This is a genomic window from Variovorax sp. Soil_C_26 (genome assembly GCF_057657075.1).
Map to the genome: position 1 here is coordinate 526,504 of NZ_JBDGJC010000003.1, position 54,465 is coordinate 580,968.

The 54,465-nt window shown below is 68.0% G+C and carries 56 protein-coding genes and 2 tRNA genes (2 of these 58 cut by a window edge); 22 read left to right on the forward strand and 36 right to left on the reverse strand.

Annotated elements, in window-relative coordinates; all coding sequences use genetic code 11:
- Together pstC and pstS are read right to left on the reverse strand one after the other, a co-directional pair.
- On the reverse strand, positions 1-363 hold the beginning of the coding sequence (gene pstC, locus AC3A6G_RS11935) for a phosphate ABC transporter permease subunit PstC (RefSeq protein ID WP_487858868.1). Its footprint begins 660 nt before the window's first position; only the first 363 of its 1,023 coding nucleotides appear in the window; the start codon lies at positions 361-363; the stop codon falls past the left edge of the window.
- Positions 364-448: 85 nt separating this feature from the next.
- A complete protein-coding gene (pstS, locus tag AC3A6G_RS11940) occupies positions 449-1,486 on the reverse strand; it encodes a phosphate ABC transporter substrate-binding protein PstS (RefSeq protein ID WP_487858867.1) in 1,038 nt (345 codons plus the stop codon).
- A 243-nt stretch (positions 1,487-1,729) separates the two neighbouring features.
- Here pstS and AC3A6G_RS11945 point away from each other — a divergent pair, with 243 nt between their 5' ends.
- Complete coding sequence (locus tag AC3A6G_RS11945) at positions 1,730-3,244, forward strand: Ppx/GppA phosphatase family protein (RefSeq protein ID WP_487863901.1); 1,515 nt, start codon at positions 1,730-1,732, stop codon at positions 3,242-3,244.
- Between the two features lie 29 nt (positions 3,245-3,273).
- Here AC3A6G_RS11945 and AC3A6G_RS11950 read toward each other — a convergent pair whose 3' ends face one another.
- The 4 genes from AC3A6G_RS11950 to AC3A6G_RS11965 form a co-directional block, all read right to left on the reverse strand.
- Entirely contained in the window at positions 3,274-4,038 is a 765-nt protein-coding gene (locus AC3A6G_RS11950; protein ID WP_487873689.1) for a hypothetical protein, read from the reverse strand.
- 225 nt (positions 4,039-4,263) lie between these two features.
- A complete protein-coding gene (locus AC3A6G_RS11955; protein WP_487858865.1) occupies positions 4,264-4,725 on the reverse strand; it encodes a SixA phosphatase family protein in 462 nt (153 codons plus the stop codon).
- A gap of 22 nt (positions 4,726-4,747) precedes the next feature.
- Positions 4,748-7,060, reverse strand: coding sequence for a polyphosphate kinase 1 (gene ppk1 / locus AC3A6G_RS11960; protein WP_487873690.1), 2,313 nt, complete (start codon positions 7,058-7,060; stop codon positions 4,748-4,750).
- A complete protein-coding gene (locus tag AC3A6G_RS11965; protein ID WP_487873691.1) occupies positions 7,057-7,923 on the reverse strand; it encodes a GNAT family N-acetyltransferase in 867 nt (288 codons plus the stop codon). Before AC3A6G_RS11965 ends, ppk1 begins: the two co-directional genes overlap by 4 nt.
- Positions 7,924-8,066: 143 nt before the next feature.
- Between AC3A6G_RS11965 and AC3A6G_RS11970 the strand changes: the two genes are divergently transcribed.
- The 8 genes from AC3A6G_RS11970 to AC3A6G_RS12005 all read left to right on the forward strand — a co-directional run bounded on the left by AC3A6G_RS11970 (position 8,067) and on the right by AC3A6G_RS12005 (position 14,912).
- On the forward strand, positions 8,067-9,764 hold the full coding sequence (locus AC3A6G_RS11970) for an FAD-dependent oxidoreductase (RefSeq protein ID WP_487858862.1): 1,698 nt from the start codon (positions 8,067-8,069) through the stop codon (positions 9,762-9,764).
- A gap of 108 nt (positions 9,765-9,872) precedes the next feature.
- Positions 9,873-10,580: a glutathione binding-like protein gene (locus tag AC3A6G_RS11975; protein ID WP_487863754.1), complete on the forward strand. Its 708-nt coding sequence runs from the start codon at positions 9,873-9,875 to the stop codon at positions 10,578-10,580.
- A gap of 34 nt (positions 10,581-10,614) precedes the next feature.
- Positions 10,615-10,691: transfer RNA gene (locus AC3A6G_RS11980), tRNA-Pro, on the forward strand.
- A 45-nt stretch (positions 10,692-10,736) separates the two neighbouring features.
- Positions 10,737-10,813: transfer RNA gene (locus AC3A6G_RS11985), tRNA-Arg, on the forward strand.
- A gap of 241 nt (positions 10,814-11,054) precedes the next feature.
- Positions 11,055-12,239, forward strand: a complete 1,185-nt coding sequence (locus AC3A6G_RS11990) for a hypothetical protein (protein WP_487858860.1) — start codon at positions 11,055-11,057, stop codon at positions 12,237-12,239.
- Entirely contained in the window at positions 12,236-13,297 is a 1,062-nt protein-coding gene (locus AC3A6G_RS11995) for an acyltransferase family protein (RefSeq protein WP_487863752.1), read from the forward strand. Before AC3A6G_RS11990 ends, AC3A6G_RS11995 begins: the two co-directional genes overlap by 4 nt.
- 65 nt (positions 13,298-13,362) lie before the next feature.
- Complete coding sequence (locus AC3A6G_RS12000; RefSeq protein ID WP_487858858.1) at positions 13,363-13,677, forward strand: hypothetical protein; 315 nt, start codon at positions 13,363-13,365, stop codon at positions 13,675-13,677.
- Between the two features lie 89 nt (positions 13,678-13,766).
- Positions 13,767-14,912, forward strand: coding sequence for a DSD1 family PLP-dependent enzyme (locus AC3A6G_RS12005; protein ID WP_487858857.1), 1,146 nt, complete (start codon positions 13,767-13,769; stop codon positions 14,910-14,912).
- 24 nt (positions 14,913-14,936) lie between these two features.
- Here AC3A6G_RS12005 and AC3A6G_RS12010 read toward each other — a convergent pair whose 3' ends face one another.
- Positions 14,937-15,248, reverse strand: a complete 312-nt coding sequence (locus AC3A6G_RS12010; RefSeq protein ID WP_487858856.1) for a hypothetical protein — start codon at positions 15,246-15,248, stop codon at positions 14,937-14,939.
- A 141-nt stretch (positions 15,249-15,389) separates the two neighbouring features.
- Positions 15,390-16,220, reverse strand: coding sequence for a crotonase/enoyl-CoA hydratase family protein (locus AC3A6G_RS12015; RefSeq protein WP_487873692.1), 831 nt, complete (start codon positions 16,218-16,220; stop codon positions 15,390-15,392).
- A 90-nt stretch (positions 16,221-16,310) separates the two neighbouring features.
- On the opposite strand from AC3A6G_RS12015, the gene AC3A6G_RS12020 reads away from it, so the two are divergent.
- The 3 genes from AC3A6G_RS12020 to AC3A6G_RS12030 all read left to right on the forward strand — a co-directional run bounded on the left by AC3A6G_RS12020 (position 16,311) and on the right by AC3A6G_RS12030 (position 19,538).
- On the forward strand, positions 16,311-18,161 hold the full coding sequence (locus AC3A6G_RS12020) for a PhoX family protein (protein ID WP_487873693.1): 1,851 nt from the start codon (positions 16,311-16,313) through the stop codon (positions 18,159-18,161).
- 26 nt (positions 18,162-18,187) lie between these two features.
- Positions 18,188-18,577, forward strand: coding sequence for a DUF488 domain-containing protein (locus AC3A6G_RS12025; protein ID WP_487863749.1), 390 nt, complete (start codon positions 18,188-18,190; stop codon positions 18,575-18,577).
- A 67-nt stretch (positions 18,578-18,644) separates the two neighbouring features.
- Complete coding sequence (locus AC3A6G_RS12030; protein WP_487863748.1) at positions 18,645-19,538, forward strand: CoA transferase; 894 nt, start codon at positions 18,645-18,647, stop codon at positions 19,536-19,538.
- 1 nt (position 19,539) lies between these two features.
- Here the strand turns inward: AC3A6G_RS12030 and AC3A6G_RS12035 are convergent, their stop codons facing one another.
- Both AC3A6G_RS12035 and AC3A6G_RS12040 read right to left on the reverse strand, forming a co-directional pair.
- On the reverse strand, positions 19,540-20,436 hold the full coding sequence (locus AC3A6G_RS12035; RefSeq protein WP_487858851.1) for a hypothetical protein: 897 nt from the start codon (positions 20,434-20,436) through the stop codon (positions 19,540-19,542).
- 50 nt (positions 20,437-20,486) lie between these two features.
- Positions 20,487-21,407, reverse strand: a complete 921-nt coding sequence (locus AC3A6G_RS12040; RefSeq protein WP_487863747.1) for a DMT family transporter — start codon at positions 21,405-21,407, stop codon at positions 20,487-20,489.
- A gap of 292 nt (positions 21,408-21,699) precedes the next feature.
- Between AC3A6G_RS12040 and AC3A6G_RS12045 the strand changes: the two genes are divergently transcribed.
- Complete coding sequence (locus AC3A6G_RS12045) at positions 21,700-22,341, forward strand: DUF1294 domain-containing protein (protein ID WP_487858849.1); 642 nt, start codon at positions 21,700-21,702, stop codon at positions 22,339-22,341.
- Between the two features lie 19 nt (positions 22,342-22,360).
- Here the strand turns inward: AC3A6G_RS12045 and AC3A6G_RS12050 are convergent, their stop codons facing one another.
- Positions 22,361-24,727 (reverse strand): YgiQ family radical SAM protein, encoded by a 2,367-nt coding sequence (locus AC3A6G_RS12050; RefSeq protein ID WP_487863746.1) that lies wholly within the window; start codon positions 24,725-24,727, stop codon positions 22,361-22,363.
- Between the two features lie 167 nt (positions 24,728-24,894).
- On the opposite strand from AC3A6G_RS12050, the gene AC3A6G_RS12055 reads away from it, so the two are divergent.
- Entirely contained in the window at positions 24,895-25,845 is a 951-nt protein-coding gene (locus AC3A6G_RS12055; RefSeq protein WP_487873694.1) for a bifunctional helix-turn-helix transcriptional regulator/GNAT family N-acetyltransferase, read from the forward strand.
- Here AC3A6G_RS12055 and AC3A6G_RS12060 read toward each other — a convergent pair.
- The 5 genes from AC3A6G_RS12060 to AC3A6G_RS12080 form a co-directional block, all read right to left on the reverse strand.
- A complete protein-coding gene (locus AC3A6G_RS12060; protein WP_487858846.1) occupies positions 25,829-27,331 on the reverse strand; it encodes a tripartite tricarboxylate transporter permease in 1,503 nt (500 codons plus the stop codon). The two genes, AC3A6G_RS12055 and AC3A6G_RS12060, sit on opposite strands and share 17 nt — an antisense overlap.
- Before the next feature lie 18 nt (positions 27,332-27,349).
- Entirely contained in the window at positions 27,350-27,823 is a 474-nt protein-coding gene (locus AC3A6G_RS12065; protein ID WP_487873695.1) for a tripartite tricarboxylate transporter TctB family protein, read from the reverse strand.
- A gap of 46 nt (positions 27,824-27,869) precedes the next feature.
- On the reverse strand, positions 27,870-28,877 hold the full coding sequence (locus tag AC3A6G_RS12070) for a tripartite tricarboxylate transporter substrate binding protein (RefSeq protein ID WP_487873696.1): 1,008 nt from the start codon (positions 28,875-28,877) through the stop codon (positions 27,870-27,872).
- An 85-nt stretch (positions 28,878-28,962) separates the two neighbouring features.
- Positions 28,963-30,105 carry a patatin-like phospholipase family protein gene (locus AC3A6G_RS12075; protein WP_487873770.1) on the reverse strand — a complete coding sequence of 381 codons (1,143 nt, stop codon included), beginning with the start codon at positions 30,103-30,105 and terminating at the stop codon, positions 28,963-28,965.
- Between the two features lie 130 nt (positions 30,106-30,235).
- A complete protein-coding gene (locus tag AC3A6G_RS12080; protein WP_487858842.1) occupies positions 30,236-30,685 on the reverse strand; it encodes a CHRD domain-containing protein in 450 nt (149 codons plus the stop codon).
- Positions 30,686-30,790: 105 nt separating this feature from the next.
- On the opposite strand from AC3A6G_RS12080, the gene AC3A6G_RS12085 reads away from it, so the two are divergent.
- On the forward strand, positions 30,791-31,345 hold the full coding sequence (locus tag AC3A6G_RS12085; protein ID WP_487863742.1) for a DUF924 family protein: 555 nt from the start codon (positions 30,791-30,793) through the stop codon (positions 31,343-31,345).
- Here AC3A6G_RS12085 and AC3A6G_RS12090 read toward each other — a convergent pair.
- Complete coding sequence (locus AC3A6G_RS12090; RefSeq protein WP_487873771.1) at positions 31,342-32,241, reverse strand: YihY/virulence factor BrkB family protein; 900 nt, start codon at positions 32,239-32,241, stop codon at positions 31,342-31,344. The two genes, AC3A6G_RS12085 and AC3A6G_RS12090, sit on opposite strands and share 4 nt — an antisense overlap.
- Positions 32,242-32,331: 90 nt before the next feature.
- Between AC3A6G_RS12090 and AC3A6G_RS12095 the strand changes: the two genes are divergently transcribed.
- The 4 genes from AC3A6G_RS12095 to AC3A6G_RS12110 all read left to right on the forward strand — a co-directional run bounded on the left by AC3A6G_RS12095 (position 32,332) and on the right by AC3A6G_RS12110 (position 34,801).
- Entirely contained in the window at positions 32,332-32,928 is a 597-nt protein-coding gene (locus AC3A6G_RS12095) for a chromate transporter (protein ID WP_487858840.1), read from the forward strand.
- The gene (locus AC3A6G_RS12100) at positions 32,925-33,524 is read left to right on the forward strand and encodes a chromate transporter (RefSeq protein WP_487873697.1); all 600 of its coding nucleotides are present in this window, start codon (positions 32,925-32,927) and stop codon (positions 33,522-33,524) included. Before AC3A6G_RS12095 ends, AC3A6G_RS12100 begins: the two co-directional genes overlap by 4 nt.
- Positions 33,525-33,562: 38 nt before the next feature.
- A complete protein-coding gene (locus tag AC3A6G_RS12105; protein ID WP_487873698.1) occupies positions 33,563-34,537 on the forward strand; it encodes an aldo/keto reductase in 975 nt (324 codons plus the stop codon).
- A gap of 93 nt (positions 34,538-34,630) precedes the next feature.
- Entirely contained in the window at positions 34,631-34,801 is a 171-nt protein-coding gene (locus AC3A6G_RS12110) for a hypothetical protein (protein WP_487858837.1), read from the forward strand.
- A 6-nt stretch (positions 34,802-34,807) separates the two neighbouring features.
- Here the strand turns inward: AC3A6G_RS12110 and rlmB are convergent, their stop codons facing one another.
- From rlmB to AC3A6G_RS12130, 4 genes are all read right to left on the reverse strand, one after another.
- On the reverse strand, positions 34,808-35,554 hold the full coding sequence (rlmB, locus tag AC3A6G_RS12115; protein WP_487858836.1) for a 23S rRNA (guanosine(2251)-2'-O)-methyltransferase RlmB: 747 nt from the start codon (positions 35,552-35,554) through the stop codon (positions 34,808-34,810).
- 42 nt (positions 35,555-35,596) lie between these two features.
- Complete coding sequence (locus tag AC3A6G_RS12120) at positions 35,597-36,589, reverse strand: hypothetical protein (protein ID WP_487873699.1); 993 nt, start codon at positions 36,587-36,589, stop codon at positions 35,597-35,599.
- 21 nt (positions 36,590-36,610) lie between these two features.
- Positions 36,611-37,087 carry a ribosomal protein L7/L12 gene (locus AC3A6G_RS12125; RefSeq protein ID WP_487873700.1) on the reverse strand — a complete coding sequence of 159 codons (477 nt, stop codon included), beginning with the start codon at positions 37,085-37,087 and terminating at the stop codon, positions 36,611-36,613.
- 76 nt (positions 37,088-37,163) lie between these two features.
- Entirely contained in the window at positions 37,164-37,877 is a 714-nt protein-coding gene (locus AC3A6G_RS12130; RefSeq protein ID WP_487858833.1) for an ABC transporter ATP-binding protein, read from the reverse strand.
- Here AC3A6G_RS12130 and AC3A6G_RS12135 point away from each other — a divergent pair.
- On the forward strand, positions 37,876-38,559 hold the full coding sequence (locus AC3A6G_RS12135) for an arylesterase (protein WP_487873701.1): 684 nt from the start codon (positions 37,876-37,878) through the stop codon (positions 38,557-38,559). The two genes, AC3A6G_RS12130 and AC3A6G_RS12135, sit on opposite strands and share 2 nt — an antisense overlap.
- An 88-nt stretch (positions 38,560-38,647) precedes the next feature.
- Here the strand turns inward: AC3A6G_RS12135 and AC3A6G_RS12140 are convergent, their stop codons facing one another.
- Positions 38,648-38,851: a hypothetical protein gene (locus AC3A6G_RS12140; protein ID WP_487858831.1), complete on the reverse strand. Its 204-nt coding sequence runs from the start codon at positions 38,849-38,851 to the stop codon at positions 38,648-38,650.
- A 141-nt stretch (positions 38,852-38,992) separates the two neighbouring features.
- Positions 38,993-40,186: a PLP-dependent transferase gene (locus AC3A6G_RS12145; protein WP_487873702.1), complete on the reverse strand. Its 1,194-nt coding sequence runs from the start codon at positions 40,184-40,186 to the stop codon at positions 38,993-38,995.
- Positions 40,187-40,227: 41 nt separating this feature from the next.
- Between AC3A6G_RS12145 and AC3A6G_RS12150 the strand changes: the two genes are divergently transcribed.
- Both AC3A6G_RS12150 and AC3A6G_RS12155 read left to right on the forward strand, forming a co-directional pair.
- A complete protein-coding gene (locus tag AC3A6G_RS12150; protein WP_487873703.1) occupies positions 40,228-41,091 on the forward strand; it encodes a helix-turn-helix domain-containing protein in 864 nt (287 codons plus the stop codon).
- 88 nt (positions 41,092-41,179) lie between these two features.
- A complete protein-coding gene (locus AC3A6G_RS12155; protein WP_487858828.1) occupies positions 41,180-41,617 on the forward strand; it encodes a VOC family protein in 438 nt (145 codons plus the stop codon).
- Positions 41,618-41,624: 7 nt separating this feature from the next.
- Here AC3A6G_RS12155 and AC3A6G_RS12160 read toward each other — a convergent pair whose 3' ends face one another.
- The 13 genes from AC3A6G_RS12160 to ispG form a co-directional block, all read right to left on the reverse strand.
- Positions 41,625-42,149 (reverse strand): phosphoribosyltransferase, encoded by a 525-nt coding sequence (locus tag AC3A6G_RS12160; protein WP_487858827.1) that lies wholly within the window; start codon positions 42,147-42,149, stop codon positions 41,625-41,627.
- 17 nt (positions 42,150-42,166) lie between these two features.
- A complete protein-coding gene (locus AC3A6G_RS12165; RefSeq protein WP_487858826.1) occupies positions 42,167-43,498 on the reverse strand; it encodes an adenylosuccinate synthase in 1,332 nt (443 codons plus the stop codon).
- A gap of 23 nt (positions 43,499-43,521) precedes the next feature.
- Positions 43,522-44,682 carry an ATP phosphoribosyltransferase regulatory subunit gene (locus AC3A6G_RS12170; protein ID WP_487873704.1) on the reverse strand — a complete coding sequence of 387 codons (1,161 nt, stop codon included), beginning with the start codon at positions 44,680-44,682 and terminating at the stop codon, positions 43,522-43,524.
- 64 nt (positions 44,683-44,746) lie between these two features.
- Complete coding sequence (locus tag AC3A6G_RS12175) at positions 44,747-44,932, reverse strand: DUF2065 domain-containing protein (protein WP_487863735.1); 186 nt, start codon at positions 44,930-44,932, stop codon at positions 44,747-44,749.
- Between the two features lie 16 nt (positions 44,933-44,948).
- A complete protein-coding gene (gene hflC, locus AC3A6G_RS12180) occupies positions 44,949-45,851 on the reverse strand; it encodes a protease modulator HflC (RefSeq protein WP_487858823.1) in 903 nt (300 codons plus the stop codon).
- Positions 45,852-45,870: 19 nt separating this feature from the next.
- Positions 45,871-47,238 carry an FtsH protease activity modulator HflK gene (hflK, locus tag AC3A6G_RS12185; RefSeq protein ID WP_487863898.1) on the reverse strand — a complete coding sequence of 456 codons (1,368 nt, stop codon included), beginning with the start codon at positions 47,236-47,238 and terminating at the stop codon, positions 45,871-45,873.
- A gap of 74 nt (positions 47,239-47,312) precedes the next feature.
- Entirely contained in the window at positions 47,313-48,482 is a 1,170-nt protein-coding gene (gene hflX, locus AC3A6G_RS12190; RefSeq protein WP_487873705.1) for a GTPase HflX, read from the reverse strand.
- Positions 48,483-48,536: 54 nt separating this feature from the next.
- A complete protein-coding gene (hfq, locus tag AC3A6G_RS12195; RefSeq protein WP_412556346.1) occupies positions 48,537-48,782 on the reverse strand; it encodes an RNA chaperone Hfq in 246 nt (81 codons plus the stop codon).
- Between the two features lie 165 nt (positions 48,783-48,947).
- Positions 48,948-50,291: a ribosome biogenesis GTPase Der gene (gene der / locus AC3A6G_RS12200; RefSeq protein ID WP_487873706.1), complete on the reverse strand. Its 1,344-nt coding sequence runs from the start codon at positions 50,289-50,291 to the stop codon at positions 48,948-48,950.
- 48 nt (positions 50,292-50,339) lie between these two features.
- Positions 50,340-51,482: an outer membrane protein assembly factor BamB gene (bamB, locus tag AC3A6G_RS12205; RefSeq protein WP_487863733.1), complete on the reverse strand. Its 1,143-nt coding sequence runs from the start codon at positions 51,480-51,482 to the stop codon at positions 50,340-50,342.
- A 7-nt stretch (positions 51,483-51,489) separates the two neighbouring features.
- Positions 51,490-52,182 (reverse strand): YfgM family protein, encoded by a 693-nt coding sequence (locus AC3A6G_RS12210; RefSeq protein WP_487873707.1) that lies wholly within the window; start codon positions 52,180-52,182, stop codon positions 51,490-51,492.
- 5 nt (positions 52,183-52,187) lie between these two features.
- Positions 52,188-53,513 (reverse strand): histidine--tRNA ligase, encoded by a 1,326-nt coding sequence (gene hisS, locus AC3A6G_RS12215; protein WP_487873708.1) that lies wholly within the window; start codon positions 53,511-53,513, stop codon positions 52,188-52,190.
- A 12-nt stretch (positions 53,514-53,525) separates the two neighbouring features.
- Positions 53,526-54,465, reverse strand: partial view of a flavodoxin-dependent (E)-4-hydroxy-3-methylbut-2-enyl-diphosphate synthase gene (ispG, locus tag AC3A6G_RS12220; RefSeq protein ID WP_487873709.1) — the 3' portion only. It continues 344 nt past the right edge of the window; the window shows 940 of its 1,284 coding nt (coding positions 345-1,284); its start codon lies off the right edge, out of view; it ends in the stop codon at positions 53,526-53,528.

Here is a 54,465-nt window from a genome sequence, read left to right on the forward strand (position 1 = left end):
TGTCAGGAAAAGCGCGATGCCGAAGCTCACCGGCACGGCGATCACCAGTGCGATGAGCGAGGTGGCCAGCGTGCCGTAGATCATGACCAGGCCGCCGTACTCGTCCTTCACCGGGTCCCACACGCTGCTCGTCAGGAAGCCGAGGCCGTACTTCGCGATCGCTGGCCATGCGCCGGCAATCAGCGACAGCAAAATGCCGATCAGCATCGCGAGCGTCAGCAACGCGGCGCCCTTGGCCGCCCAGCCGAACAGGCGGTCGGCCATGGGACCGGAACGCGGCGCCTTGGCCGGTGGCGGGTTGGTTCGCGCACGATCGCCTGAACGGTCGAGCGCGGCTGCGGAAGCAGGGAAAGTGGATGACACGGGTCGCTCCGGCAATGACGAAAGCGGCGCACCGTCGAGCGTTCTGTTGCTCACGGTGCGCCGTCCTGGACTGTGATGGTTGGAATTACTTGGATGCGACCGGCTTGCCCGATGCGTCCTTCACTTCACCCCATGCCTTGGCGATCGTGGCCTTCACGTTGTCGGGCATCGGCACGTAGTCGAGGTCGTCGGCCGTCTTGTCGCCGCTCTTGTAGGCCCAGTCGAAGAACTTCAGCACCGTGGTGGCATTGGCGGGCTTGTCCTGCACCTTGTGCATCAGGATGAAGGTGGCGCCGGTGATGGGCCATGCGTCCTTGCCGGCCTGGTTGGTCAGCACCTGGAAGAAGCTCTTGTTCCACTCGGCGTTGGCAGCGGCGGCCTTGAAGGCGTCGGCTTCCGGCGAGACGAAGTTGCCGGCCGCGTTCTGCAGCTGGGCGTAGGTCATCTTGTTCTGCTTGACGTAGGCGTACTCGACGTAGCCGATCGAATTCGGCAGGCGGTTCACGAACGCTGCGACGCCTTCGTTGCCCTTGCCGCCCGCGCCGGTCGGCCAGTTGACGGCCGTGCCCTCGCCGACCTTGGTCTTCCACTCGGCGTTGACCTTGCTCAGGTAGTTGGTGAACAGGAAGCTGGTGCCCGAACCGTCGGCACGGCGAACCGGTGCGATGGTGGCGTCAGGCAGGGCCAGCGAGCCGTTCAGCGCCTTGATGGCGGGGTCGTTCCACTTGGTGATCTTGCCCAGGTAGATGTCGCCGAGCACCTGGCCGTTGAGCTTCAGCTCGCCGGGCTTGATGCCCTGGATGTTGACCACGGGGATCACGCCGCCGATGACGGTGGGGAACTGCATCAGGCCCTTGGCCTGGAGGTCCTCGTCCTTCAGGGGCGCGTCGGAAGCGCCGAAGTCGACCGTCTTGGCCTCGATCTGCTTCAGGCCGGCGCCCGAGCCCACCGACTGGTAGTTGATCTTGACGCCGGTGGCCTTGTTGAAATCGGAGGCCCACTTGGCATAGAGCGGTGCCGGGAAGCTGGCACCGGCGCCGGTCACGTCTTGCGCGAAGGCGGGCACATGGGCGAAGAGCGCGGTCACGAGGCCGGCGGCGGCGAATTTGAAGGTCGTATTCATCAAAGGCGTCCTTTAGAAGTAAGAAGTAGTCCCTTTCGGGCTTGGAACGGACTCTAAAAAGCTTGTGTGACATCGGTGTGACACCTCGCTGTCGAGGGAGAAAGCGGTTGCTCTCCCCTGTCGTATGTGACGCTGTCACGGAACCGTCATTTGTCACGCCTAGCCTCTGCCGATGCCCGCCATGGACCTTCGGCGCGCCATACGGCGCTACGATCCATGTCACTGCTCCTCTCACAGAACTACATGCAAAACGGCACCCGCCTCGCCGCTGTCGACCTCGGTTCGAACAGCTTCAGGCTCGAAATCGGCCAGGTCGACCACGGCCAGATCCACCGCACCGAATACCTCAAGGAAACCGTGCGCCAGGGCAACGGCCTCGACAGCGCCCGCAACCTCACACCCGAAGCCATGCAGCGCGGCTGGGACGCCCTGGCCCGCTTCGGCGAGCGGCTGGCCGGCTTCAAGCGCTCGCAGGTGCGCGCCGTGGCCACGCAGACGCTTCGCGAGGCGCGCAACCGAGAAGAATTCCTGTTGCGTGCGCGCACCATCCTGGGGTTCGGCATCGACGTGATCCCGGGCCGCGAGGAAGCGCGCCTGATCTACCAGGGCGTGGCGCACATGCTGCCGCACACCGATGCCTCCGACCGCGAACGGCGGCTGGTGATCGACATCGGCGGGCGCTCCACCGAAATGATCATCGGCCGCGCTCTCGAGGCCGAGCTGGTGGAGTCCTACCGCGTGGGCAGCGTCGCCTGGTCGATGAAGCACTTCGCCGAAGGGCTCTTCACGCCCGCCGCCTTCCGCGCCGCCGAGGTGGCCGCCAAGGCGGTGCTCGACGATGCGCTCTCCGGCTACGGCCGCGACCGCTGGGACGTGGCCTATGGCGCCTCCGGCACCATCGGCGCGGTGGGCGACATGCTGGCCGCGGCCGGCGGCGAGCCGGGGCTCGTCACGCGCGAAGGGCTCGACTGGCTCGTCGACCGCCTGCTCAAGGCCGGCAGCACCGACCGGCTGCGCATCGACGGCATGCGCGAAGACCGCAAGGCCGTGATCGGCGGCGGCGTGAGCGTGCTGCGCGCCGTGTTCGACCTGCTCGGCATCGAGCAGATGAAGGTCGCCCAGGGCGCGCTGCGCCACGGCGTGCTGTACGAACTGCTGGAGCGCGACGAGAGCGTGGCCGACATGCGCACGGCCACGGTGGCGCGGCTGGCCAGCCGGTTCGCGGTGGATGCGGCACAGGCACGGCGCGTGGGCGACACCGCGGCGGCGCTGTTCGTGCAACTCATGCCCGCAGCCCGGGGCGGCAGCACCGGCAGCCGCGCCGGGCGCGCGCTGCGCAAGCTCGGCTGGGCAGCGCAGCTGCACGAGATCGGCACGCTGGTGTCGCACAGCGACTACCACAAGCACGGTGCCTACATCCTCGACAACACCGACGCGCCCGGCTTCGCTGTCAACGAGCTGCATGCGCTGGCGCAACTGGTGCTGGGCCAGCGCGGCAAGCTGCGCAAGCTCGAGGCGGCACTCGATGACGAGACCTTCGTGATGCAGCTGCTCTCGCTGCGGCTCGCCGTCATCCTGTGCCACGCGCGCCGCGACCCCGACGCCGAGGCGCTGCATCTGGCGGCGCTGGGCGCACGGGCGTTCACGATCGCGTGCGCGCCAGACTGGGCCGAGGCCTATCCGCAGTCCGCGCACCTGCTGCGCGAAGAAGTGCTGGCGTGGCAAAAAACCAGCAACTGGCGCATCGAACTCAGCTAGAACGAGCGCCCTGCCGGCCCCGCGCAGTCTTATTTCGGATCGGCTTGGGCAAGACGGGGCAGCGCATCGTCGCCGAACATGCCGGCGTAGGCCGGCCAGAGGATCTGCGACAGCCCGCGCCGCAGGCCCTCCTGGGCCTTGGCCGTGTCCTGCAGCAGGCCGTCGTAGGCCAGGAAGGCCGGCTCTTCGAGGTCGGCGGTGTGAGTGGTCTGGTGGAGCACCGCCTGCTGCTCGTTCTTGAGCGCCTGCTCGATCGCGACGAAGGGCTTGTAGCTCGAGGTCATGTCGGCCGCGCCGTAGGTCGTGGTAACCCGCATGATGAGCGTGCTGTAGCCAAGGGTGGGCTCGAACCCCGGCGCCTGCAACACGTCGTCCGGCCTGTCGACGCGAGCGACCGGCGTCAACTTGACCTCTCGGCCACTGGCCCGCAGGCGTGCCGCCACCAGGTCGGCGAAATGCCGATTCAGCGGCACCGCCCCGCCCTGCTTCACACGGGTGGTGAACTCCCCAGTGCGGCGTTCGATGCGATCGGCCCGCGTGACGCGGGTGCCGACCTCCACGCCGAGCGCAACGAGCGTGCCGACCGGGCCAAAGACACCCGCCCATCCGACGATGGCGGAACCGCCGCCGTCCATGACATTCAGCAGGTCTTCGTCGTTGTAGACGAGTTCGATCCGGGTGACGGTGCGGGTCGCGTCGTGTCGAACCTGCGGGGCGGGCTCGGGGGAGCGCGTGGCGGCACATCCCGACAGGAGAAGAACTGCTGCGGCCAGCAGCGGCACAAGCGCTTTCATGGGCATTCGCGGGTGAAAGGCGGCTGTACAGCCTGCTCACCCGCCTGCCCGGAATTCCGCGGCACACAAGGCGCTTGCTGCGCAATCGCCTTGTAGTTGTAAGTTATAGATGCATATGTTTCTAAATGCATCCGGCACGGCCATTGTGCCTACATAACCGTGCCGCGTCCCCGCGAAATTGGTGAATTAGTTTACATATTGGGGCAGATCACGCGCCCCACCAACTCAGAGCAGCTCGGGCGACTGCACCGTGACCACCACCGTCTGCACATCGCCATCGCGCTCGCGCGTGCGGATCCACCACACCGAGCCCTTGCGCACCGGGCAGCTGTCCTGCTTCAGCCCCAGCAGCAGCGAGATGGCCTGGCCGAGCGAGGGCTGGTGGCCGATCATCAGCACGACCGACTTGCCGTTGGGCCAGCCCGCCGCGCTCAGCAAAGCGTCGGGCGTGGTGTCGGGCGCGAGCTCCGAACGCAGCTTGTACTTGCGGCCGAGCGCCAGCGCAGTCTGCTCGCAGCGCCGCGCCGGGCTGCAGATGATGCGCGTGCCGTCGGGCAGCTGGCGGTCCAGCCAACTGGCCATGCGCTTGGCCTGCTTTTCGCCGCGGCCGGTCAGCGAACGCTGCAGGTCGTCGCAGCCCTCGGTCCAGTCGTCGGCTTCGGCATGGCGCCAGAAGATCAGGTCCATGGTCATCGCCTTTCGGTCGTCGTCAGCTGCCGGAGGCCTCGGCGTGCCCACCACGCGCGCCGTACCGGTTCATGAGCGCGGTCTGCGCGCCGTGCGCCTCGATGGCGCGCGAGGCGCCGGCCTCCCCGGGGTGGGTGTCGCGGTCGACGCGCGTGTAGATGCCGTCGCCGCCGAGGTCCCAGGCATCGCGTCCGTCGTGCAGGTAGGCCACCAGGCATTCGTCGATCAGGCGCTGGCGCAGGCTCGGGTCGGTCACGGGCCAGGCCAGCTCGATGCGGCGCATCATGTTGCGGTTCATCCAGTCGGCACTCGACAGGTAGAGCGATTCGTCCTCGCCGTTGCGGAAATAGAAGACCCGCGAGTGTTCGAGGAAACGCCCGATCACCGAGCGCACGCGGATGTTGTCGGTCAGCCCCGGCACCTGCGCCGGCAGCGTGCAGGCGCCGCGCACGATGAGGTCGATCTTCACGCCGTTCTGCCCGGCGCGCACCAGCGCGGCGACCAGTTCCTCGTCGGTCAGCGCATTCATCTTGGCGACGATGCGCGTGGGCTCACCGGCAGCCGCCGCCACGCCGAGCGCGTCGATCTGCGCCACGAGGTTGCGGTGCAGGTCGAAGGGCGCGAGCCACATGCGGTTGAGCTTCGGCAGCCGGCTCTGGCTGGCCAGGTGCACGAACACCGCCTCCATGTCGGCCGTCAAGAGCGGATCGGCCGTGAGGTGGCTGATGTCGGTGTAGAGCCGCGCGGTGCGCGGGTTGTAGTTGCCGGTCGAGAGATGCCCGTAGCGGCGCATCTGCTTGCCCTCGCGGCGCGTCACCAGCAGCATCTTGGCGTGTGTCTTCAGGCCGACCACGCCATACACCACCTGCGCGCCGATCGATTCGAGCATCTCGGCCCAATTGATGTTGGCCTCTTCGTCGAAGCGGGCCTTGAGCTCCACCACCACGGTCACTTCCTTGCCCTTGCGCACCGCCTCGCGCAGCAGGTCCATCAGTTCGGAGTCGGGGCCGGTGCGATAGATGGTCTGCTTGATGGCCAGCACCTGAGGGTCGTCGACTGCCTCACGCAGGAAGGCGAGCACGCCGTCGAAGCTCTCGAAGGGCTGATGGATCAGCACGTCGCCGCGCTGCAGGCGCTCGAAGAACGACTGCGCCGGCGACAGCGTCACGGGATAGGAGGCGGCGTAAGGCGGAAAGCGCAGTTGCGGCTCTTCGAGCAGGTCGATCAGCTGCGTCAGCCGCGCGAGGTTGACCGGCCCGTGCACGCGATAGAGCGCCTGCGGCGGCAGGTTGAACTGCGCCAGCAGGAAGCTCGCCAGGGACTCCGCGCAGCTGGCCGACACCTCGAGCCGCACCGCCTGCCCGAAGTGGCGGTGCTGCAGACCCTGGCGCAGCGCGGTGCGCAGGTTCTTGACGTCTTCCTCGTCCACCGCGAGATCGGAATGCCGCGTGACGCGGAACTGCGAGAAGTCGCCCACCTCGCGGCCGGGGAACATGCCGGACAGGTGCGCGCGCACCACGCTGGACAACGCCACGAACAGCGTCTTGCCCTCCGACACCTTGGCCGGCATGCGGATCACGCGCGGCAGCACCCGCGGCACCTTGACGATCTGAATCGGGTTCTCGCGCCCGAAGGCATCCTTGCCGCCGAGCCGCACGATGAAGTTGAGCGACTTGTTGGCCACCTGCGGGAACGGATGCGCCGGATCGAGGCCCACCGGGATCAGCAGCGGGCGCACCTCGCGCTCGAAATACTCGCTGACCCACTTGCGCTGCGCGGCATTGCGCTCGCCGTGCGAAATGATGTGAATGCCGTGCGTCGCGAAGGTTGGCATCAGCTCGTCGTTGTACAGCGCGTACTGGCGCGCCACCAGCGCATGAGCGGTTTCGGCCAGGCGCTCGAACGAGCCGACGGTGTAGACGCCTTTGCGGTCGCCGGCACCGCTGGCGATCAGGTGCGGCGCGGCACGGACCTCGAAGAATTCATCGAGGTTCGACGACACGATGCACAGGTAGCGCAGGCGCTCGATCAGCGGCACTTCGGGCCGGTGCGCCCAGTCGAGCACGCGCTCGTTGAACGACAGGATGCTGTGGTCGCGGTCGAGGAGTTTGAATGCCGAAGCCGCGACTGGCGGGCCAGCGGAAACAGATTCCATGGGCAATGATTCTGGGGCAAGCGGCACGGCAGTACATGAAGACGGGAATATGACAGTGTCACCATCGTTCATGACGGTTTCGTGACGCGCCCGTGACGCCAGCGGTCCGCCTGCCTCCGGCGCCAGGCCCGGCGAGGAGCCCGGCGGCCCTCCCTCGGGCCGGATCGCCGCCGGCTTCATGCCCCGAGAAAATGCTTGCGGTAGCGCGCCGGCAGGTCGTCGATGCGCATCAGCATCGGCAGGTCGGCGGTGTTGAAGTCGGGGTCCCAGGCCGGCGCGCCCAGCACCTTGGCACCGAGGCGCAGGTAGCCCTTGATGAGTGCAGGCGGCTCGACATCGAGCGCGCTGTCGAGCCGCTCGACCGGCAGCGGGAGGCGCGGCTGCACCTGGTACTGGATCGGTGCCATGTGGGTGGCCGAGAGCTGGCGCCAGATGCTGGCCGCGGCGTCGCCGCTGGTCACGCCGTTGTGCGACATCGGGATGCTCGCGCAGCCGATCATCGTGTCGAGCTTGTTGCGGTGCATGAACCCCGCCAGCGCGCCCCACAGGGCGAGGATCACCCCGCCCTGCCGATGCGCCGGGTGCACGCAGCTGCGGCCGAGCTCGACCATGCGCTCGCGCAGGTCGCGCAGGCGGGTCAGGTCGAATTCGGTGTCGCTGTAGGTGCTGCCGACGCGCCGGGCCTGCGCCGGCGTGAGCACGCGGTAGGTGCCGATCACCTGCTGTGTCAGTGCATCGCGCACCAGCAGGTGCTCGCAGAAATCGTCGAACAGGTCGATGTCGTGGCCCGCCAGCGGCGTGCTCACGCGGGCACCCATCTCACCGACGAACACCTCGTGGCGCAGGCGCTGCGCGGCGCGCACGTCGTCGAGGTGGCGTGCCCAGCCCACCGTGATGCCCTGCTTCGCATCGACCACCGGCGGCACCAGGATGGCAGCGGGCACCTCGGCGACCGGCACGCGCGGAAGGCCGGGCGTGGGCCAGAGCGCGGCACGCAGGCCGATCTGCGAAAGCGGGAACGTCGGATTGGGCAGTTCTTTCATGGGGAACCCTTTCTGCGACGGAGTCTCGGCACCCGCGGTGAAACCGGCATGTCAGCGGCATGGCATTTGCGTGACCGTGTTACAGCGCATGAATGGCCTTGCTTGAAGGTTTAATGCGGGTTCCCCGACATGGAGCGTCCGACATGGCGACAGCCGCAACCAGCAACAACACAAGCAGCAGCAGTTTCGACAACCGCCTTCACCAGGCCTTTCCGGTGCTCAGCGACGCCGAAGTCGCGCGCGTGGCGCGCTTCGGCACGGTGCAGCGCTTCGCGCGCGGCGAGCGTCTCTTCACCGCCGGCGAAACCAGCCCCGGCATGTTCGTGCTGCTGCGCGGCGTGGTCGCGGTCACGCAACGCGACGGCCTGGGCCACGTGGTGCCGATCGTGCGCCAGGGACCGGGCGAGTTCCTCGCCGAAGTGGGCCAGCTGAGCGGCCAGCCCGCGCTCGTCGACGGCCATGCCGACGAGGACGTGGAGGCGCTGCTCGTGCCGCCCGCGCAATTGCGCGCGCTCCTGGTGGCAGAAGCCGACCTGGGCGAGCGCATCACGCGCGCGCTGATCCTGCGGCGCGTCGCCCTCATCGAATCGGGCGCGAGCGGGCCGGTGCTGATCGGCCAGCCGGCCTCGCCCGACATGGCACGGCTCGAGAACTTCCTGCGCCGCAACGGGCACCCCTACCACCTGGTGGATGCGGCCGACGACCCCGACGCCGCGGCGCTGCTCGAACAGTACGGCGCCTGCAAGCTGCTCGCCGTGTGCCCCGACGGCTCGGTGCTGGTGAATCCTTCCGAGGACGAGCTCGCCCGCTGCCTCGGCATGCTCGACACCGCGCCGCGCGACGAGGTGTTCGACGTGGCCGTGGTCGGTGCAGGTCCAGCCGGGCTGGCCACCGCGGTGTATGCGGCGTCGGAAGGGCTGCGCGTGATCGTGCTCGACTGCCGCGCGTTCGGCGGACAGGCCGGCGCCAGTGCGCGCATCGAGAACTACCTCGGCTTTCCCACCGGCATTTCGGGCCAGGCGCTCGCGGGCCGCGCCTACGTGCAGGCGCAGAAGTTCGGCGTCGACATGCTGATTCCGGCCAAGGCCGTGTCGCTCGACTGCACGCGCGACAACGCGAACGGCAGCCTGCGCATCGCGCTCACCGACGGCCGCGCCATCGAGGCCCGCACGGTCGTCATCGCGAGCGGCGCACGCTACCGGCGGCCCGAAGTACCCCGGCTCGCCGAATTCGAAGGGCGCGGCATCTGGTACTGGGCCTCGGCCATCGAAGCCAAGCTCTGCGCGCAGCAGGAGGTCGCGCTCGTCGGTGGCGGCAATTCCGCCGGCCAGGCCGCGGTGTTCCTGTCGCGCCATGCGGCCAAGGTCAACGTGCTGGTGCGCGGCCCCTCGCTGGCCGCGAGCATGTCGCGCTACCTGATCGACCGGATCGAGGCCACGCCGAACATCGAGCTGCATCCACACACCGAACTCGTAAAGCTCAACGGCGGACCGGACGAAGGCCTCACCGGCGCGACCTGGCGCTGCCGGGCCACCGGCCAGGAGCACGACTGCGACGCGCGCAACATCTTCCTGTTCGTCGGCGCCGAGCCCGAGACCGGCTGGCTCGAGGGCTGCGGCGTTTCGGTCGACAAGCACGGCTTCGTGCGGACCGGCGATGCGGCGAGCGGCGGCTTTCCGGCACGGCCGGCCGCGGCGCTCGAATCGAGCGTCCAGGGCGTCTTTGCGGTCGGCGATGCGCGCTCGGGCTCGGTCAAGCGCGTGGGCGGCGCGATCGGCGAAGGTGCGGCCGTGGTGGCGCTGATCCACCAGCACCTCTCGTCCGCCTCCGCCGTGGCCTGACGACGGCGCTGCGCCGGCCGGCGGGCAAGCCCCTCTGCGACATCGAACTGTCCGGCGCGGCTATGCTGCCTTTTCCGAATCACAACCCGCATCACGGAGAGCCGCGACATGTCCGCTTCGCCCACCATCGACGTCTATTCCTGGCCCACGCCCAACGGCCACAAGGTTCACATCATGCTGGAGGAGTGCGGCCTGCCCTACCGCGCCCACCCGATCAACATCGGCAAGGGCGACCAGTTCGCGCCCGACTTCCTCGCCATCAGCCCCAACAACAAGATCCCGGCGATCACCGATCCCGAAGGTCCGGACGGCCAGCCGATCTCGCTCTTCGAATCGGGCGCCATCCTGGTCTACCTGGCGGGCAAGACCGGCAAGTTCCTGCCCACCGGCGACCGCGAACGCTACGACGTGCTGCAGTGGCTCATGTTCCAGATGGGCGGCGTCGGCCCCATGCTCGGGCAGGCGCACCATTTCCGCATGTATGCGCCCGACAAGATCCCCTACGCCATCGAGCGCTACAGCAACGAGGCCAAGCGCCTCTACAGCGTGATCGAGCGGCAGCTGTCGAAGAACCGCTTCATCGCGGGCAAGAGCTACTCGATCGCCGACATCGCAATCTTCCCGTGGCTGCGCAGCTGGGAGAAGCAGGGCATCACGCTCACCGACTATCCGCATCTGAAGGCCTGGTTCGACGGGATCGAGGCCCGCCCCGCCGTGCAGCGTGGCGTGAAGGTGCTGGCCGACCTGCGCCAGCCGATCACCGGTGACAAGGAACGCGAAATTCTTTTTGGCAAGACGCAGTACGAGCGTCGCTGATTGCTATATATCCGGGCTAGAATGGAAGGCTTGTCGGGGTGTAGCGCAGCCTGGTAGCGCATCTGGTTTGGGACCAGAGGGTCGAAGGTTCGAATCCTTTCGCCCCGACCAAGTTTTCTTCTCGTATCTCGTTTTCGCTTCTGTCCGGCCCGGAATCTGCCCGTAGCTCAGTTGGATAGAGCACCTGCCTTCTAAGCAGGTTGTCGGGGGTTCGATCCCCTCCGGGCAGGCCACCTCTCCCCCTCCCTCTTTCGTTCATCGGCACGGATTCCTCAATTCGGCAAGCTGCTCGCGCGTCCGCGCGCGTGTTCAATTCCAATTGCAACGACGCAAACGCGTGCAGCTATTGCATGCGGTCACATCGAATGTGGCGAATTGGCCTCGGTGTAAACGTGTGCAACGCGGCATGCATGTTGCAAAGCCCGTGTATCCTTTCTGGCCGCCAATCAGGTGCGCGCCGTCCTTCCCGAACCAATGAAATTAGCGATCCTGACCGTCCGCGGAAAGCCGGTGAACCCTGGCATATCGGCGCTCATTTTCATTTTCTTCTCCATCGTCGTCGGCGTCATACCTTTTGCCTACCATGACACGGCGGCCGCGACTTTTCCCGACGAAGAAACGCTGCTGAGCTTTTTCGGCGAGGACGCCTGCCAATTGACTTCCACCACGGTGGAGGAACGCAATTCATACGCGTGCAGCGCTTTTCTGCTCGAATCGGCCGGCCTCAGCGCCGCCACCGCACCGCTTGCGGGCGCGATCCTGAGCGTGGCGCTCACGATCATCCCGCTGCTGCAGTTCCGGCGCGTCACGCTCGGGGTGTTCCTGGTTTCACTCGGCTGGGGCTTCATCCGGGCCATTTTTCTATCGGTGCTCTCGAAGGACATGCTGTCGGCGACCGTGGTGCTGATTTGCGTGCTCGCGGCGCGAAGTTCGAGCTTCGGCTGGGTCTGGCTCGCCACCGCAACGCTCTACGGCTGGATGGTGCGCAAATACTGGCTGCTCGTGAGCGCCGTGTGGGTCGGGCTCTGGCTGCTGCGCAGCCGACTCACCGTATTTCGCCTGGTCTTATTGATTCTTTTGGTCTATATCGCCATGGCGCTGATCTTTCAGTTTGCGCTCGGCGTTTCCCTTGATTTCGCGCGCTCGCAGGTGAACGAAAACCGTGAAATAGGCGCCGAGGGGTCCCGCACGATCATCCAGGCCGTGATCGCCTCCGAAAACCCGATTGCGCAAGCCCTCAATGCGCTGATCACCTATTTCCGCCTGGCATTTCCGCTGGAACTGCTGCGATTTGGCTCGGTGGGGCAATTGGCATTCATCGCGATCATGCCTTTCACCTACATCTGGATGATCCGGACAATCGTCAAGGGCGTGAAATCGACCGACCCGCGGATGATCCAGGCCGGCAAGGTCGCGCTCGCACCGCTGTCCTTCCTGATCGTCGAAGGCATCTTCGAGCCCGATTTCGGTTCCTTCGCACGCCATTTCGCGATGGTCAGCCCGCTGATCTTCTCGGCCATGGCTCTGGTGCAGCAGGCCGAGCGGGTGCAGAACCGCCGGCTGCGCCGCGCGCGCATCCAGCAAGCCCTGGCCACCGCCGCCGCAGCGGCAGCAACAACCACAACAACCCCGGTCCCGCAAGGGGCCCAGCTCCGGTGAAATCCCAAGCCATCGTCGAAGACCCCTCTCGCTACCTCGAGTCGATCCAGGCCGGACGGGGCATCGCCGCGCTGCTCGTGGTGGTGCACCATGCCGCGCAGAAGGCCGCCGCGCTGTCGAACGGGGCGATCCCGTCCTTCGACTTCGGCATCGTCGGTGTCGATCTGTTCTTCATGATCAGCGGCTTCATCATCTACTTCGTCACGGTGCACAAGCCGGCGACGCATGCCGAGTTCTTCGAGAAGCGGCTGGTGCGGATCTTCCCGCTGTACTGGGGGCTCACGCTGATGGCGCTGGCCATCTTCCTGGTGAAGCCGGGGCTCATCAACAGCAACGCGAGCGTGCCGACCGACGTGGCCGCGTCCTTCCTGCTGTGGCCCACGGTGGCGCCGTACCTCGTCAACAACGGCTGGACCCTCACCTACGAGGTGCTGTTCTACATCCTGTGGGGCCTGGTCGCGCTGCCGATGGCGACCGATCGACGCGCGGTGGTCGCCTGCGCGCTGCTGCTGGCGATCGCCATCGCGGGGCCGGTGATGGCGATCGATCCGAAGGTGCTCAACCTCTCGCTGTTCGTGGAGTTCGCGGCCGGCGTGCTGACCGGCGTCGCCTTCCACAAGCGATGGCTGCGGCCGAACCGGGGCCTGTCCGCCCTGCTCCTGCTGGTCGGCACGGTGCTGGCTTTCGCGGCCGTCGAGGGCGGGATGTCGAACTCGCCGTTGCGCGGCTTCGTGCTGCTGGTGCCGGTGGCGATGATGTTCCTGGGCATCGTGCTGGCCGGACCGCTCTGGCGCGGCGCTCCCTGGATGCTGCGGATCGGCGACAGCTCGTATTCGCTGTACCTGTTCCATCCGTTCGTCCTGGTGCTGATTCCGATCGCCGTGCGCCTCACGGGGCTGCAGCATTCGGCCGTCGCGGTGCTGCTGATCGCCCTGGCGGGGTGCGTGGCCGCCGTCGCGTTCTCGTTCCTGCTCTACAAGCTGGTGGAACTGCCGATGACGAACTGGCTCAGGCGCTGGGTCGGGCGTGTCGGCCGCTCTTCGCGCCTGCCCGCCTGAAGGCTTACAGCGCCTCGCGCAGGCGGCTGTCGCACGGCGGGATCGCGCCCTGCCAAGGTCGCGCCATGCACACCGCCGACGCCCCCGACGCGCGATCGCCCCTCCCTTCCTGCTGGCGCATGGCCGCGCTCACCTACACGGCCGCGGGCGTGGCCGGCATCGTGGCGTGCGCGATGTTTCCCGAGAGCGAAATCGCCATGCTCGCCACCATCGCGGGCGGCCTGCCCTGGTCGCTCGGCCTGCTGACGCTCGACCTTGCGCCGGGCGTGGCACAGGCCGCGCTGCTGCTGCTGGCGGGCAGCTGGGGCATCAATGCGGCGCTGCTGTGGTGGCTCGCGCTGCGCCGCGGCCGCCGGCACACTTCGGCGCGCGAAAGCTGAAACACGCCACGCTTTCAGTGCGATCATTTCGCCGGCCGCGCCGCGACAACATTGCGCCGGCACTCCCGATTTCACCAACGAGGTGCGCCATGCCCCCTGAGACGCAGCAAGTCAACACGCCCCTGATCGGCCTGGCCGGCGGCCGCCTGTCGCTCGACACGCCGGCTCTGCTGGTCGACCTGGGCGCCCTGTCGCGCAACATCGAGCGCATGGCCGCATTCGCGAAGGCACGTGGCGTCGCGCTGCGGCCGCATGTCAAGACGCACAAGTCGGTGGAGATCGCGCGCCGCCAGGTGGCAGCAGGCGCGGTCGGCGTGAGCTGCGTCACGCTCGGCGAGGCGGAGGTCATGGTCAGGGCGGGCATCCCCGACGTCCTGATCACCTCGCCGGCCGTCACGCCCAGCAAGATCGCGCGCCTGGTCCGGCTCGCCAGGCTCGCGGGCCCCGGCGGCATGATGGTCGTGGTCGATGACCCGCGAAACGCCGCCGACCTCGCGGCGGCCACGCTGGGCCTGCCGCATCCGCTCGAAGTGCTGGTCGACTACGGCGCCGGCTACAACCGCACCGGTGCCGCCGACGAAGCGCAGGTGCTCGAACTCGCGCGCCACGTCATGGCGGAGCCGCGGCTCAAGCTGCGCGGACTGCAGGCCTATGCCGGCAACCTGCAGCACATCGTCGCACGCGAGCAGCGCAGTGCCGCAGCCGCCGGGCTGCGCGAGGACATCGCGCACATCGTGGCGGAGGCGCGGCGCATCGGCATCCATTTCGAGATCGTGACCGGCGCCGGCACCGGCACGCACGACCTCGACGCCGGGCGCGACGCATTCACGGAACTGCAGGCGGGCTCCTATGTGTTCATGGACGCCGAGTACGCACAGGTGCTCGGCGGTGCCGGGCAGCCCGCTCCATTCGAGGTGTCACTGTTCGTGCAGACGGCGGTGGTCAGCACGCATGCGGCCGACTGGGTCACGGTGGACGGCGGCACCAAGTGCTTTGCCACCGACAGCGGCGTTCCGCTGGTGGCGCGCGGCGCCGACCCGGCCAGCCGCTATGCCTTCTTCGGCGACGAGCACGGCAAGCTGCTGTTCGCCGGCGAGCGGCCCGCGCTTGGCGCCCGGGTGGAGTTCGTCACGCCGCACTGCGATCCCACGGTCAACCTGCACGACGCCTACCATGTGTTCGATGGCGACACGCTGGTAGCCATCTGGCCCGTGGACGCGCGCGGGCGGCATTGACGCCGCGCTCGGCGGGCCTCTTCTTCAGAGCCGCGGCAGCGCCGCGAGGTAGGTTGCCACGATGATCGCGGCCGCGCGGTCGAGCTGGAGGATGTCGGCCACATCAAAAGGCTGCGGCGGATCGGCGTCGCTCGTCTGCGGCGACGGGCGCAGCTCCACCACCGCTTCGGCCGCGAGTTCGCGGTCGCTGCGCGGCCTTCCGTCTGGATGCATCACCCACTCGTCGACCTGCTCGTGGGCAAGGCTGCGGAACACCGCAACGAAGGGGATATATTTGTAGCGGTCCTCGCCCACCAGGATGGGGACAGTGAGATTGCAAAAGAACGTGGTCGACATGCAGGACCGCCGCCGTAGTCAAAAGGATTAATTGTTAATTAATGTGACCGCGACTGCCATTCTTTTTTAGCGGTGTTGCTGCACCGCAGCGTGACCTAACTCACACATTGGCACACTTTTCGTGCCGATACGGCATGAACCTTAGGCGCTTGGCGCGCCAAACCGGGGCGGACGCCGCGCCACATTGGCCCGAACCGCCTCGACCTGGTTCGGGCTGGCAATCAGCTGCTTCTGCTCGAGTGATTCGGCCAGCAGCAGCTCGGCCGGGCCGAGCGACAGCGAGGCATTGAGCAGGCGCTTGCCGGCCCGGATCGCATCGGGGCTCCTGGCGGCGATCTCTTGCGCCATCTCGCGCGCCTGCGTCAGCGGGTCCGCGGCCACCCGCGTGGCAAAGCCGACCTGCAGCGCCTCTTCGCCCGAGAAGATGCGCCCCGTGAAGGTGAGCTCGCGCACCACGTCGCTGCGCGCGAGGCCGCGCATCAGCACCATGCCGCCCATGTCGGGCACCAGGCCCCACTTGATTTCCATCACCGACAACTTCGCCTCGGGCGCGACGATGCGGATGTCGGCGCCCAGCGCCACCTGAAGGCCGCCGCCGAAAGCCACCCCGTGCACGGCGGCGATCACCGGCACCGGCACCTCGCGCCAGACCAACGCCACATGCTGAGCCGCGTTCGAGATGCCGTGGGTACGCGTCATCAGGTCGGTGCCGCCAGCGGCTTCGCCCAGCACGGCGCTGGCCGCGCCCTCCCCCATGCGCTCGAACGAGGCCATGTCCAGCCCGGCGCAGAAAGCCTTGCCCTGGCCCGAGATCACCACCGCGCGCACCGCCCGGTCGCCGCGCAGCGCTTCACCGGCCGAGATCAATGCATCGAACATCGCGGGATCGAGCGCGTTCATCTTCTCGGGGCGGGCGAGCTGCAGTTCCACCACGCCATCGGGATGGCGGGTCCATTCGATTCGGTCGGTCATGCGCGGGGTCTCCTTCGGGTTGGGGGCCAGTATCGCCCCGGCTTGCCGCTCGGCGATGATGGCGCCTGTCGCCGACCCAACACCCTTCCCATGCCCCTCGACCGCCGGATCTTTCTGCAATCGGGTGCCGCCGCCGCGGTGGCACTGTTCCAATCGGGCCGCGGCCATGCAGCGGCCGATGCCGCGGTGCTCGGCTTTACCGCGGTGCCCGCGTCGCTGCGCGATGCCGTGGTGCTGCCGCCAGAGTACGAGTGGCAGTTGCTCTATGCCTGGGGCGAGCCCACCGGCGTGGCGGGCCGGCCGATGCCCGTGTTCGCGCCCGACGGCAGCAACAGCGCGGCCGAACAAGCGCTGCAGGCCGGCATGCACCACGACGGCATGCACTTCTTTCCGCTCGCATCACCGGACCGTGCACTGCTCGTGATGAACCACGAGTACACCGACGAGCGGCTGCTCCATGCCGACGGCAACGCGGCATGGACCGCCGAGAAGGTGCGCAAATCGCTGCACGCCATGGGCGTCTCGGTCATCGAGATCGAACGCACGCGCAGCGGCTGGCGCCAGGTGCGGCCCTCGCCTTTCGCGCGGCGCATTCACGGCAACACGCCGATGCGCATCGCCGGTCCGGCGGCCGGGTCGGCGCTGATGCGCACCGCGGCCGATCCTGCAGGCAAACGGGTGCTCGGCACCTTTGCCAACTGCGCCATGGGCGCCACACCCTGGGGCACCTACCTGAGCTGCGAGGAAAACTTCCACGGCTATTTTGGCGGACCGAAAGACGCCGCGAAAGCCGTCACCACCGCACAGCGGCGCTACGGCACCGTGCCTGGCGCGCAGTGGGTGGAATACTGGCGCTTCGACGAACGCTTCGACTTGAGCCAGCATCCGAACGAGCCGCACCGCTTCGGCTGGGTGGTGGAGATCGATCCGTTCGATGCGTCGTCCACGCCCGTCAAGCGCACGGCGCTGGGGCGCAAGCGCCAGGAAAGCGCCACCTGCGCGCTCGCAGCGGACGGCCGCGCAGTGGTCTACATGGCCGACGACGCGCGCTTCGAATGCATCTACAAGTTCGTCAGCCACGCCAGGATGCAGGCGGCCGGCAGCGGCGCCGCCGCCGTCAACAGCCGCCTGCTCGACGAGGGCACGCTGTACGTGGCCCGCTTCGATGCCGACGGCCGCGGCCAGTGGATCGAACTCGTGCACGGCCGCAACGGCCTCGATGCGGCCCGCGGCTTTGCCGACCAGGCGCAGGTGCTGGTCCATGCCCGACTCGCCGCCGATGCCGTGGGCGCCACGCCGATGGACCGCCCCGAGTGGATTGCCGTGCATCCGCAAACCGGCGAGGTGTACGTCACCCTGACCCACAACAGCCATCGCGGCGCACCGGGGCAGCCCGCGACGGACGCCGCCAACCCGCGCGCGGGCAACCTTTTCGGCGGCATCCTGCGATGGCGCGAAGATGGCGCCGACGCCGGCAGCGAAGCCTTTGCCTGGGAACATTTCGCGCTGGCCGGAGACCCGGCCCAGGCCGGCAGCGGCGCGCGCTATCCCACAGCCGACGCCGATCTCTTCGGCAACCCCGACGGCCTGCACTTCGACAGCGGCGGGCTGCTCTGGATCCAGACCGACATGGGCGGGCAAATGGTGGGCAAGCCGCCGTATGTCGCGTTCGGCAACAACCAGATGCTCTGCGCCGACCCCGCGAGCGGACGGATCAAGCGCTTTCTCACCGCACCGAACGGCGCAGAGGTCACGGGCTGCGTGGTAACGCCCGATCGGCGCACCCTGTTCGTCAACATCCAGCATCCCGGCGAAGCGCGCGAGGACGGCAGCGCCATGCCGAACAGTGCCTGGCCCGACGGCACCACGCCCGGCAGCGCGCGCCCGCGCTCGGCCACGCTCGCTATCCGCCGGCGCGACGGCGGCATTGTCGGCACTTGAAGCCACACTCGAAAAGGAGACCCCGCATGAGCATCCGCATCGTCCGCCTCGGCACGCCGCGCGCCGACGGCGAAGGCCTTCGCATCGGTACCGTCCGGCGCCCACCGCGCGGCGTGCCCAAGGCCGCGTTCGCATCGCAGGACTGGTACGACGTCTGGTACCCCAATCTCGCGCCGTCCGCCGAGACCATGAAGCTCGGCCAGCAGGCCGAGACCGTAACGCAATGGAACGCCTTCACGCGCGAGTACAAGGCCGAGATGGCCGAAGCCGACGCGAGCCGCAGCCTCGACCTCCTCGCGGCGCTGTCGCACACCACGGCGTTCTCGGTGGGCTGCTACTGCGAGGACGCGTCGCGTTGCCACCGTTCGCTGTTGCGCGGCCTGCTGGCCGACCGGGGCGCCGACATCGCAGACTAACGCATGGCCGGCGGCATGGGCCAGAATAGGTCCACGGAGACAACGCCCGTCACGGGCTCCATACGCCATGCCAGCCGCCACCCCGATTTCTTCTTCCACCACCTTCCAGCCGCTCGCGGGCGTGCGCGTGCTGAGCCTCGCGCTCAATCTGCCCGGCCCCGCTGCGCTGCTGCGCTGCCGGAACATGGGCGCCACCTGCACCAAGCTCGAGCCGCCGGCCGGCGACCCGATGGCGCTCTACAACAAGACGGCCTATGCGGCGCTGCACGAAGGCGTTTCCGTCGAGGTGGCCGACCTCAAGTCCGAGGCGGGCCAGGAGCGCCTGCATGCTGCGCTTGCGCAGACCGACGTGCTGCTCACCTCGTTTCGCCCCTCGGCGCTCGGCAAGCTCAAGCTCGACCGGGCCTCGCTGCAGCAACGCTATCCGTCGCTGTCGCAGGTGGCGATCATCGGAGCGCCCGGCGCGCGCGCCGAGGAGCCGGGACACGACCTGACCTACCTCGCCGAAAGCGGCCTCGTCACCGGCACCGAGCTGCCGCCCACGCTCTACGCCGACATGGGCGGTGCGCTGCTCGCGAGCGAGGCCGTGCTGCAGGCCACGCTGCATGCGCGCTCGTCACCGGGCGCGGGCGGTCTGTACCTCGAAGTGGCGCTGAATGCCTCGGCCGACTGGCTTGCGCTGCCGCGCACCTGGGGCCTGACCCGGCCCGACGGCGCGGTGGGCGGCGCGCACGCGGGCTACCGCGTGTACCCGTGCGCCGACGGCCGCGTGGCCATTGCCGCGCTCGAGCCGCACTTCGCGGCCCGCCTCTGCGAGGTGGCCGGCGCGCCGTCTTCGCACGACATGTCGGCGCCCGCGACGCACAAAGCCATCGCGGCCTGGGTTTGCACGCGCACGCGCGCCGAACTCGACGCGATGGCGCGCGAGCGCGACGTGCCGCTGCTCACGCTGGTCGATTAGCTCAGCGGCCCGCGCGCTCGCGCTGCCGGTCTTCGCGCTTGAGCGCGAGGTAGGTGTCGAGATCGATCTCGCGCAGTTGCCGCGGGTAGCGCTGGGAGGCGACGAACCAGTGGCGCTCCCGCGCAAGCGGCTCCCCACCCGGCGGAACCGACACATGCGCATCGAGCGCAAGGAAGTAGCGCATCGCATTGCGCTCCACGAGCCCACGCGGACCCCGGATGTACTCGGGCTGGCCGTCGGCGCCCGTACCCACCACCGTGAAGCCCACCTTGTTGCGCCCAAAGGTCGACAGATAGGCCTGGGTCGCCAGGCGCACCATCATGTTCTGGTCGTAGCTGTAGCTGAAATGCAGGAAGCTGCGCTGTGCGTCGATGGCGATCGCCTCGAGCGTGACCCGGTAGTTGCTCGTCCCCAGCGGGCCCTCGGCCGCGGACATCTCGACCGACAGGTGCCCCGGCGTGGCTTCGGCGAGGCGATAGGTGAACGGCAGCTGGAATGCCTGCTCGACCGGCTTGTCGTAGCGCCGCACGACGTCGAGGGTCAGCTTTTCTCGCCCTTCACCACTGCTCGTGCGGCAGCGGCGGTTGTTGACGTGCAGCGTCAGCAGTTCGCACCAGTCCGAGGGCGATTGAAGCGCCGCCGCGATCGTGGGCAACGGATGCGCCAGCACTGCGTAGATGTCGCCCTGCAATCCGTTCGGCGTTTCCGTCGAGTCGAGCTGGATCGGCCGGCCCAGGCCGCTGTGCGCGAGGCTGGCGCCCATGCGCTGGTAGGCCGCACGCAAATCCTCCGGAGATGCGGCGCCCGCACCCGGGGCCGCGCCGAGCGCCAGGCCGAACAGGACGACGCCCGCAAGCCGGTGCCATCCTGAAGCCCGCCACGTCAACGATGTGCTCATGGGGCGACACCATACAGCGCGCGGCGCCTCGTCCGTTCAACCTGGGCCGTTCATCCCGTGCGTCGCGGCCATGCGAGCAACAACATGGCCAGCGCAAGCACCGCCGCCCCCAGCCATTGCCGCGGCGCCATCGGCTGCGCAAGGAGCAGCCCGGCCAGCAGCGCGGCCACGAGCGGCTCGACCAGCGTGCCCACCACCGCGGACGTGGGCGGCAGCCGCCGTGCACCCCATGCGAACGCCAGGTAGGCGACCGACGTGGTGACCACGCCCGTGTAGCCCACGCCGAGCCACTGCGCCGCGCCCGCCGGCCAGGTGATGCCCGCCGGCCACGCGATCGCCAGCATGCAGAGCGCGGCCACGCTCATTCCCCAGGCCGACGCGGTGACCGCCCCGAGGCGTTGCGGCATACGCGCATTGCCGAGCACCACCGCCGCGTAGCAGAAGGCCGAGCCGAATGACCATGCGAGGCCTGCCGAATAGTCCGCCGGCAGGCCATTGCGCTGCCAGCCCGCCGCCGGCGCCACGAGCAGCGCCACCCCGCCGATTGCCAGCAGCAATCCCGAGGCGAGGCGCATGCCGAAGCGCTCATGGCCGCGCAGCACCGATACCAGCGCCACGATCACGGGCGCGCAGCAGATCGAAATCACCGTGGGAAGCGCCGCGCCCAGGTGTGCGATGCCGGCGAACCAGCAGCTCACGTTCAGGGCCACCGCAGCGCCGGTCCCGGCCACCTGCCACCGCTCGCGCGGCGCCATGCTCCGCCAGGTGGGCGTTGCTGCCTCCGCGCGATGCATGTGCCAGTGCAGGCACCAGAGCAGCGGCAGGCCGAGCGCAAAGCGCGCGAGCGACAGGCTCTGCGGTGCGATGCCGCCATCGATCAGGAATTGCGCCACCAGCGCGCCGCCGCCCCAGAGCACGCCGGCCAGCAGCACGCCGCCCCAGGCCAGGACGACCGTTGTTCTTGCACTCATTGATGAAACTCTCCGTGGGGCCCGCCGCCGCGGCGTCGTGTCGACGCAGCGCCGGGAGCGGGCATGACCATCCGGCCACCGCCCGGCGTTCTTCGATCAGCGGAAGAAGGCGGACGGCAGCGACCACTTGCGGGTCTGACGGGCGCGGCGCGAGGCGCGCGCGAACGTCAGCAGCGGGTCGACGGAGGGGGAGAGTGATGCAGATTCATGAGCGGCCGATGATAGGAGCGCGACCGCGGGCCCACAAGAGAGAATGCGCCGGCATGTGCCCAGCCCTCTTTCTCCGGATTTCATGAAGCGCCAAGGTCGTCTCGTTCGCTGGGAGGCCGAACGCGGCTTCGGTTTCATCCGCAGCCCGGAGGTGTCGGCCGATGTGTTCGTGCACCTGCGCGACTTTCTCGATCGCCAGCTGAAGCCGCAGGTCGGCATGGCGGTGCGATTCGAGGAAATTCATGTCGGTGGCAAGGGGCCGCGGGCAGTGGCCGTGGAGGCTGCTGAGGCCTCGGCGAGTGGAGTGCCTCGTGCAGCGTCACGCGCACAGCCGCGCCGTCCCTCGAGTCGCAGTGCGGCGGGCACGCCGTGGGGCGCGTGGCTGATCGTGATCTATGCCGCTGCGCTGGGCGCCGCCGTGTGGCTCGGTCGCCTGCCGCTGCTCGCGCTGGCAGTCGTTGCAGGGCTGAGCGTGCTCACCTTCGTGGCCTACGCCCTCGACAAGAGCGCGGCGCGGGCCGGGCGCTGGCGCACGCAGGAAAGCACGCTGCACCTGCTCGCATTCGCAGGCGGCTGGCCGGGCGCGTGGTGCGCACAGCGGCTGCTGCGGCACAAGTCGAGCAAGGCGAGTTTCCTGTGGCGGTTCTACGCCACGGTCGCGCTGCATGGCGCGGCGCTGGGGGCATGGGTGTTCTGGCTGTCGAAGCACGCGGCCTTCGGCTGACCGCGCCTTCTTCAACGCATCAACGCACCTTGCGTGAGGGCTTGTTGACCGGCTTGCCGCCACTGCCGTTGTCGCGCGGCGGCAGGCCGGTGTGCTGCGTGAGAATGCGGCCCTTCGAGGGCTTCACCGACGTCCGCTTGACAGGCGCGAGCGCCACAGGCGCAGAGGTCGAGTTCTTGCGCCGCGCACTGGTGTAGCCACCGTCGGTCAGCGGCTGCCAGGTCGGAATGAGGTGATGCTTGCCGTTGCCGATCAGGTCAGCGCGGCCCATGGCCTTGAGCGCCTCGCGCAGCAGCGGCCAGTTGTTGGCATCGTGGTAGCGCAGGAAGGCCTTGTGCAGGCGGCGCCGCTTGTCGCCGCGCACGATGTCCACCGTCTCGCTCACGCGCGTGACTTTGCGCAGCGGGTTCTTGTTGGTGTGGTACATCGTCGTGGCCGTGGCCATCGGGCTCGGGTAGAAGGTCTGCACCTGGTCGGCGCGAAACCCGTTCTTCTTGAGCCAGATCGCGAGGTTCATCATGTCCTCGTCGCTCGTGCCCGGGTGCGCAGCAATGAAGTACGGAATGAGGTACTGCTTCTTGCCCGCCTCGGCCGAGTACTTCTCGAACATCTGCTTGAACTTGTCGTAGCTGCCGATGCCCGGCTTCATCATCTTGGTGAGCGGGCCCTGCTCGGTGTGCTCGGGCGCGATCTTCAGGTAGCCGCCGACGTGGTGCTGCACCAGTTCCTTCACGTACTCGGGCGACTGCACGGCCAGGTCGTAGCGCAGGCCCGAGCCGATCAGGATCTTCTTGATGCCCTTGAGCGCACGCGCACGGCGGTAGATCTTGATCAGCGGATCGTGGTTGGTGTTGAGGTTTGGGCAGATGCCCGGGTACACGCAGCTGGGCTTGCGGCAGGCCGACTCGATCTCCGGCGACTTGCAGCCGATGCGGTACATGTTGGCCGTCGGGCCGCCGAGGTCGGAGATGGTGCCGGTGAAGCCCTTGACCGAATCGCGGATGGCCTCGACCTCCTTGATGATCGAGTCTTCCGAGCGGCTCTGGATGATGCGGCCCTCGTGCTCGGTGATCGAGCAGAAGGTGCAGCCGCCGAAGCAGCCGCGCATGATGTTCACGCTGAAGCGGATCATCTCCCAGGCGGGGATCTTGGTCGCGCCGTCGTGGCTGCCGTTCTCGTCGGCATAGCGCGGATGCGGGCTGCGCGCGTACGGCAGGTCGAACACGTGGTCCATCTCGGCCGTGGTGAGCGGGATCGGCGGCGGGTTGATCCACACGTCGCGCGCCGTGGCGCCCTCGCCGTGGGCCTGCACCAGCGCGCGCGCATTGCCGGGGTTGGTCTCGAGGTGCAGCACGCGGTTGGCGTGGGCATAGAGCACCGGGTCGGCGCGCACCTGCTCGTACGACGGCAGGCGGATCACGCTGCGGTCGCGCGGCGGCACCTTGAGCTTGGCGCGCTGCGCCAGGGCAGGGTTCGGCACGAAGGTCAGCGGCTTGATCGCGGGGTTGACCACGGCGGCGCCCGCCTCGGCCGCGCGTGCCACGGCCTCGGCCTCGTCTTCCTTCGCGCAGGTGGCGCCGTTGGCCTTGGCCTGCTCCGACACCATCAGGTACGGGTTGACGTGCGCCTCGACGCGGCCGGGTTCGTCCACGCTGGTGGAGTCGATCTCGAACCATCCCTCGGGCGTCTCGCGCCGCACATAGGCGGTGCCGCGGACGTCGGTGATCTGTTGCACCGGCTCCTTGGCGGCCAGGCGGTGCGCGATCTCGACGATGGCCCGCTCCGCGTTGCCGTACAGCAGCAGGTCGCACTTGGCGTCGACGACGATGGAGCGGCGCACCTTGTCCGACCAGTAGTCGTAGTGGGCGATGCGTCGCAGCGAGCCTTCGATGCCGCCCAGGACGATCGGCACGTCGTTCCAGGCTTCCTTGCAGCGCTGCGAATACACGATCGCCGCGCGGTCGGGCCGGGCACCGCCGACGTCGCCGGGCGTGTAGGCATCGTCGCTGCGGATCTTCCGGTCGGCCGTGTAGCGGTTGATCATCGAATCCATGTTGCCGGCGGTCACGCCGAAGAACAGGTTCGGCTTGCCGAGCGCCTTGAACGGCTCGGCGCTCTGCCAGTCGGGCTGCGCGATGATGCCTACGCGGAAGCCCTGCGCCTCGAGCATGCGGCCGATCACGGCCATGCCGAAGCTCGGATGGTCGACATAGGCGTCGCCGGTCACCACGATGATGTCGCAGCTGTCCCAGCCGAGCGCGTCCATCTCCTTGCGCGTGGTCGGCAGGAACTTGGCCGTACCGAAACGCGCGGCCCAGTACTTTCGGTAGCTGGTCAGCGGCTTGGCGGCACGCGCGAAAAAGGAGACGTCGACGGGGGCGTTCATCGTGGGGAAGTGGGCGGCGCGCGGCTCGGGTCGGCCGGCGCCGCAATGGGCAACCGGTGATTTTAGGGTTTTCCATCACATCTGTCGCGCTGCGCGCGCTTGGCGCAATGTCAGCAAGGCCATTCAATCGATTGCCAAAGTCAAATATCAACATGACAATGGCAAACATGATGGCATCTGCGTCCACCCCCGACCCCGCCGCCGTCAAGGCGATCCGGCGCTTCAACCGCTTCTACACGGGCCGCATCGGCGTGCTCGATCCGTACCTTGGCAGCGACATGTCGCTGACCGATGTGCGCGTGCTCTACGAACTCGCGCACCGCGAGACGCCCGTGGCGAGCGAGATCGGGCGCGACCTTCGCCTCGACGCGGGCTACCTGAGCCGCATCCTGCGCCGCTTCGAGGCATCGGGCTGGCTGGTGCGCGAACGCCACGCGCGCGATGCGCGCCAGAGCGTGCTGCGCCTCACCGAGGCTGGCCATGCGGCCTTCGCGCCACTGCAGCAGAAGTCGCGCGACGAGGCCGCCGCCCTGCTCGCGCCGCTGCCGCCGCCCGAACGGCAGCAGGTGGTAGAGGCCATGGCGCGCATCGAGCGCCTGCTCGATCCGGGCCACAGTGCGCCGGTCCGCACCCGTACCGTCGTGCTGCGCGATCCGCAGCCCGGCGACATGGGCTGGGTGGTGCAGCAGCACGGCGAGCTGTACGCGCGCGAGTACGGCTGGAACACCACATTCGAGGCGCTGGTCGCCGAGGTCGTGGCGCAGTTCGTGCGCAAGTTCCAGCCCGAGGGGGAGAAATGCTGGATCGCCGAGCTCGACGGCGAGCGCGTGGGCGCGGTGTTCGTGGTGCGCAAGTCGGCCCTCACCGCGCAATTGCGCCTGCTGCTGCTGGCACCGTCGGCGCGTGGCCTCGGGCTTGGTGGGCGCCTGACCGACGAATGCATCGCCTTCGCTCGTTCGAAGGGCTATCGCAGGATGGTGCTCTGGACCAACAGCTGCCTAGCTGCCGCACGTGCGATCTACGCCAAGCGCGGCTTCAAGCTCGACAAGGCCGAGCCTTACGAAGGCTTCGGGCAGCAGCTCGTGGGCGAGACCTGGTCGCTCAGGCTGTCGTCGTAGCGCGGCGCCTGCGCAGCCACAGCAACCTCGACACCGGCACGAGCCACACCAGCACCACCACGACGGCCAGCGAGGCCGCGATCGGGCGCGACACGAAGCCGACGAGCTGCCCGTCGGACTTGATCATCGAGGTGATGAAGTTCTCCTCGAGCATGCCGCCGAGCACCACGCCGAGGATCGCCGGCGCGACGGGAAAGCCGTTTTCCTCGAGCAAGTAGGCCACGATGCCCGCCACCAGCATCACGCCGACGTCGAACAGCGAGTTGTTGATCGCGAACGCGCCGACGATGCAGAAAAGCAGGATCAGCGGCATCAGCACGTTGCGCGGCACCCGCAGGATCCGCTTGGCCACCTTGATGCACAGAACGCCGAGCGGAATCATGATGAGGTTGGCGATGATGAACAGCAGGAACACCGCGTAGATGTTCTGCGGATTGGTCGTGAACAGCGTCGGTCCCGGGTTGAGGTTCTTCATGTAGAGCACGCCGATCACGATGGCGGTGATCGAGTCGCCCGGGATGCCGAACACCAGCGCCGGGATCCACGCGCCCGCGAGCGCGCTGTTGTTGGCCGCACCCGATTCGACGATGCCCTCCACGTGGCCGGTGCCGAACTTCTCGGGTTCCTTCGAGAACTTCTTGCTCGTGGCGTACGACATCCATGCCGCGATGTCGGCCCCCGCGCCCGGCAGCGAGCCCACCGCGGTACCGAGCACGCTGCCGCGCAGGATCTGCACCGGGTACTTCTTCGCCAGCGCCCACTGGCCCGCAAGCACGCGGCCCACCTTGTCGACCATGATCTCGCCCGGTGGCCGCGTGTCGACAGCGAAGCGGATCACTTCCGACACGGCGAACATGCCGATCATCATCGGGATCATGCCGATACCGCCGGTCATCTCGGCATTGCCGAAGGTGAAGCGCGGAAAGCCCGCGGGATTGCCGAGCCCCACGCAGGCCACGAGCAAGCCCAGCAGCAGCGTGACCATGCCCTTGAGAGGCCGGTCGGAGGTGATGAACACCGCGCAGGTCAGGCCCAGCAGCACGAGCCAGAAGTACTCGAACGAACTGAAGTTGAGCGCGAAATCGGCGAGCGCCGGTGCAGCGACGATCAGCACCACGGTGCCGAAGAGCCCGCCCACGGCCGAAAAAACCAGCCCCGCACCGAGCGCGGTCTCGGCCATGCCCTTGCGCGTCATCGCGAAGGCCTCGTCGGTGTAGGCCGCCGAAGCCGGCGTGCCCGGAATGCGCAACAGACAGCCCGGTATGTCGCCCGAGAAGATCGCCATCGCGGTGGCCGTCACCATGGCCGCGATCGCGGGGATCGGCTGCATGAAGAAGGTCACGGGCACCAGCAGCGCGACGGCCATGGTGGCCGACAGTCCCGGCACCGCGCCGACGAAGAGGCCATAGAGCGCCGCCAGCACCATCACGAGGAGCGTATAGGGCTCGAACACCATCGAGAAAGCCTGCAAGAGGGCTGCCGACATGGAGGTTGCTTTCGGTGGTTACCAGGCGATGGGCATCAGCACGCCCCAGGGCAGAGGAACGCGCAGCAGCTTGTAGAACACGGTGTGGATCACGAGCGCCGCGACGACGGCGATCAGCAGCGCACGCGCTGGCGGCACCCGCATGACCAGCATCAACGCGAGCAGCAGGATCGCGGCGATCGGCAGGAAGCCGACGCGCTCGGACAGCAGCATGTAGAACAGCACGGCGCCGATGACCAGCGCCACCGCGAGCACATGGCGCGGCGAGGCCGTCCAGGCGCCGAGCCGCACCCAGGCGACGGTTCGGCGCTCGCGCCAGCCCTTCGCCAGCAGAAGCACACCGCAGACGCACAGCCCCGCGGCGATCAGCCCCGGAAAGAGCGCGGGCCCGAACTGCTGGCCCGCCATGCCGGGAAAGCCCCGCACCACAGCGAGCACCAGCCCGCCGAGCACGAGCAGGACCAGTCCGAAGACGGCATCGTTGAACTTCATCGCGCCAGGGCCCCCGTGCCCGGCGCGGCCACGCTGCGCAGGGCGCTCACTTGACGATGCCCACTGCCTTCATCGTCGCGCCGAGTTCGGCATCGGATTTCGCCATGTAGGCGGCAAACTCGTCGGGCCCGGCATAGATCACGCCGAAGCCGCGCGAGGCCATGAAGTCGGTGTAGTCCTTGCTGGCCACCACCTTCTTGAGCGCGGCCGCGAGCTTGTCGCGCACGTCGTTGGGCAGGCCCTTGGGCGCGACGATGCCGCGCCACGCCGCCATCGACCAGTCGCTGCCGATGGCCGACTTGAGTGTGGGCACGTTGGGGTACAGCGCCGAGGGCTTGTCGCTCATGATCGCGAGGCTCTTGACCTTGCCGGCATCGATCAGCGAACGCGCCTCGGGCAGCGACACCGGTGCGATCGCGACGCCGCCCGCCACCACGTCCTGCAGGCCCGGCGCGGCGCCGTTGCTCGGCACCCAGGGCACCGCCGCGGGGTCGATCTTCTGGTCGCGCAGCAGCCCCGCGATCGCGAGGTGCCAGATGCCGCCCTGCCCCGTGCCCGAGGCTTTCAGCTTGCCCGGGTTCGCCTTGATGGCGGTGAGCAGGTCGGCCACCGTCTTGTATGGCGCATCGGCACCGACCTGGATGCCGGCGGGGTCGAGGTTGGCCAGGCCGATGGGCGTGTACGAGGCGCTCGTCAGCTGCGTGAGGCCCTGCCAATGCATCATGCCGATCTCGACCGTGGCCATGCCGATGGTGTAGCCGTCGGGGGCTGCCGCGGCGATGGCCGCATGGCCCACCACGCCGTTGCCGCCGGTGCGGTTCACCACCGTGAACGGCTGGCCGAGCTCCTTTTCAAGCAGGCTCGCGATGATGCGCGCCGTGGCATCGGTGCCGCCGCCCGCGCCCCAGGGCACGATCAGCGTGACCGGGCGGCTCGGGTAGGCCTGGGCGGCCGCGGGGGCCGCCGCGGCAAACAGGGCGAGCCCCGCGGCGACGCCGGCGGCATGGGTCACGAAGGAGCGTCGGGAGAAGAAACGGGCTGGACGGGCACGCATGGCGGTTGTCTCCTGTCGAGGTCATTGGTATGACGATTGAACGGAAACCGGTTTTCTCACGTTTCGCCCGCCGGAGACATTAGGGTCAACCATCCCTTGTGCGCACCAGGCCGGGCCGCTTGACGCGTTCGACGCCTGGCTCGCAGAAGTCGAAAGTGGTCACGCCGTTGACCGTGGCATCGCTGCGCAGCGTCTCGGGGTGCGCGAGTGTGCGGCGCATGTCGCGCACGCCGGCCTCCCAGTGCTCCTCGACCGCGGCGCGCGAGAACTCGTAGTCCTTCGACTCGCGCTCGTAGGGCTTGTCGCGGTAGATCAGGTGGAAGATGTCGATCGGCTCGTGCGTGAGCCCGGCCTGCACCGCGCGCACGGAGGGATCGTCGCGCAGGTGCGCAGGCAGCCTGGCGATCAGGTCCGCGATCGCCTGCTGCAGGTTCACGTTGGCCGCCAGTGCGTCGGTGTTCAGCCGGGTGCGGCTGGAGTAGGTGATGTCCTTCTGCCGCTCCAGCACGCCCGAAAGCGTTCGCGGTATTTCGCCGCGCGCGCTGAACAGGTCGACCTGCAGCACCACCAGCGGCTCGGAGCGCGGATGCACGTCGAGCACGTACTGCAGCGGGGTGTTCGAGACGATGCCACCGTCCCAGTAGTGCTCGCCGTCGATGCACACCGGCGCGAAGCCCGGCGGCAGCGCACCGCTCGCCATGATGTGCTCGGGACCGATGCGGTGGCGCGTGTTGTCGAAGTAGACCGAGTTGCCGGTGCGCACGTCGACCGCGCCCACGCTGAAGCGCGCTTCGCGCGCGTTGATGCGGTCGAAGTCCACCAGGCGCTCGAGCGTTTGCCGCAGCGGCGCGGTGTCGTAGTAGCTCAGCAGCGGCGCCGCGGCGCCCAGCAGCAGAGAAGGCGAATAGCGCGGTTCGAAGAAGCCGGGAATGCCCACCAGCACGGCCATCGCCGCGCTCCACTGGTTCTGCGTGGCGCGGTCGCCGAGCCACGGCGGCAGGCGCTGCGCGGGACCGGACGCCACCAGGTGCCAGAACTCGCGCAGCCGCTCGACGCGGCGGCCCGGCGCATTGCCGGCAATCAGCGCCGCGTTGATGGCGCCGATCGAGACGCCGGCGATCCAGTGCGGCTGCAGGTCGGTCTCGCTCAGCGCGGCATACACGCCGGCCTGGTAGGCGCCGAGCGCGCCGCCGCCCTGCAACACCAGTGCCTTGCGCGCGGCGCGCATGTCCTCGCGGCGGCCGCGGAACGGATCGATGACGGGCTGGCGAGCGGTGGTGCGGGGCTTCGGCTTGCGGGGGGTCATGCGGTGCATTGGACACCAGCGCCGGCGCCGCAGCCGAGCCTTGCGGGCGCTGCTACATCTTGGGCAGCATCTGCCCGCGGATCTCGCCGGCCGGGTTGGCGGCGGTGTGGATGTTGGCGTACCACTTGCCCGCGATCAGGTCGGCGGCCTGCGCCGGCGTGAGCGTGGCCTGGCCCTCGATCGGGCTGGCCGCATTGGCAAAGGGCAGCACCACGCCGGCGTTGGCGCCGGCGGTGGCCGGTCCGTGGAAGTGCGCTGCGGTGGCCGGCCCGCTGAGGCCGGTGTAGGTGATCTTGTATTTCAGGACGTTGGTGTCCCGGTTGAGCCAGGCCTCGGCCAGGCCGCTGCCGCGCGTCATGTTGGGCGGCACTTCGCTGGCGGCATTCATCGTGCCGCTGAAGCTCGCGACGTTCGACCGCGACATCATTCCGCAGCCCGCCAAGGCGGCACTGGCCACGCCGGCAACGAGGGTCGCGCGCAAAAGGGTGCCATATCGGTTCATGTGTCGATCTCCTGGAATGATGAAAACCGCTACAGCATAGGCAGCGCCGCCACGAGCGCATGTCGGCCACCACCGCGACTTTTTCAACCGAAGGAGAATGCGGCCATGAACCCTTCTGCCTCCCTCCCCTCGGCCCGCGACATCGTCGACTTCTGGCGCGATGCGGGGCCCGAACGCTGGTTCGCCAAGGATGCGGCCTTCGATGCCGCATTCCGCGAACGCTTCCTCGCCGCCCATGAAGCGGCCGCCGCCGGGCAGCTCGACGGCTGGCTGCACGATGCCGAAGGCGCGCTCGCGCTGCTGGTGCTGCTCGACCAGTTTCCGCGCAACACCTGGCGCGGCGAGGCGCGCATGGTGGCCACCGACGACAAGGCGCTCGACGTCGCGCGTCGGGCCATCGACGACGGCTTCGATCGCGCGGTCGACGACGCGCTCAGGCGCTTCTTCTATCTGCCGTTCATGCATTCGGAGTCGCCCGCGGACCAGGCGCGCTCGGTCGAGCTCAATGCCGCCCTCGATGCGAACACGCAGCGCTTCGCGGTGCTGCACCGCGACATCATCGAGCGCTTCGGCCGCTTTCCGCACCGCAACCGCATGCTCGGGCGCGAAAGCACGCCCGAAGAGCAGCGCTTCCTCGACGAAGGCGGCTTCGCAGGTTAGGTGCCCGAGCGGCTCGGCGACGCGCTGGCAGGCGCGTCGGCCTTGTCGTGGCGGCGCGATCCGTAGGTCTTGGCATAGACCCAGGTGAACTCTGCCCCGAGCAGGAAGATCTGCGCCGAGTAATACACCCACACCAGCACCACCACCAGCGAACCCGCCGCGCCGTAGCCCGAGGCGACGCTGCTCTTGCCGATGTAGAGGCCGATGAGGTGCTTGCCGATCGTGAACAGCATCGCCGTGGCCGCGGCCCCAATCCAGACGTCACGCCACTGCACTTTCGCCCGCGGCATGATCTTGTAGATCATCGCGAAGATCACCGTGACCATCGCGAAACTGAAGGCGAAGTTCACTGCCTGCGCCAGCGTGGCCCAGGCGCCGAACACCGGCGACCACCACTTGCTCAGCGCAGCCAGCGCCGCGCTCGCGACCAGCGACACGATGAGCAGGAAGCCGATGCCCATGATCATGCTGAACGACAGCAGCCGCACGCGCACCAGGTTGAACAGACCCGAGCTCTTGGCGCGCGCGGGCGCACGCCAGATGCGGTCGAGCGCGTCCTGCAGTTCGCCGAACACGGTGGTCGCGCCGACCACCAGCAGGCCGATGCCCAGCACGGTGGCCACCACGCCTTCGGTCGGCTTGTTCACGGCCTGCAGCATGCCCTGCACCGCGGCAGCGCCCTGCTCGCCCATGAGCCCCGCGAGCTGCGCGAAGATCTCGCCGCGCGCGGCCTCCTCGCCGAACACCAGTCCTGCCACCGAAATGACGATCAGGAGCAGCGGCGCTATTGAGAACACGGTGTAGTAGGCGAGCGCGGCGCCCATGCTCGGCGCATAGTCGTTCGACCACGACGCGAAGGCCTGCTTGCAAAGATCGAAAAGTGCGCGGATTGGCATCATCTTGGTGATTCTCCCTGGGTGAGTTGTCGACGCCTGTCAGTCCGCTCCCCAGCAGCCTGCAGGCAGGGCTACGATAATCCCATTCACATGCATCCGTCCCCCTCCGGCGCGGCGCCGCCACCACCCGCATCCCCTGCGCAACCGCAGTCGCCACGCGACCTTTTCGTTTCCTTCACCTGGCTGGCGCTGCAGGGATTCGGTGGCGTGCTCGCCATCGTGCAGCGCGAGATGGTCGAGAAGAAGCGCTGGCTCACGCCCGAGCAGTTCCTCGAGGACTGGGCCGTGGCCCAGGTCATGCCGGGGCCGAACGTGATCAACCTCGCGCTGATGATCGGCGACCGCTACTTCGGCCTGCGCGGCGCGGTGGCCGCAGTGGCCGGCATGCTCGCGGTGCCGCTCGTGGTGATCCTGGTGCTGGCCGTGCTCTACGCGCACTATGCGGCCAACCCGCAGGTCGCCGGCGCGTTGCGCGGCATGGGCGCGGTCTCGGGCGGGCTGATCGCCGCCACCGGCATCAAGCTGATTCCGCAGCTGCGCAGGCATCCGCTCGGCTTCGGCGCCTGCCTGGGCTTCGTGGCGGTGGTGTTCGGCGCCATCGCCCTGCTCAAGATTCCGCTCGGCTGGGTGCTTCTGGCGGTGGGCGGCGTGGCATGCGCCTGGACCTGGCGAAAGATCGCCGCATGACGATCGCGATGCAATGGCACGACTGGCTCGCGCTCTTCGGCCAATACCTGCTGCTGTCGCTGCTGTCGATCAGCGGCGCGATCACCACGGTGCCCGACATGCACCGCTACCTCGTCACGCAGCACGGCTGGCTCAACGACGCGCAGTTCAGCTCCTCGGTGGCGATCGCACAGGCGGCGCCGGGGCCCAACGTGCTCTTCGTCGCGCTGATGGGTTGGAACGTCGGGCTCAATGCTGGCGGCGGCATCGGCGCCGGCCCGTTCGCCTGGCTGCTAGGGCTGTTCGGGCTGACGGTCACCATGGTGGGCATCATGCTGCCGAGCACCACGCTGACCTACCTGGCCACGCGCTGGGGCCACCGCAACCGCGAGCGGCGCGGCGTGCGGGCCTTCAAGCAGGGCATGGCGCCGGTGGTGGTGGGCCTGCTGATTGCCACCGGCTGGGTGCTGGCGGCCGGCAACCCGGCCGGCGGCGCGCCCGCGTGGCACCTGTGGCTGCTGACCGCGGTGGCCGCGCTCATCGTCTGGCGCACGCGCGTCCACCTGCTGTGGCTGCTCGGTGCAGGTGCGCTGCTCGGTGCCGTAGGCTTCGTCTGATCTTCATCGCTTTCTGCCTTCTTCTTCAGGACACACCCATGACGCAACTCCGCTCGCTCGGCCGCTCCGGCCTCCTGGTTTCGCCGCTCGCCTTCGGCGGCAACGTGTTCGGCTGGACGGTCGACGAGGCGGCTTCGTTCAAGTTGCTTGATGCCTGGGTCGAGGCCGGCTTCAACCTGGTCGACACCGCCGACGTCTATTCGCGCTGGGTGCCGGGCCACACCGGCGGCGAATCGGAAACCATCATCGGCAAGTGGCTCCGCCAGAGCGGCAAGCGCAGCCGCGTGGTGCTGGCCACCAAGGTCGGCAAGCCGATGGGCGACGGCAAGTCGGGCCTCTCGCCAGCCTATATCCGCGAGGCCGTGGAAGCCTCGCTCCAGCGCCTGCAGACCGACTACATCGACCTGTACCAGGCGCACGACGACGATGCCGCGACGCCGCTCGAAGACACGCTCGGCGCCTTCGACGCGCTCATCAAGGAGGGCAAGGTACGCGCCATCGGCGCCTCGAACTACACGGCACCGCGGCTGGCCGAGGCACTCGACGTGTCGGAGCGGCTCGGCATCGCGCGCTACGAAAGCCTGCAGCCGCTCTACAACCTCTATGACCGCGCGGCGTTCGAGGATGCGCTCGAGCCGCTGTGCGTGCAGCGCGAGATCGGCGTGGTCAATTTCTACGCCCTCGCGGCCGGCTTCCTGACGGGCAAGTACCGCACCGAGGCCGATGCCGCCAAGAGCGCGCGCGGTGCCAGCACCACGCAGAAGTACCTGAATCCGCGCGGCCTTCGCATCCTGGAGGCGCTCGACAAGGTGGCGCAGCAGTACAACGCCAAGCCGGGACAGGTAGCTATCGCCTGGCAGATCGCGCGGCCTTCGATCTCGGCGCCGATCGCGAGCGCGACCTCGATCGCGCAACTGGACGAACTGGTGGTCGCGACGCAGCTCAAGCTCGATGCCGGCACCATCGAGATGCTGGACCGGGCCAGCGCCGAGACCACCGAAGCTCATCAGTAGGCAAGTTCCCACACCGACTGGCGACGACGGCCGGGTCAGGCCGCGGCGCGCATCGGGATACTGCGAGGCATCAAAGCTTTCGGGGAAACAAGCATGTCTTTCGCGCTCTACATGGTCGGCTTTTTGATCTTCCTCGGCGGTATCGCCTGGGGCGCATCGGTCGCCGGCGTGCCAACGCTCTACATCGGCATCGGCGCGCTGATCCTGCTCGGAATCGGCATCTTCAGCGCCGTGGCGCGCACGCGCAGCAAAGACCCGTCCTGACGGGGCTCAGGCGCTGCGTTGCCGCAGCGCCTCGTAGAGGCAAACCCCACTCGCCACCGAGACGTTCAGGCTCTCGACGGCACCGGCCATCGGGATGCTGACCAGCTCGTCGCAGGTCTTGCGCGTGAGCTGGCGCATGCCCTCGCCCTCGGCACCCAGCACCAGCGCGAGCGGCCTTTTGAAATCACTCTGGTAGAGCGTCCCGGGCGCATCGTCGCTCGTGCCGACGCACCAGATGCTGCGTTCCTTGAGCTCGTTGAGCGTGCGCGCGAGATTGGTCACCATGAAATACGGCACGGTCTCGGCCGCGCCGCTCGCGACCTTGGCCACGGTGGCATTGATGCCTGCCGCATGGTCCTTGGGTGCAATGACCGCATGCGCGCCCGCGCCGTCGGCCACGCGCAGGCAGGCGCCGAGGTTGTGCGGATCTGTCACGCCGTCGAGCACCAGCAGCAGCGGCACGGTACCGGCCTCTTCGAGCCCTTCGAGCAGCTCGTCGAGAGAGCGGACCTGCGCCACGGGGTCGACCCGCGCCACCACGCCCTGGTGGCCATGGCTGCCGCTGAGCTTGGCGAGCCGCAGGCCGTCGGCCTCGACGAGCCGCACGCCGGCCTCCTGGGCGCGCGCGATGAACTGCTTCATGCGCGCATCGCGCCGGCTGGCGTCGAACATCACTTCGAGCACCGATTTCGGCGCGGTCTTGATGCGCACGCCCACGGCATGGAAGCCGAAGATCACTTTGGGAGAAGACATGCCCCAATTATCCCTGCCGCCCGGCGACCCCGCGCGCGTGCCTCAGGCAATCGGCAGGCCGCTGTCGGCGCGCGTGAGCGCATCGTGCAGCTGCTGCACCGCGAGTGCGCGCGGATGCGCCTGCGCAACGCTGCCCACGCTCTCGATGTACGCGCAGGCCGCATAGCGTTCGGCCACCTGCTCGTAGCGTGCGACCCAGGCGTCGCGCAGTGCGCGCTTGTCCGGCGCCACGGGCCAGACGCCCGGCTGCGGGCGCATGTGCTCGCCGATGCCGATGCGCCACGGCTTCGCGGTCAGCCGGGCGCGAAAGCAGTTCTGATTGCGGCACATGCGCGCATAGACCTTGTCGGCACCCAGTGTCTGGAAGACGTCGGTGACCGCATGGTCCGACGGCGCAAAGACGTCGTGCATGGCGAGCGCCCGCAGCCCCGACGGCGTGCGGTAGAGCCGCAGGTGCCATTGCGGATGCTGGTGGATGAAGCGATCGATGCGCGCCCGCGCCGCAGCGAGCGGATCGCCTTCATCGCCCTTCGGCTCGCTGGCGCGCAGGCCCTCGGCGCGCAGGCGCCAGAAGCCGATCGCGGCGATCGCCATACCCGCTGCCGCCGCAGCGATCCACGAGCCCGACGCGAAGCCTGTGACCAGCACGCCGATCAGCGCCGCGCCGATCACTGTGAACCCGCGCGCGCCGCCCGGCTGCGGCGCCTCGAAATCGACGTCGACGAACAGCACGTCGGGCGTGTTGAGGCAGCGCGCGCCATAGCCGTTGCGCGTGACGATGTCCTCGCCATGGCGTTCGAGGATCTGCTCGCGAATCGGCATGCCGTTGGCACCGTTGTAGGCGCGCTTGCGTTCGCGGCGCTCGAGCGTCTCGCCAGCGGCGATGCGCTCGAAGGCCTCGCGCGTGCGTGCGTCGGCATGGGCCTGCGCAGCCAGCGGGCTGTCGTCGGACCAGCCGAAGCGGCGCACGGTGAGCTGCTTGCCGTCGACGATCTGCTGGATGCGGCCTTCGGCCCAGAACTGCGGAACGATCATCGCGACCCGTTCACGGCTTCTTCAGGCGCCCGCGAAGAGAAAGCCCACGGCCAGCACCGCAAGCGCGATGACGATCACCAGCCAGACCTTGCCGCCACCCGAAGCAACGCGCCCCGGTTCGGCCATCGGATCGAAGGCGCCGCCGGGCGCACCCGCACCGCCCCGCTGTCCCTTCAGATGGCCTTCGATGAGCTTCAGCGTCTCGGCCAGACCGAGACCGGTGGCCTCGCGCACGATCTTCACCGCATCGACCTTGCGGCCTTGGGCCAGGGCCGCAGCGGCTGCGGCCGGAACGACCGGCGGGCCGCCGCCCATGGGCCCGCTGAATCCGCCGGCCGGCGCCTGCGAATCGGCAGGCATGTGGCCGGCATGACGCTCGACGAGGTCCTTGGACTCCTTGAGGCCCAGGCCCGTGCGGTCGCGCACGACCTTGATCGCCTCGATGATGTTGCCGCGCTCCAGCGCAAGCCGCGCTTCGGGGGGAAGTTCGTCCGTCATGGAAATCTCCTCTTGTCGTTGTCGTTGTGGTTGTCGTCGTGCGCGCGGCCACCCTGCACCGCGCCGCGGGGGCTCATCAGAGCCTGCCGGCGTCGGCGGTCTTTTCGTTGTGGCTCACGCGGCCGGCCTCGATGGTGATGCGGCGCTCGCACTGGGCCGCGATGCCGCGGTCGTGGGTGACGAGCACCAGCGTTGTGCCGAGCTCGCGGTTGAGGTCGAACATCAGGCGCATGACCTGCTCGCCGGTCGCGAAGTCGAGGCTGCCGGTGGGCTCGTCGGCCAGCAGCAGCGCCGGCTGCACGACGAAGGCCCGGGCCAGTGCGACGCGCTGCTGCTCGCCGCCCGACAGCACCTTCGGATAGTGGCCGAGGCGCTGGCCGAGGCCGACGCGGCCGAGCATTTCGGTGGCCGCCTTGCGTGCATCCTTGCGGTCGGCCAGCTCGAGCGGCAGCATGACGTTTTCGAGTGCGCTCAGGTTGCCGAGCAGCTGGAAGCTCTGAAACACGAAGCCCACGCGCTGGGCGCGCAGCGCGGCGCGCTCGTCCTCGTCGATGGCGAAGATGTCGTCGCCCGCGAGCCGGACCGTGCCGCGGGTCGGTGTGTCGAGCCCGGCGATGATCGACAGCAGCGTGCTCTTGCCGGAACCCGACGCGCCCACGATGGCGGCGGTCTCCCGCACGCCCAGGGTGAAATCGATGTCCTGCAGAATATCCAGCGTGCCGGTCGAATCCGTGACGGACTTGAACACATGCTCGACGGCGACAATGGCATCAGACGGGGGTTGGGACATGGAAAGGCTTTTCGTTTTGAATCGACGTGACTTTATCTTGACCGCCGGCGCCGTCGGCAGCGCAGGGACTTGGACCGTGGCGCAGGCCCAGCCCGCGCGCACCGCAGCCGCTCGCAAGCCGGTGATCCTGGTGCTCGGCGATTCGCTCTCCGCCGAGTACGGCCTCAAGCGCGGCGAGGGCTGGGTGCCCCTGCTCGAGAAGCGGCTGGCCGAACAGAAGATCGCCGCCACGGTGGTCAATGCGAGCATCAGCGGCGACACCACCTCGGGCGGGCGCGCCCGCTTCGCGCCGCTGCTGGCGCAGCACAAGCCGACGCATGTGGTGCTCGAGCTCGGCGCCAACGATGCGCTGCGCGGCCTGCCGCTGCAAAGCACCGAAGACAACCTGCTGCACATCACCAAGGCCGCGCAGGCGGCCGGCGCCAAGGTGCTGATCGTCGGCATCCAGGTGCCGCCGAACTACGGCGGCGACTACACGCGCCGCTTCGAGGCGGTGTTCGGCAAGGTGGCCAGCGCGACCCAGTCGCCGCTGGTGCCCTTCCTGCTCAAGGGCGTGGCCGATGCCCCCGACGCGCTCGCGCTGTTCCAGGCCGACCGCATCCACCCCAACGCCACGGCGCAGCCGCAACTGCTCGACAACGTCTGGCCCGAACTGCGCAAGCTGCTGCTCGCATCGAAGTAGCCCGGCCCGGCGGACGCGGCGCAGCCCAAAAAAAACCGCCGCGGGCACGGGCCAGCGGCGGCTTTTAGGGCGGGGGTGACGCAACGGGTCAGCCGTTCTTGGTGGGCAGCTCGGGGATCGTGGGAGGATCGCGTTCGAGCGAGGCCACGTCGGTCTCCGGATCGCCGGGTGCCAGCCCTTCACTGCTGGGAGAGAGCTTGCGATTCGCCTTTTCGCGGAGCTTCTCTTCCTTCTTTTTCTTCTTGGCCAGCTCTTTCTGGCGCTTTTCGTAGCCGTAATTTGGTGTTGCCACTGCATCTCCTTGAGGCGAAGGCAGTCAAAGTGACTGCGCGTGGCCTACTGTAAGCGATATCGCGGCCGACTCAAGACACCCGGCGGGCCGGTGTTTCGAACTCGAACACACCTTGCAAAGCCGGCTGGAGCCCGCGCCAGCCTACATCTTCGCCAGCGCCTGCGCCAGGTCGGCGCGCAGGTCCTCGACGTCCTCTAGCCCGACCGAGAAGCGCACGAGCGTGCCCTTGTACGGCCAGCGTGCCACGCTGGCGTCGCGCATCAGGCCGATGTCGTACGGCACCACGAGGCTGATCGGCCCGCCCCACGAATAGCCGAGCCTGAACAGCGTCAGGCTGTCGCAGAAACGGTCGACCTGCTCGTTGCTGAAGCGTGCGTCGAACACGACGGAGAACAGTCCGGCGGCGAGGTCGGAAGCGCCGCACAGCGCACGCCAGTTCGCATGGCCCGGCGATCCTTCGAGCGCCGGATGCAGCACCTGGGCGATCTCCGCGCGGTCGGCCAGCCAGCGTGCCAGCTCGCGCGCGGCGCGGTCGTGCGCGGCGTAGCGCAGGCCCACGCTCGGCAGCGAGCGCAGCAGCGTCTCGACGTCGCCCACGCCCACGCCGAAGCCCAGGCGCATGTGCGTGAGCTTGAGCGCGCGGTGCAGCCGCTCGTCGCGCGTGGTCACGCTGCCCATGAGCACGTCGCCGCCGCCGCTCGGGTACTTGGTGAGCGCATGCACCGAGATGTCCACGCCCTGCCCGCTGCCGCCGAGATCGAAGGGCGCAAAGGCCAGGCCCGCGCCCCAGGTGTTGTCGAGCGCCGTGAGCACGCCACGCGCGCGGCAGGCCCCCACGAGCGCCGGCAGGTCGGGGAACTCCATCGTCACCGAGCCCGCCGCCTCGACCCAGACGAGCCGGGTGCGGTCGGAAATCTTGGCCGCCAGGTCGGCCGGGTTCATTGCGTCGTAGAGGCGATGCGTGATGCCGAAGTTCGCGAGTTCGCCGGTGGCCAGCGCCTTGTTGGGACCATAGGCGTTGTCGGGGATCAGCACCTCGTCGCCGCTCTTGAGGAACGCGAAGGCCACCAGCGAGATGGCCGCGAGGCCGCTCGGGACCAGCAGGGTTTCGGTGCCGCCCTCGAGCGTCGCGAGCCGCTCCTCGAGCGTGAAGGTGGTCGGCGTGCCATGCAGGCCATAGGTGTAGCCAGCCTTGGTCTTCCAGTCGCGGGCCCGCATCGCAGCGACGTCGGCGAAAAACACGGTCGAGGCCTTGTAGATGCCGGGCTGCGGCGCGGCAAAGCTGGCGGGCGGCGCGTAGGGATGGTGGATCAGGGTCGTGGAGGGCTTGCTCATGGCCCCGATGCTAGCGCGGCATTCCGCCGCACAATGCGCCGATGGGCAACAGCGTGTTTTCGATCGAACCCGCGGCATCGCGCATGCTGACGGCACGCCCCTCGCCAGGCCTGCAACATTGCGTGCGGCTGATGTGGGCCTCGGCTCCCGCCGCCGTGGCCGAGCAGCCGGGCGCACGCGAGCACGTGCTGCCGACCGGGGGCATGCACCTGGTGTTCCGTCTCGACGGCCCTCCGCTGCGCCTGTTCCGCAACGAGGCGGATGCGCACGGCTACACCGTCGGCTACGCCATGGTGGGCGGGGCCCGTTCCGCTTTTTTCGTGCGCGACGTGTCCGTCGAGACCCGCTCGGTCGGCGTGATGCTTCAACCGGGTGCCGCCCGGGCACTGCTCGGCGTCCCCGAGGACGCGCTCGCCGAATGCCACACGCCGCTCGACGCGCTCTGGGGCTCAGACGCCAGTTTCGCACTCGAGCAACTGCACGGCGCCGATTCGCTGGCGCGCCAGCTTGCCATCCTCGATGCCCTGCTGCGTGCGCGCCTGTCCGCTTCTGCCCTGCCAGGCCTGCACCCGGCGGTAGCTTATGCACTGGCCGGCCTGTCCGGCACGCAACCGCGCGCCATCCGCGACCTGGTGCAGCAAAGCGGCTACAGCCATCGACGCTTCATCGCGCTGTTTCGCGGCATGGCAGGCATGGCACCCAAGCAGTACGCGCGGATGCTGCGCTTCAATCGGGTCATCGATCGGTTCGCGCAGGACCCTGCCCAGCCATGGGTGGCGCTGGCACTGGATGCCGGATACAGCGATCAGTCGCATTTCAGCCGAGAATTTCTCGCGACCGCCGGCATCGGGCCAGAGGCATACCGGCGCGCGGCGCCGGTGTCGTCGCGGCATGTGCGAATCTGAGCGCCTGCAGGGCAGGTCAATTTCGTTCAAGACGGCGCATGCGGCAGCGGCCAGAATCGTCGATCCCATCACCCGAACGGAACATGCCATGGCGATCCACGAACTCTTTCCGTACCTCTGTGTCGACAATGCCGCAGCGGCCATCGACTTCTATTGCGAGGCCTTCGAAGTCAAGGAGATCTTCCGGCTCACAGAACCCAGCGGCCGCATCGGCCATGCCGAACTCGACTTCCACAATGGCGCGATCCTGATGATCTCGGACGAGTTCGCCGAATACAACATCCGCAGCGCGAAGACGCTGGGCGGCAGCGCCGTGACGCTGCACCTGCACGTGGACGACGCCGATGCCGTTGTGGCGCGCGCGGTCGCGGCCGGCGCCACGCTCGACATGGCGCCGCAGGATCAGTTCTATGGCGAGCGCTCGGGCGTGTTTCGCGACCCCTTCGGCCATCGCTGGAACGTGGGCCACAGCATCGAGAAGCTCACGCCCGAAGAGATGCAGCGGCGCTACACCGCCATGTTCTAGAGAACGCTCAGACCGACCACTTCTCGAGCAGCTTCTCGGGGCCGAGCGAGTCGTAGCCTTCGAAAGGCTGATGAATCCAGGGGTTGGTCGCGAGGTACTCGACCGAGTAGTCGGGCGTGAAGGTCGACAAGGCCTTGGTCCAGAGCACCGCGCTGCGCAGTTCGGTGATCGGCTTGTAGTTGTTGCGCAGCATGTCCATCACCGCATGCAGCGTGTGGCCCGAGTCGGCCAGGTCGTCGACCAGCAGCACCCGTCCCGCGATCTCGCCCTTGGGCGTGGTGATGAAGCGGGCGATGTCGAGGTGGCCCTGCACCGTGCCGGCGTCGGCGCGGTAGGAGCTCGTTGACATGATGGCCAGCGGCTTGTCGAAGATGCGCGACAGCACGTCGCCCGGGCGCATGCCCCCGCGCGCGAGACAGAGGATGGTGTCGAACTCCCAGCCCGACTGGTGCACCTTGATCGCGAGCTTCTCGATCAGGTTGTGGTACTCGTCGTAGCTGACGTAGAGATGCTTGCCGTCTTCGGTCAACATGATTCTTGGGTTCCTCTTCAGTCGGCCAGGTAGGGGTGACGCATCATGATGGTGTGGTCGCGATCCGGGCTGGTCGAAACCATGTGGATCGGCACGCCGGTGATCTGCTCGATGCGCTGCAGGTAGAGCCGCGCATTGACCGGCAGCTTGTCGAACTGCGTGACGCCCACGGTGCTTTCGCTCCAGCCTTCGAGCGTCTCGTAGATCGGCGTGCAGCGCTCGATCTCGTCCGCGCCCATCGGCAGGATGTCGGTCTTCTCGCCGTCGAGTTCGTAGCCGGTGCACAGCTCGAGCTTCTCGAGTCCGTCGAGCACGTCGAGCTTGGTGATGCAAAGGCCCGACAGGCCGTTGACCTGGGCCGAGCGCTTGAGCAGCGCGGCATCGAACCAGCCGCAACGGCGGCTGCGGCCCGTGGTCACCCCCTTCTCGGCGCCCACGGTGCTCATGTGGTAGCCCGGCGTGCCCGGCGTGGCCCAGTCGAGTTCGGTCGGGAACGGACCGCCGCCAACGCGCGTGCAATAGGCCTTCGTGATGCCGAGGATGTAGTGCAGCATGCCCGGGCCGACGCCCGAACCCGCGGCCGCGTTGCCCGCGACGCAGTTGCTCGACGTGACGTACGGGTAGGTGCCGTGGTCCACGTCGAGCAGCGTGCCCTGCGCACCTTCGAACAGCAGGTTGGCGCCGGCCTTGTTCGCGTCGTTCAGCTCGCGGGAGACGTCGGCCATCATCGGCTTGAGCAGCACCGCGTGGCGCATCGCCTCGTCGAACACCTCGTCGAAGTCGACCGCGGGTGCGCCCAGCACCTGCGTCAGCACGTGGTTGTGCAAGTCGAGCAGCACGCGCAGCTTGGTGGCGAAGCGCTCGGGATGCTTCAGGTCCTGCACGCGCAGCGCGCGGCGTGCGATCTTGTCCTCGTAGGCCGGGCCGATGCCGCGGCCGGTGGTGCCGATCTTCTCGACGCCACCCTTTTCGCGGTAGGTCTCGCGTGCGATGTCGAGCGCGGCATGGAACGGCAGGATCAGCGGGCAGGCCTCGCTGATGCGCAGGCGCGAACGCACCTCGACGCCGACCTTCTCGAGCCCTTCGATCTCCTCGAACAGCTTGGCGGCAGAAAGCACCACGCCGTTGCCGATGTAGCACTTGACGCCCGGACGCATGATGCCGCTCGGGATCAGGTGCAGCGCCGTCTTCACGCCGTTGATGACCAGCGTGTGGCCCGCGTTGTGGCCGCCCTGGAAGCGGACCACGCCCTGGGCGCTTTCCGTCAGCCAGTCGACCAGCTTGCCCTTGCCCTCGTCGCCCCATTGGGTGCCGACGACGACGACGTTTCTTCCGGTGGTTACGCTCATGCTCGTTCCATTACTTCAAAGATTCAGATGGCCAGTACCCGCCACTGCCCCGCTTGCTCGACGAGCTCGCGGTCGCAATGGAATTCATCGATTTCGCTGCTGTGGCCCGGCAGCACGCAGACCACGACCTCGCCGGCGCGGCGCAGGCCGGCGATGGCCTCGTGCAGGCCGGCCGCGTCGCTCCAGGGCGCACGGATCGCGGCGCGCAGCGGCCGTGCCGGCAGCACACCGACCAGCTCGCGCACGTCGAGGCTGAAGCCCACGGCCGGACGGTTGCGGCCGAACACGGCGCCGACCTCGTCGTAGCGCCCGCCACGCACCAGCGCATCGGCTGCGCCGGGCGCGTAGATGCCGAAGCGCATGCCGCTGTAGTACGCATAGCCGCGCAGGTCGGCCAGGTCGAAACTGATCTGCCGGCCGGTATGGCCGTTCAGGCTGGCGGCCAGCTGCCGCAGCCCGGCCAGCGCTGCATCGACCGCGGGGATGGCCTTGAGCGCCTTTGCGGCCTCGTCGAGCACGGCGGCGTCGCCGTACAGCTGGACCAGCGCGCGCAGTCCGTCGCGGGAGGCGGCCGGGAAATCGCGCGTGAGCGCATGCAGCTCGCTCGCGTCCTTGGCGACCAGCGCCGCATGCACGCGCGCCAGCGCAGCGCCATCGGCAGGCACGCCCGCGAACAGCGCGCGCACGATGCGTGCATCGGCCAGGTCGACGATGAGGCCGTCGTCCAGGCCCGAAGCCTGCAGGCAGTCGAGCGCCAGCAGCAGGATCTCGGTGTCGGCCTCGAGGGCGGCATGGCCGTAGATCTCGGCACCGAACTGCAGCGGCTCGCGCGTGGCATGCGGACGATCGGGCCGCGTGTGCAGGACCGGTCCGCAGTAGCACAGTCGCGCCACGCCTTCGCGATTGAGCAGGTGGGCATCGATGCGCGCCACCTGGGGCGTGGTGTCGGCCCGAAGGCCCATGCTGCGGCCCGACAACTGGTCGACGAGCTTGAAGGTCTGGAGATCGAGCGCCTCGCCGGTGCCCGACAGCAGCGACTCGAGGTGCTCGAGCAGCGGCGGCATCACCAGCTCGTAGCCATAGCCACGGGCGGTATCGAGCAGCTGGCGTCGAAGTTCTTCGATGTGGCGCGCCTCGGAGGGCAGCACATCGGCAATGTGATCCGGGAGGACCCAGGCGGACATGAGGATCGGGGGCGTGGTTAAACCGGGATTCTACCGGGGCGGCGCCGGGGCCCGGCCACAAGCCCTAGAAAATCAGGAGCAGAACGAGTCCGAGCAGGATGCTGCAGAGACCGAAGAAGCGCAGCTGGCCGTCGCGCAACTGCATGAGCTGTCCGAAGCCGCGGCGCCAACCGCCCGGTGAAACGAGGGGCAGGATGCCCTCGATCACCAGCACCAGCGCCAGCGCGCTCCAGAACGTCTCGGCGCTCACGACCCGGGACGCCGGATCAGCGGCGCGGCGCGTTGCCTGCCGGCGTGCCGGCGCTCTGCATGGCGCGGAAGAAGTCGGACGACGGGTCGACCACCATCACGTCGCTCTTCTTGTTGAAGCTCTGCTTGTAGGCCTCGAGGCTGCGGTAGAACTGCGCGAACTGCGGATCGCGGCCGAACGCATCGCTGTAGATCGCGGCCGCCTGCGCATCGCCCTCACCCTTGATCTTCTGCGCGTCGCGGTAGGCATTGGCCACGGTGACTTCGCGCTGGCGATCGGCGTCGGCGCGGATCTTTTCGCCCTCTGCGTAGCCGGTCGAGCGCAACTCGTTGGCCACGCGCTTGCGCTCGGCCTCCATGCGGCGGTAGACCGACTCGGTGATGGCCTCGACATAGTCGACGCGCGTTATGCGCACGTCCACCACGTCCACGCCCCAGGGCTTGGCGCCCTTCACCACGGCCAGCACCTCGCGCTGCACGTCGGTCATGAGTTCTTCGCGGCGCGACGAAATCAGGTCGCGCACGGTGCGCTTGTTGATGTTTTCCTGGAAGGCATTGCGCACCACGCGGTTGAGTTGCATCGCGCCCGCGTTTTCGTCGAGCCCCACATTGCGGATGTAGGCCTGCGGGTCGGTGATGCGCCAGCGCACGTACCAATCGATCACCACGCGCTGCTTCTCGGCCGTGAGCATCGGCTCGGTCTCGAGGCTCGAGAGCGTGAGCAGGCGCTTGTCGATGTAAGACACGTTCTGGAACGGCGGCGGCATCTTGAAGTTGAGGCCGGGCTCGGTGATGACCTGCTTGATCTCGCCGAGCGCGTACACCACGCCGAATTGCCGCTGGTCGACCACGAAGAGCGTGGAGCTCAGCAGCAACAGCAGCACGAGGAACGACGAGGCGATGAATCCGATTCTGTTCATGTTCTTCTTCCTGGCCTGTTCAACGCACGTCGCGGTCGCGCGAGCGGCCGTCGCGGGCTCGGTTGTCGCCCGAAGTGGGCGCCACCGGGATCACCGACGATTGCGGCGGCGCCGTGCCGGCCACGCTGGGGCTGGCGGCATCGACCGGCGTGACGGCCTGGTTGCCGCCGCTTTGCTGCATGAGCTTGTCGAGCGGCAGGTACAGCAGGTTCGAGCCCTGCTTGGTGTCGACCAGCACCTTGGTGGTGCTGGCGTAGATCTGTTGCATCGCGTCGGTGTACATGCGGTCGCGCGTGACCTGCGGGGCCTTCTGGTACTCGGCCAGCACCGCGGCGAAGCGGCCGGAATCACCCTGCGCCTGCGCAACGATGCGCGCCTTGTAGGCCTCGGATTCTTCCTGGAGGCGCGAAGCGGTACCCGTTGCGCGCGGCACCACGTCGTTGGCATAGGCCTGCGCCTCGTTCTTGGCACGCTCACGTTCCTGGCCGGCCTTGAGCACGTCGTCGAAAGCCGCCTGCACCTGCTCGGGCGGACGCACACCGCCCTGCTGCAGGTTGATGTTGACGACTTCGACGCCGACCTTGTAGCGGTCGAGAATGGTCTGCATCAGCGTGCGCACGCGCGGCGCGATCTGGTCGCGTTCCTCGGCCAGCGCCGCGTCCATCTTCATGTTGCCCACCACCTCGCGCACGGCGGTCTCCGCGACCTGCACGACGGTTTCAGCAGGCGACTTGCTTTCGTACAGATAAGCCCGCGCATCGCTCAAGCGGTATTGCACCGCGAACTTGATCTCGACAATGTTCTCGTCCTGGGTCAGCATGGCCGACTCGCGCAGGCCCGTGGAGCGCACGATCGCATCGCGGCCCACGTCGGTCGAGCGGATCTGCGTGACCACCACCACCTCGTGGCGCTGGATCGGATACGGAAGCCGCCAATTAAAGCCGGCGCCCACGGTCGTCTTGTAGCTACCGAACTGCGTGATCACGGCCTGCTGGCCTTCGTTCACGATGAAGAAGCCGGTGCCGAGCCAGATGAGAAGCGCCACGACGGCGACGAGTCCGATGCCGAAGCCCGCATTCTTCATGTCGGGCCGGTAGCCATTGCCGCCACCGCCGCTCGGGCCGCTGGAACGCCCCCCGCCGCCGCCCTTGCCGCCGAAGAAGCCGCCAAGCTTGCGGTTGAGGTCGCGCCACAGTTCGTCGAGGTCCGGCGGGCCCTGGTTCGGCCCCTGGCCGCGAGGGCGGTTGCCGTTGTTGTTGTTGCCCGAAGGCGGGGGCGGAGGTACACCCGGTGGGTCTGCGTCGGGAGGCCGGTTGCCGCTCGGGCGATCGCCACCGGAGGCCGGCTCGTCGCCACGCCCCCACCGGCCATCGTTCAGGTTGAACATGCCCAGAAACCCACTCCACGCTGGCTTTGCATTCATTCGCTTCGTTCTCTTGTCAGTGGCGGGATTGTGCCCAATCAATGGGCGTCACCGTGCAATTCAGTGTCCGCTTCTGGGGTCATCGTAGCGTCGAGCGAACCCGACCGACGCGCCAGTTCGGTGCGCAGCAGGGGCAAGCCCTCGCCGCTTCGTGCGCTCAGGAAGATGCGGGGGACCTGTGCGCCGTCGATTTCCATTTCGTCCTGCAGATGCAGCGGATGCTGCCCGCTTTCAAGGGCGTCGAGCTTGTTGAACACCAGAAGTTGCGGAATGGCGTCGGCACCGATCTCGCGCAGCACCAATTGCACCTCGGCCATCTGCTCGGGGTAATGGGGGTTGGAGGCATCGATCACGTGCAGCAGCAGGTCGGCATCGACGGCCTCCTGCAGCGTGGCCTTGAACGCATCGACAAGGCCGTGCGGCAGGTCGCGAATGAAGCCCACCGTGTCGGAGATCGACACCTTGCGGCCGGCGTCACCCAGGTAGAGGTTGCGCGTGGTCGTGTCGAGCGTCGCAAAGAGCTGGTCGGCCGCGTACGCACGGGCTTTGACCAGCGCATTGAAGAGCGACGACTTGCCCGCGTTGGTGTAGCCCACCAGCGAGATGTTGAAGGTCTCGCGGCGCTCGCGCTGGCGGCGCTGGGTGCCGCGCTGCTTCTGCACCTTGGCGAGCCGGTCCCGCGTGCGCTTGATCGACTCGTTGATCATCCGGCGGTCGAGCTCGATCTGCTTCTCGCCCGGGCCGCCGCGCACGCCGGCACCGCCGGTCTGGCGCTCGAGGTGGGACCAGCGGCGCACGAGGCGCGTGCTCAGGTACTGCAGCCGGGCCAGTTCGACCTGCAGCTTGCCTTCGTGCGAGCGTGCACGCTGGGCGAAGATCTCGAGGATGAGAAAGGTGCGGTCGTACACCGCGACGTCGAGCTGGCGTTCGAGATTGCGCTGCTGCGCCGGGCTCAACGACTGGTCGAAGATGACCTCGCTCGCGCGGTGCATGGCGGCCAGCTCCTTGATCTCGTCGGCCTTGCCGCTGCCGACGAAGAGTGCCGCGTCGGGGGCCTTGCGCTTGCAGACGAGACGGGTAACGGGCTCGAGGCCTGCGGTCTGCGCGAGCAGGCCGAGTTCCTCGAGTTCACTGTCGAAATGGGGCAACCCGAAATCGACACCGACGAGAACGGCGGCGCCTTCCTGGCGGGAGTTCAGATCAGACAAGCGGGAATTCAATAAGGAAAAAGCGCGGCGGGGTTGCCGCCGCGCTCCGCGCGATCAGGCTGCGGCGTCGTCGTTCTCGCTGGCCGAGAAGTTGACGGCACGACCTGGCACGATGGTGGAAATGGCGTGCTTGTAGACCATCTGTGTCACCGTGTTGCGAAGCAGCACGACATACTGGTCGAAAGACTCGATCTGACCCTGCAGCTTGATACCGTTCACCAGATAAATGGAAACCGGCACATGCTCGCGACGCAGGGTGTTCAGAAACGGGTCTTGTAGGAGTTGCCCTTTATTGCTCACGATATTCTCCGTGTTCAAGAGTAGTTGTTGGAGCGATGGACCTTAACACAGGGTTTCTGCGCTGCAGCAGCCGACGCCAAAGGCCTTTGAAAAATAACGGGACTCAAAAGCCGGAACTTTCGGCCCTCTCATCGCTCATCAGCAGCCATCGGTCGCCAAGCGCCCTCAGCTGTCCTTGTCGGCAAACGGATTCTGCGAGCTCTTGAACTGGATGCGCAGGGGGGTGCCCACGAGGTCGAACTCCTTGCGGAACCGCCCTTCGAGGAAGCGCTTGTAGGCCTCCGTGACGTGCTCGAGCGAATTGCCGTGGATGATGATCACCGGCGGGTTCATCCCGCCCTGGTGCGCATAGCGCAGCTTCGGCCGGAACATGCCGGCGCGCTTGGGCGCCTGGAACTGCACCGCCTCGAGCAGCAGCCGCGTCAGCACCGGCGTGGACATCTTGCGCGTGGCCGACTTGTGGGCCTGCGCAATGGCCTGCCACACTGGCCCGAGGCCCTGGCGCTTGATGGCCGAGATGAAATGCAGCGAGGCGAACTTGAGGAACGGCAGCCGGGTCTCGATCTGGCGCTGGATCTGCTCGCGCTGGTAGCTGTCGACCGCGTCCCACTTGTTGATGGCGATCACGACCGCCCGCCCGCTCTCGAGGATGTAGCCCGCGATGTGCGCGTCCTGGTCGGTCACACCCTGGGTCGCGTCGAGCAGCAGCAGCACGACATTGGCCGACTCGATGGCCTGCAGCGTCTTCACGACCGAGAACTTCTCGATCGCCTCGAACACCCTGCCCTTGCGGCGCAGCCCGGCGGTATCGATGAGTTCGAAGCGCTGACCGTTGCGCTCGAAGGGCACGCTGATGGCGTCGCGCGTGGTGCCGGGCAGGTCGAAGGCCACGAGCCTTTCTTCGCCGAGCCATGTGTTGATCAGCGTCGACTTGCCCACGTTGGGCCGGCCTGCCACCGCCAGCTTGATCGGTTTGTTGACGTCTTCCTCGTCGGACTCGTCGTCCGGGTCGGCAAGATTCAGCGGCGCCAGCGCGAGTTCGACCAGGTCGCGGATGCCCTGCCCGTGCGCGGCCGAGATGCCGTACACCTCGCCGAAACCGAGTTCGTAGAAATCCACGAGCTTGGTGCCGTCTTGCATGCCCTCGGCCTTGTTCGCCACCAGCAGGCATGGCTTGCCGAGCCGGCGCAGCTCGTTGGCGATCTCGTGGTCCTGCGACGAAAGCCCCTCGCGGGCATCGACGACGAAGATCACCACATCGGCTTCGGCGACCGCCTGCCGCGTCTGCTTGGCCATCTCCTTGAAGATGCCGCTGCCCGCGTCGGGCTCGAAGCCGCCGGTGTCGATGACGATGAACTCGTGCTTGCCCTGGCGACCGTTGCCATAGTGGCGGTCGCGCGTGAGCCCCGCGAAGTCGGCGACGATGGCGTCGCGCGTCTGCGTCAGGCGGTTGAACAGGGTCGATTTGCCGACGTTCGGACGCCCGACCAGGGCCACGACCGGCTTCATGGCCGGCCTTTCGTTGGCGCGGTTTTCATGGTCGGGCCTTGCTGAAGATCATTCGGGGCGATAGCCGAACACGCCGCCGTTGGCGGTCACCACGACCACCGTGTTGTCGGACAGCACAGGCGTCACGGCAATGGCGGAGCCGTCGGGCGTCACACGATTGAGGAGCGCGCCGTCTTCGCGCGACACGAAGTGCAGCGTGCCGGTGCTTTCGCCGATGACGAGCGAACGACCGACGGCCAGCGGCCCGGTCAGCACGCGGTGCTTGAAGCGCGTCGATTGCCAGGCGCGCTCGCCGTCGGCGCGACGCCAGGCCGTGACGCTGCCGTCGGCCTCGGTGCCGTAGACGAAGCCTTCGTCGCCGCTCACGCCCTCGGCGCCCATGGCCGGCTTGCTCCAGAGCAGCTGGCCACGCAGCGTGTCGACGCAGCCGACGTTGGCGTAGTAGGCACGCGCGCAGACGGTGTCGCCGACACGGCTCACGCTGCCGGTCAGGTCAACCAGGCGCTCGACGTCGTTGGTGCCGCGCGGTGCCGAGATCGGTGCTTCCCAGCGCGAGGAGCCATTGGCCGGATTGAGGCCGACCAGGCGGCCACCGATGCCCGAGACCAGCGTGTCGCCCACGGCGATCAGCACGCCCGACTTCCGAAGCACGAGGTTCTCGGCCGTGCGCTGCTGCAGCCACAGGCGGCGGCCGCTCTGGCCGTCCCAGGCGCTGATGGTGCGGTCGGCGGTCTGCACGAAGACGCGGCGGCCGGCGACCAGCGGCGCGGTGAAGGCCTGCGCCGTGAGCCGCTGTTTCCACAGGACCTTGCCGCCCTCGAGCGCCACCAGTTCGTTGTTCTCCGTTACCACGGCGGCCAGAGAACCGTCGCTGCCGACCCCAGCCGCCAGCGGTGCGCCGGCATTGGCGCGCCAGGTCTCGCGACCCGCGCGGGCATCGATGGCGACCACGGTGCCATCGCTGCCCGCGACGGTCACGGTGTCGCCGCTCACGTCGACGGCAAGCGGGAACTTCACCGCCGGGATGCGTACGCTCCAGGCCTGACGCACACCGAACAGCGACGGGTTCGCCGGCAGTTCGGTGGGCTTGGGTTTGCTGGTGCCGGAGCACGCAGCGAGCATGGCGACCAGAACAATGGCCGAACCGGCGCGCAGTGCGCGCGACTCCGGCAAGAAACGCTTGAGATTCATGGTGCGATCAGGAAGTTTGGGGGGCGGCGGGCGTGACCGTGATCACGGGCGCAAGGCTCTTAGGGTCCACGCCGGAGGCGTTGAGCTTGAATTCGACGAGTCGCCGGTAGTCCGACGTGGGACCGAGGCCGGTCCAGGCCTTGCGGTATTCGGCCTGTGCCTGCTCGCGCTTTCCCTGGGCCATGTAGATGTCGCCCTTGCGGTCGGCCACGAGCGGCTCGAATTCCTTCGGCACTTCGCCCTCGAGCTGCTTGAGCGCTTCGTCGTACGACTTGCTGTCGAGCAGTTCGGCCGCGAGCCGCAGCTTGGCGACCGCCTTGTAGCCGGGGTCTGCGGCGTTCTGCGCGACCCAGCCAAGCGCGGCGCGCGATTCCTCGGGCTTGCCCTTCTCGTAGAAGGTCTTCGCCGCGAGCAGGCCCGCCTGCTGCGCGTACGCGGTGCGCGCGAAACGCTCCTTCATGTCGCCCAGGACGCGCTGGGTGCGCTCGACATCGCCGGCCTGCGCGCTGCGTTCGAGTTCGTCGTAGAGCGCCGAGGCCTGTGCGGCCTGGCTGCGCTGGTAGTACTGCCAGCCGTTCCAGGCCACGAAGGCACCGGCCACGAGCAGCACGACCCAGGTGATCAGGGTGCCGTAGGTATTCCAGAAATGCTTGAGCTGGTCGAGCTGTTCCTGTTCGTCGAGGTCGAGATGGGTTGCCATGCGCTTCAGGTGTTGGGAGCAGCCGGGGATTGTAGGGTGGCGGCCCAGGCGGCCACGTCGGCGAGGGGCCGCGCCACCTGTTCGCCGTCGCCACCGCGCAGGGATTTGACGGTGACCTCGCCGCGCGAGAGTTCGTCCTCGCCGAAGATCAGCGCATAGCCTGCGCCGCTCGCGTCGGCCTTCTTGAACTGCGTCTTCATGCTGCCGCCGCCCGCATGTTGCAGCACGCTGACGCCGGCGGCGCGCAACTGCTCGATCGCCACCATCGCCTGCGGCAGCACGACGGCCGAGGGCACGACGGCATAGGCCATGGGGGAGGCAGCGGGGACCGGCAGGCGCAGCTCCTGGATCAGCAGCAGCAGCCGCTCGATGCCCAGGCCGAAGCCCACGGCCGGCGCGGGCTTGCCGCCCATCTGACCGATCAGGCCGTCGTAGCGGCCGCCGCCGCAGACGGTGCCCTGCGAGCCGAGCTGGTCGGTGACCCACTCGAAGACCGTCAGGTTGTAGTAGTCCATGCCGCGCACCAGGCGCGGATTAACGCGGTAGGCCAGCCCGGCAGCATCGAGCACGCCGCGCACCGCATCGAAGTGCGCGCGCGATGCCTCGCCGAGAAAATCCATCAGCTGCGGCGCGGCCTCGACCACGGCCTGCATCGCGGGGTTCTTGGTGTCGAGGATGCGCAGCGGATTGCTGTGCAGGCGCCGCTGGGCGTCGGCGTCGAGCAGCTCCGCATGCGCCTCGAAATGGCGGATCAGCGCTTCACGGTGCGCCTGCCGCTCGGCGGGCTGGCCCAGGCTGTTGATCTCCAGGCGCACGTGCGCGCCCTCGACCAGCCCGAGTTCGCGCCACAGCGCGCGCACCATCAGGATCAGCTCGGCGTCCACGTCGGGGCCGGCAAAGCCCAACGCTTCGACGTCGAGCTGGTGGAACTGCCGATAGCGGCCCTTCTGCGGGCGCTCGTGGCGGAACATCGGCCCCATCGTCCACAGGCGCAGCGGGCCGTTGTAAAGCGCGTTGTGCTCGACCATCGCGCGCACGATGCCGGCAGTGGCTTCGGGGCGCAGCGTGAGCTTGTCGCCGTTCATCGCGTCGGTGAACGAGTACATCTCCTTCTCGACGATGTCGGTGACCTCGCCGAGCCCGCGCACGAACAACGCGGTCGGTTCGACCACCGGCGTCAGCATGTACTGGTAGCCGTAGCGCGCCAGCAGCTGCCGCACGGTCTGCTCGAACCACGACCACAGGGCCGAATCGGGCAGCCGGTCGGTGCGCGGCACGCTCGCCGGCAATATGTCGTTCATGCCTTTGACGGCATTGATCTTTTCAGCCATGGGAGAAAGTGGTCAGGCGACGTCGGCAGCCTGGGGCTGGCCGAAGCGCTTTTCGATGTAGTTTTCGACGAGCTGATGGAACTCGTTGGCGATATTGTCGCCGCGCAGCGTCAGGGCCTTCTCGCCGTCGATGAAGACCGGCGCCGCGGGGGCCTCGCCAGTGCCGGGCAGGCTGATGCCGATATCGGCATGCTTGCTTTCGCCGGGGCCGTTGACGATGCAGCCCATCACGGCCACCTTCATCGCCTCGACGCCGGGGTATTTCTTGCGCCAGACCGGCATCTGCATGCGCAGGTAGTCGTCGATCTGCTTGGCGAGTTCCTGGAACGTGGTGCTGGTGGTGCGGCCGCAGCCCGGGCAGGCCGTGACGCTCGGCACGAACACGCGCAGGCCGAGCGCCTGCAAGATCTCGGAGGCGATCAACACCTCCTGCGTGCGCGACTCGCCCGGCTGCGGCGTGAGCGAAACGCGGATCGTATCGCCGATGCCCTCCTGCAGCAGGATCGCGAGCGCCGCGGCCGATGCCACGGTGCCTTTGGTGGCCATGCCGGCCTCGGTGAGGCCCAGGTGCAGCGGGTAGTCGCAGCGCCCTGCCAGCTCGCGGTAGACCGAGATCAGATCCTGCACGCCGCTCACCTTGCACGACAGAATGACCTGGTTGCCGGCCATGCCCATCGACTCGGCCAGCTTCGCGGACTCGATGGCCGAGGTGATCAGCGCCTCGTACATCACCTGCCTGGCTTCCCACGGTTCGGGGCGCCGGCTGTTGGTGTCCATCAGGCTTGCGAGCAGCTCCTGGTCGAGGCTGCCCCAGTTCACGCCGATGCGCACCGGCTTGTTCCAGCGCATCGCGGCATCGATCATCTGGCCGAACTGCCGGTCCTTCTTGTCGCCCTTGCCCACGTTGCCGGGGTTGATGCGGTACTTGCTCAGCGCCTCGGCGCAGGCCGGG

Coding starts and splice junctions, on each gene's coding strand:
- AC3A6G_RS12035 (WP_487858851.1), bottom strand. CDS start 20,436: ATGAGCACATCGTTGACGTGGCGGGCTTCAGGATGGCACCGGCTTGCG.
- AC3A6G_RS12085 (WP_487863742.1), top strand. CDS start 30,791: ATGAACCCTTCTGCCTCCCTCCCCTCGGCCCGCGACATCGTCGACTTC.
- AC3A6G_RS12000 (WP_487858858.1), top strand. CDS start 13,363: ATGCACACCGCCGACGCCCCCGACGCGCGATCGCCCCTCCCTTCCTGC.
- AC3A6G_RS12150 (WP_487873703.1), top strand. CDS start 40,228: ATGGGCAACAGCGTGTTTTCGATCGAACCCGCGGCATCGCGCATGCTG.
- bamB (WP_487863733.1), bottom strand. CDS start 51,482: ATGAATCTCAAGCGTTTCTTGCCGGAGTCGCGCGCACTGCGCGCCGGT.
- hflC (WP_487858823.1), bottom strand. CDS start 45,851: ATGAACAGAATCGGATTCATCGCCTCGTCGTTCCTCGTGCTGCTGTTG.
- AC3A6G_RS12075 (WP_487873770.1), bottom strand. CDS start 30,105: ATGCGCGCCGCGCGCAAGGCACTGGTGTTGCAGGGCGGCGGCGCGCTC.
- AC3A6G_RS11965 (WP_487873691.1), bottom strand. CDS start 7,923: ATGAAAGAACTGCCCAATCCGACGTTCCCGCTTTCGCAGATCGGCCTG.
- AC3A6G_RS11950 (WP_487873689.1), bottom strand. CDS start 4,038: ATGAAAGCGCTTGTGCCGCTGCTGGCCGCAGCAGTTCTTCTCCTGTCG.
- AC3A6G_RS12155 (WP_487858828.1), top strand. CDS start 41,180: ATGGCGATCCACGAACTCTTTCCGTACCTCTGTGTCGACAATGCCGCA.
- AC3A6G_RS12145 (WP_487873702.1), bottom strand. CDS start 40,186: ATGAGCAAGCCCTCCACGACCCTGATCCACCATCCCTACGCGCCGCCC.
- AC3A6G_RS12110 (WP_487858837.1), top strand. CDS start 34,631: ATGTCTTTCGCGCTCTACATGGTCGGCTTTTTGATCTTCCTCGGCGGT.
- ppk1 (WP_487873690.1), bottom strand. CDS start 7,060: ATGAAGCCGGCGGCGATCCGGCCCGAGGGAGGGCCGCCGGGCTCCTCG.
- AC3A6G_RS12060 (WP_487858846.1), bottom strand. CDS start 27,331: ATGTCGGCAGCCCTCTTGCAGGCTTTCTCGATGGTGTTCGAGCCCTAT.
- AC3A6G_RS12165 (WP_487858826.1), bottom strand. CDS start 43,498: ATGAGCGTAACCACCGGAAGAAACGTCGTCGTCGTCGGCACCCAATGG.
- hflK (WP_487863898.1), bottom strand. CDS start 47,238: ATGTTCAACCTGAACGATGGCCGGTGGGGGCGTGGCGACGAGCCGGCC.
- AC3A6G_RS12095 (WP_487858840.1), top strand. CDS start 32,332: ATGCATCCGTCCCCCTCCGGCGCGGCGCCGCCACCACCCGCATCCCCT.
- AC3A6G_RS12130 (WP_487858833.1), bottom strand. CDS start 37,877: ATGTCCCAACCCCCGTCTGATGCCATTGTCGCCGTCGAGCATGTGTTC.
- AC3A6G_RS12135 (WP_487873701.1), top strand. CDS start 37,876: ATGGAAAGGCTTTTCGTTTTGAATCGACGTGACTTTATCTTGACCGCC.
- AC3A6G_RS12105 (WP_487873698.1), top strand. CDS start 33,563: ATGACGCAACTCCGCTCGCTCGGCCGCTCCGGCCTCCTGGTTTCGCCG.
- der (WP_487873706.1), bottom strand. CDS start 50,291: ATGAAGCCGGTCGTGGCCCTGGTCGGGCGTCCGAACGTCGGCAAATCG.
- AC3A6G_RS12120 (WP_487873699.1), bottom strand. CDS start 36,589: ATGATCGTTCCGCAGTTCTGGGCCGAAGGCCGCATCCAGCAGATCGTC.
- AC3A6G_RS12050 (WP_487863746.1), bottom strand. CDS start 24,727: ATGAACGCCCCCGTCGACGTCTCCTTTTTCGCGCGTGCCGCCAAGCCG.
- AC3A6G_RS12020 (WP_487873693.1), top strand. CDS start 16,311: ATGCCCCTCGACCGCCGGATCTTTCTGCAATCGGGTGCCGCCGCCGCG.
- AC3A6G_RS12040 (WP_487863747.1), bottom strand. CDS start 21,407: ATGAGTGCAAGAACAACGGTCGTCCTGGCCTGGGGCGGCGTGCTGCTG.
- AC3A6G_RS12015 (WP_487873692.1), bottom strand. CDS start 16,220: ATGACCGACCGAATCGAATGGACCCGCCATCCCGATGGCGTGGTGGAA.
- AC3A6G_RS12025 (WP_487863749.1), top strand. CDS start 18,188: ATGAGCATCCGCATCGTCCGCCTCGGCACGCCGCGCGCCGACGGCGAA.
- AC3A6G_RS12055 (WP_487873694.1), top strand. CDS start 24,895: ATGATGGCATCTGCGTCCACCCCCGACCCCGCCGCCGTCAAGGCGATC.
- AC3A6G_RS12065 (WP_487873695.1), bottom strand. CDS start 27,823: ATGAAGTTCAACGATGCCGTCTTCGGACTGGTCCTGCTCGTGCTCGGC.
- AC3A6G_RS11975 (WP_487863754.1), top strand. CDS start 9,873: ATGTCCGCTTCGCCCACCATCGACGTCTATTCCTGGCCCACGCCCAAC.
- AC3A6G_RS12005 (WP_487858857.1), top strand. CDS start 13,767: ATGCCCCCTGAGACGCAGCAAGTCAACACGCCCCTGATCGGCCTGGCC.
- AC3A6G_RS11945 (WP_487863901.1), top strand. CDS start 1,730: ATGCAAAACGGCACCCGCCTCGCCGCTGTCGACCTCGGTTCGAACAGC.
- AC3A6G_RS12010 (WP_487858856.1), bottom strand. CDS start 15,248: ATGTCGACCACGTTCTTTTGCAATCTCACTGTCCCCATCCTGGTGGGC.
- AC3A6G_RS12090 (WP_487873771.1), bottom strand. CDS start 32,241: ATGCCAATCCGCGCACTTTTCGATCTTTGCAAGCAGGCCTTCGCGTCG.
- AC3A6G_RS12070 (WP_487873696.1), bottom strand. CDS start 28,877: ATGCGTGCCCGTCCAGCCCGTTTCTTCTCCCGACGCTCCTTCGTGACC.
- AC3A6G_RS12210 (WP_487873707.1), bottom strand. CDS start 52,182: ATGGCAACCCATCTCGACCTCGACGAACAGGAACAGCTCGACCAGCTC.
- AC3A6G_RS12100 (WP_487873697.1), top strand. CDS start 32,925: ATGACGATCGCGATGCAATGGCACGACTGGCTCGCGCTCTTCGGCCAA.
- hisS (WP_487873708.1), bottom strand. CDS start 53,513: ATGGCTGAAAAGATCAATGCCGTCAAAGGCATGAACGACATATTGCCG.
- AC3A6G_RS12030 (WP_487863748.1), top strand. CDS start 18,645: ATGCCAGCCGCCACCCCGATTTCTTCTTCCACCACCTTCCAGCCGCTC.
- AC3A6G_RS12045 (WP_487858849.1), top strand. CDS start 21,700: ATGAAGCGCCAAGGTCGTCTCGTTCGCTGGGAGGCCGAACGCGGCTTC.
- rlmB (WP_487858836.1), bottom strand. CDS start 35,554: ATGTCTTCTCCCAAAGTGATCTTCGGCTTCCATGCCGTGGGCGTGCGC.
- pstS (WP_487858867.1), bottom strand. CDS start 1,486: ATGAATACGACCTTCAAATTCGCCGCCGCCGGCCTCGTGACCGCGCTC.
- AC3A6G_RS12125 (WP_487873700.1), bottom strand. CDS start 37,087: ATGACGGACGAACTTCCCCCCGAAGCGCGGCTTGCGCTGGAGCGCGGC.
- AC3A6G_RS11955 (WP_487858865.1), bottom strand. CDS start 4,725: ATGGACCTGATCTTCTGGCGCCATGCCGAAGCCGACGACTGGACCGAG.
- AC3A6G_RS12170 (WP_487873704.1), bottom strand. CDS start 44,682: ATGTCCGCCTGGGTCCTCCCGGATCACATTGCCGATGTGCTGCCCTCC.
- AC3A6G_RS11990 (WP_487858860.1), top strand. CDS start 11,055: ATGAAATTAGCGATCCTGACCGTCCGCGGAAAGCCGGTGAACCCTGGC.
- AC3A6G_RS12160 (WP_487858827.1), bottom strand. CDS start 42,149: ATGTTGACCGAAGACGGCAAGCATCTCTACGTCAGCTACGACGAGTAC.
- AC3A6G_RS12080 (WP_487858842.1), bottom strand. CDS start 30,685: ATGAACCGATATGGCACCCTTTTGCGCGCGACCCTCGTTGCCGGCGTG.
- AC3A6G_RS11970 (WP_487858862.1), top strand. CDS start 8,067: ATGGCGACAGCCGCAACCAGCAACAACACAAGCAGCAGCAGTTTCGAC.